The organism is Burkholderia sp. Bmkn7, from assembly GCF_041103175.1.
Classification (GTDB): domain Bacteria; phylum Pseudomonadota; class Gammaproteobacteria; order Burkholderiales; family Burkholderiaceae; genus Burkholderia; species Burkholderia cepacia.
On sequence record NZ_JBGCUH010000001.1, the window covers coordinates 342,307 to 399,977 of the forward strand.

The 57,671-nt window shown below is 67.9% G+C and carries 44 protein-coding genes and 1 pseudogene (2 of these 45 only partly in view); 33 read left to right on the plus strand and 12 right to left on the minus strand.

What is annotated here, in order from left to right; all coding sequences use genetic code 11:
• Together AB3K92_RS01510 and AB3K92_RS01515 are read left to right on the plus strand one after the other, a co-directional pair.
• Positions 1-1,822, plus strand: partial view of a TIGR02594 family protein gene (locus tag AB3K92_RS01510; protein WP_369464361.1) — the 3' portion only. Its footprint begins 245 nt before the window's first position; 1,822 of the gene's 2,067 nt are visible here — the last part of the coding sequence; the start codon falls outside the window, past its left edge; the stop codon is at positions 1,820-1,822.
• Between the two features lie 97 nt (positions 1,823-1,919).
• Positions 1,920-2,375 (plus strand): hypothetical protein, encoded by a 456-nt coding sequence (locus AB3K92_RS01515; protein ID WP_048027441.1) that lies wholly within the window; start codon positions 1,920-1,922, stop codon positions 2,373-2,375.
• A gap of 74 nt (positions 2,376-2,449) precedes the next feature.
• Here the strand turns inward: AB3K92_RS01515 and AB3K92_RS01520 are convergent, their stop codons facing one another.
• Positions 2,450-2,776 (minus strand): hypothetical protein, encoded by a 327-nt coding sequence (locus AB3K92_RS01520; protein ID WP_301853492.1) that lies wholly within the window; start codon positions 2,774-2,776, stop codon positions 2,450-2,452.
• Positions 2,777-3,242: 466 nt separating this feature from the next.
• On the opposite strand from AB3K92_RS01520, the gene AB3K92_RS01525 reads away from it, so the two are divergent.
• The 4 genes from AB3K92_RS01525 to yjfF all read left to right on the plus strand — a co-directional run bounded on the left by AB3K92_RS01525 (position 3,243) and on the right by yjfF (position 7,925).
• A complete protein-coding gene (locus AB3K92_RS01525; protein ID WP_059492930.1) occupies positions 3,243-4,205 on the plus strand; it encodes an ABC transporter substrate-binding protein in 963 nt (320 codons plus the stop codon).
• Positions 4,206-4,288: 83 nt separating this feature from the next.
• Positions 4,289-5,803 (plus strand): sugar ABC transporter ATP-binding protein, encoded by a 1,515-nt coding sequence (locus AB3K92_RS01530; protein WP_048027437.1) that lies wholly within the window; start codon positions 4,289-4,291, stop codon positions 5,801-5,803.
• Positions 5,800-6,840: an ABC transporter permease gene (locus AB3K92_RS01535; RefSeq protein WP_021160499.1), complete on the plus strand. Its 1,041-nt coding sequence runs from the start codon at positions 5,800-5,802 to the stop codon at positions 6,838-6,840. Before AB3K92_RS01530 ends, AB3K92_RS01535 begins: the two co-directional genes overlap by 4 nt.
• Positions 6,837-7,925 (plus strand): galactofuranose ABC transporter, permease protein YjfF, encoded by a 1,089-nt coding sequence (gene yjfF, locus AB3K92_RS01540; RefSeq protein WP_301853490.1) that lies wholly within the window; start codon positions 6,837-6,839, stop codon positions 7,923-7,925. Before AB3K92_RS01535 ends, yjfF begins: the two co-directional genes overlap by 4 nt.
• A 99-nt stretch (positions 7,926-8,024) precedes the next feature.
• Here yjfF and AB3K92_RS01545 read toward each other — a convergent pair whose 3' ends face one another.
• The gene (locus AB3K92_RS01545; RefSeq protein ID WP_301853489.1) at positions 8,025-9,113 is read right to left on the minus strand and encodes an aldose epimerase family protein; all 1,089 of its coding nucleotides are present in this window, start codon (positions 9,111-9,113) and stop codon (positions 8,025-8,027) included.
• Between the two features lie 27 nt (positions 9,114-9,140).
• Positions 9,141-10,334, minus strand: coding sequence for a DNA-binding transcriptional regulator (locus tag AB3K92_RS01550; RefSeq protein ID WP_021164181.1), 1,194 nt, complete (start codon positions 10,332-10,334; stop codon positions 9,141-9,143).
• 264 nt (positions 10,335-10,598) lie between these two features.
• Between AB3K92_RS01550 and xylA the strand changes: the two genes are divergently transcribed.
• The 6 genes from xylA to AB3K92_RS01580 all read left to right on the plus strand — a co-directional run bounded on the left by xylA (position 10,599) and on the right by AB3K92_RS01580 (position 17,757).
• A complete protein-coding gene (gene xylA / locus AB3K92_RS01555) occupies positions 10,599-11,921 on the plus strand; it encodes a xylose isomerase (RefSeq protein ID WP_048027433.1) in 1,323 nt (440 codons plus the stop codon).
• A 4-nt stretch (positions 11,922-11,925) separates the two neighbouring features.
• Positions 11,926-13,404 carry a xylulokinase gene (gene xylB / locus AB3K92_RS01560; protein ID WP_301853488.1) on the plus strand — a complete coding sequence of 493 codons (1,479 nt, stop codon included), beginning with the start codon at positions 11,926-11,928 and terminating at the stop codon, positions 13,402-13,404.
• A 104-nt stretch (positions 13,405-13,508) separates the two neighbouring features.
• Positions 13,509-14,537 carry a D-xylose ABC transporter substrate-binding protein gene (gene xylF / locus AB3K92_RS01565; protein ID WP_021163238.1) on the plus strand — a complete coding sequence of 343 codons (1,029 nt, stop codon included), beginning with the start codon at positions 13,509-13,511 and terminating at the stop codon, positions 14,535-14,537.
• A gap of 60 nt (positions 14,538-14,597) precedes the next feature.
• A complete protein-coding gene (gene xylG / locus AB3K92_RS01570) occupies positions 14,598-16,157 on the plus strand; it encodes a D-xylose ABC transporter ATP-binding protein (protein WP_301853486.1) in 1,560 nt (519 codons plus the stop codon).
• On the plus strand, positions 16,154-17,389 hold the full coding sequence (locus AB3K92_RS01575) for a sugar ABC transporter permease (RefSeq protein WP_301853484.1): 1,236 nt from the start codon (positions 16,154-16,156) through the stop codon (positions 17,387-17,389). Before xylG ends, AB3K92_RS01575 begins: the two co-directional genes overlap by 4 nt.
• Positions 17,390-17,427: 38 nt before the next feature.
• Positions 17,428-17,757, plus strand: a complete 330-nt coding sequence (locus tag AB3K92_RS01580; RefSeq protein WP_021163235.1) for a hypothetical protein — start codon at positions 17,428-17,430, stop codon at positions 17,755-17,757.
• Positions 17,758-17,956: 199 nt separating this feature from the next.
• Here AB3K92_RS01580 and AB3K92_RS01585 read toward each other — a convergent pair whose 3' ends face one another.
• The gene (locus tag AB3K92_RS01585) at positions 17,957-18,913 is read right to left on the minus strand and encodes a mannuronate-specific alginate lyase (RefSeq protein WP_369464362.1); all 957 of its coding nucleotides are present in this window, start codon (positions 18,911-18,913) and stop codon (positions 17,957-17,959) included.
• A 193-nt stretch (positions 18,914-19,106) separates the two neighbouring features.
• Between AB3K92_RS01585 and AB3K92_RS01590 the strand changes: the two genes are divergently transcribed.
• From AB3K92_RS01590 to AB3K92_RS01615, 6 genes are all read left to right on the plus strand, one after another.
• Positions 19,107-20,606 (plus strand): PAS domain-containing sensor histidine kinase, encoded by a 1,500-nt coding sequence (locus AB3K92_RS01590; protein ID WP_048027424.1) that lies wholly within the window; start codon positions 19,107-19,109, stop codon positions 20,604-20,606.
• Complete coding sequence (locus tag AB3K92_RS01595) at positions 20,588-21,973, plus strand: sigma-54 dependent transcriptional regulator (protein WP_301853481.1); 1,386 nt, start codon at positions 20,588-20,590, stop codon at positions 21,971-21,973. The genes AB3K92_RS01590 and AB3K92_RS01595 overlap by 19 nt, the downstream gene beginning before the upstream one ends.
• Before the next feature lie 399 nt (positions 21,974-22,372).
• A complete protein-coding gene (locus tag AB3K92_RS01600; protein ID WP_226193319.1) occupies positions 22,373-22,912 on the plus strand; it encodes a hypothetical protein in 540 nt (179 codons plus the stop codon).
• Between the two features lie 40 nt (positions 22,913-22,952).
• On the plus strand, positions 22,953-23,498 hold the full coding sequence (locus AB3K92_RS01605) for a hypothetical protein (RefSeq protein WP_124475443.1): 546 nt from the start codon (positions 22,953-22,955) through the stop codon (positions 23,496-23,498).
• A gap of 13 nt (positions 23,499-23,511) precedes the next feature.
• Positions 23,512-24,777: an MFS transporter gene (locus AB3K92_RS01610; RefSeq protein WP_301853511.1), complete on the plus strand. Its 1,266-nt coding sequence runs from the start codon at positions 23,512-23,514 to the stop codon at positions 24,775-24,777.
• Positions 24,778-24,814: 37 nt separating this feature from the next.
• A complete protein-coding gene (locus AB3K92_RS01615) occupies positions 24,815-26,068 on the plus strand; it encodes an arsenic transporter (RefSeq protein ID WP_059492910.1) in 1,254 nt (417 codons plus the stop codon).
• 36 nt (positions 26,069-26,104) lie between these two features.
• Here AB3K92_RS01615 and AB3K92_RS01620 read toward each other — a convergent pair whose 3' ends face one another.
• Together AB3K92_RS01620 and AB3K92_RS01625 are read right to left on the minus strand one after the other, a co-directional pair.
• Complete coding sequence (locus AB3K92_RS01620) at positions 26,105-28,210, minus strand: TonB-dependent siderophore receptor (protein ID WP_301853479.1); 2,106 nt, start codon at positions 28,208-28,210, stop codon at positions 26,105-26,107.
• Between the two features lie 302 nt (positions 28,211-28,512).
• Positions 28,513-29,571 carry a LacI family DNA-binding transcriptional regulator gene (locus tag AB3K92_RS01625; RefSeq protein ID WP_051392377.1) on the minus strand — a complete coding sequence of 353 codons (1,059 nt, stop codon included), beginning with the start codon at positions 29,569-29,571 and terminating at the stop codon, positions 28,513-28,515.
• Between the two features lie 315 nt (positions 29,572-29,886).
• Here AB3K92_RS01625 and AB3K92_RS01630 point away from each other — a divergent pair, with 315 nt between their 5' ends.
• From AB3K92_RS01630 to AB3K92_RS01650, 5 genes are all read left to right on the plus strand, one after another.
• Entirely contained in the window at positions 29,887-31,182 is a 1,296-nt protein-coding gene (locus tag AB3K92_RS01630; protein WP_369464363.1) for an extracellular solute-binding protein, read from the plus strand.
• A 37-nt stretch (positions 31,183-31,219) separates the two neighbouring features.
• Positions 31,220-32,137, plus strand: coding sequence for a carbohydrate ABC transporter permease (locus AB3K92_RS01635; RefSeq protein ID WP_301853477.1), 918 nt, complete (start codon positions 31,220-31,222; stop codon positions 32,135-32,137).
• Between the two features lie 2 nt (positions 32,138-32,139).
• Positions 32,140-32,985, plus strand: a complete 846-nt coding sequence (locus tag AB3K92_RS01640) for a carbohydrate ABC transporter permease (RefSeq protein ID WP_301853476.1) — start codon at positions 32,140-32,142, stop codon at positions 32,983-32,985.
• A 72-nt stretch (positions 32,986-33,057) separates the two neighbouring features.
• A complete protein-coding gene (locus tag AB3K92_RS01645; protein WP_059492909.1) occupies positions 33,058-34,224 on the plus strand; it encodes an ABC transporter ATP-binding protein in 1,167 nt (388 codons plus the stop codon).
• A 243-nt stretch (positions 34,225-34,467) separates the two neighbouring features.
• The gene (locus AB3K92_RS01650; RefSeq protein ID WP_301853474.1) at positions 34,468-36,801 is read left to right on the plus strand and encodes a glycoside hydrolase family 3 N-terminal domain-containing protein; all 2,334 of its coding nucleotides are present in this window, start codon (positions 34,468-34,470) and stop codon (positions 36,799-36,801) included.
• 147 nt (positions 36,802-36,948) lie between these two features.
• Here AB3K92_RS01650 and AB3K92_RS01655 read toward each other — a convergent pair whose 3' ends face one another.
• A complete protein-coding gene (locus AB3K92_RS01655) occupies positions 36,949-37,650 on the minus strand; it encodes a FadR/GntR family transcriptional regulator (RefSeq protein WP_059492907.1) in 702 nt (233 codons plus the stop codon).
• 233 nt (positions 37,651-37,883) lie between these two features.
• Here AB3K92_RS01655 and AB3K92_RS01660 point away from each other — a divergent pair, with 233 nt between their 5' ends.
• Genes AB3K92_RS01660 through AB3K92_RS01695 form a run of 8 tightly spaced genes read left to right on the plus strand, consistent with a single transcriptional unit; the run spans position 37,884 to position 47,112 of the window.
• The gene (locus tag AB3K92_RS01660) at positions 37,884-39,428 is read left to right on the plus strand and encodes a sugar ABC transporter ATP-binding protein (protein ID WP_301853473.1); all 1,545 of its coding nucleotides are present in this window, start codon (positions 37,884-37,886) and stop codon (positions 39,426-39,428) included.
• Positions 39,421-40,452, plus strand: a complete 1,032-nt coding sequence (locus AB3K92_RS01665) for an ABC transporter permease (protein ID WP_011549867.1) — start codon at positions 39,421-39,423, stop codon at positions 40,450-40,452. Before AB3K92_RS01660 ends, AB3K92_RS01665 begins: the two co-directional genes overlap by 8 nt.
• A 42-nt stretch (positions 40,453-40,494) precedes the next feature.
• Complete coding sequence (locus tag AB3K92_RS01670; protein WP_011549866.1) at positions 40,495-41,442, plus strand: ABC transporter substrate-binding protein; 948 nt, start codon at positions 40,495-40,497, stop codon at positions 41,440-41,442.
• A 36-nt stretch (positions 41,443-41,478) separates the two neighbouring features.
• Positions 41,479-42,495 (plus strand): aldo/keto reductase, encoded by a 1,017-nt coding sequence (locus tag AB3K92_RS01675; RefSeq protein WP_301853472.1) that lies wholly within the window; start codon positions 41,479-41,481, stop codon positions 42,493-42,495.
• Entirely contained in the window at positions 42,492-43,367 is an 876-nt protein-coding gene (locus AB3K92_RS01680; protein WP_301853471.1) for an amidohydrolase, read from the plus strand. The genes AB3K92_RS01675 and AB3K92_RS01680 overlap by 4 nt, the downstream gene beginning before the upstream one ends.
• A 22-nt stretch (positions 43,368-43,389) precedes the next feature.
• The gene (locus AB3K92_RS01685; protein ID WP_301853470.1) at positions 43,390-44,400 is read left to right on the plus strand and encodes a zinc-binding alcohol dehydrogenase family protein; all 1,011 of its coding nucleotides are present in this window, start codon (positions 43,390-43,392) and stop codon (positions 44,398-44,400) included.
• Between the two features lie 31 nt (positions 44,401-44,431).
• Positions 44,432-45,592 carry a mannitol dehydrogenase family protein gene (locus AB3K92_RS01690; RefSeq protein WP_301853468.1) on the plus strand — a complete coding sequence of 387 codons (1,161 nt, stop codon included), beginning with the start codon at positions 44,432-44,434 and terminating at the stop codon, positions 45,590-45,592.
• Positions 45,589-47,112, plus strand: a complete 1,524-nt coding sequence (locus AB3K92_RS01695) for a UxaA family hydrolase (RefSeq protein ID WP_059492902.1) — start codon at positions 45,589-45,591, stop codon at positions 47,110-47,112. Before AB3K92_RS01690 ends, AB3K92_RS01695 begins: the two co-directional genes overlap by 4 nt.
• A gap of 227 nt (positions 47,113-47,339) precedes the next feature.
• On the opposite strand, the gene AB3K92_RS01700 is transcribed toward AB3K92_RS01695, so the two are convergent.
• Positions 47,340-48,926, minus strand: a complete 1,587-nt coding sequence (locus tag AB3K92_RS01700) for a methyl-accepting chemotaxis protein (protein ID WP_301853467.1) — start codon at positions 48,924-48,926, stop codon at positions 47,340-47,342.
• Positions 48,927-49,291: 365 nt separating this feature from the next.
• Here AB3K92_RS01700 and AB3K92_RS01705 point away from each other — a divergent pair.
• Positions 49,292-50,298 (plus strand): annotated as a pseudogene (locus AB3K92_RS01705) (methyl-accepting chemotaxis protein); the annotation flags it as partial.
• Positions 50,299-50,476: 178 nt separating this feature from the next.
• On the opposite strand, the gene AB3K92_RS01710 reads toward AB3K92_RS01705, so the two are convergent.
• From AB3K92_RS01710 to AB3K92_RS01720, 3 genes are all read right to left on the minus strand, one after another.
• Complete coding sequence (locus tag AB3K92_RS01710; RefSeq protein ID WP_059492899.1) at positions 50,477-51,655, minus strand: fumarylacetoacetate hydrolase family protein; 1,179 nt, start codon at positions 51,653-51,655, stop codon at positions 50,477-50,479.
• 31 nt (positions 51,656-51,686) lie between these two features.
• Entirely contained in the window at positions 51,687-53,468 is a 1,782-nt protein-coding gene (locus AB3K92_RS01715; protein WP_059555383.1) for an IlvD/Edd family dehydratase, read from the minus strand.
• A 189-nt stretch (positions 53,469-53,657) separates the two neighbouring features.
• Complete coding sequence (locus AB3K92_RS01720) at positions 53,658-54,695, minus strand: LacI family DNA-binding transcriptional regulator (protein WP_174392705.1); 1,038 nt, start codon at positions 54,693-54,695, stop codon at positions 53,658-53,660.
• A gap of 297 nt (positions 54,696-54,992) precedes the next feature.
• Here AB3K92_RS01720 and AB3K92_RS01725 point away from each other — a divergent pair, with 297 nt between their 5' ends.
• On the plus strand, positions 54,993-56,339 hold the full coding sequence (locus tag AB3K92_RS01725; RefSeq protein WP_059855893.1) for an MFS transporter: 1,347 nt from the start codon (positions 54,993-54,995) through the stop codon (positions 56,337-56,339).
• Between the two features lie 176 nt (positions 56,340-56,515).
• On the opposite strand, the gene AB3K92_RS01730 is transcribed toward AB3K92_RS01725, so the two are convergent.
• Positions 56,516-57,671, minus strand: the 3' portion of a protein-coding gene (locus tag AB3K92_RS01730) for a pyridoxal phosphate-dependent aminotransferase (RefSeq protein WP_301853465.1). The gene runs 11 nt beyond the window's last position; 1,156 of the gene's 1,167 nt are visible here — the last part of the coding sequence; the start codon falls outside the window, past its right edge — the gene reads right to left on this strand; its stop codon occupies positions 56,516-56,518.

Below are 57,671 nucleotides of genomic sequence, written 5' to 3' on the forward strand. Positions count from 1 at the left end.
TGGTAGTAAGTATTGGGTGACGGCCCCGTTTCGCGTGTATCCATCCATGCTGGAGAGCTTGCGAGATCGTCAGAAATTTCTCGCATCGAATCCCCGCTATGCTGCGGCGGGTCTTTATAGCGAAGGAGTAAAGGGCAATCTGGAAGCGGAAGCACGGGCGCTGCAGTCGGCCGGTTACGCCACGGACAAGAAATACGCGAAGAACATTATCGAAGTGGCCGGTGGCAAGTCGATGAAGCGGGCTATCGAACGGGCGCAGAAGGCTGGCTGCAAGGGCTGTCTGCCGACGGTGAACGTCTACGTGCTCGACCAGGCCAAGGCTCATCTGGTCGACACCAAAATAAGGGCAACCCAGGGCGGTAAAACAATCGACCTGGTCACGGACAAGAACGGGCAAGTGCAGGTACAGGCCGCGCTATCGGGTGGGCCAGTTTCCTTGCAGGCCTGGTCGGAACACGATCACAAGTGGGTACAAATCGAGCAGACCGTGACGCCGACGACGCCCGCTACGGCCATTACGGTCGTTGCGCCCACAATCGTCGTGCCGTCGGCAACCGAATTACACAAGCAGCCACTTGCGCCTGCGCCGACGGAGCCTCGGCCGGCAACGAGTCATCCTGCGGCGCCTACCGAGACTCCCGCTCCCGCTGCCGCTCCCGCTGCCGCTCCCGCTCCCGCTCCCGCTCCCGCTGCCGCTGCCGCTGCCGCTGCCGCTGCCGCTGCCGCTGCCGCTGCCGCTGCCGCCGCTTCGCACGCTAGCGTAGCCGGCGCCGCTCCGCATGGCTGTACGGAGACCTATATCGTTCAGAAAGGCGATACGCTCAGCAAGATCGCAAAAAAACACTCGACGAGCTATCGCGTGCTCGCGCGTCTGAACGGCATTGCATCGCCGTACTTTCTGTATCCGCATCAGGTACTGACCGTACCGAAGGCACATGCGCACCCGTCTTCGTCATCGGGCGCGGCAACGGCCGCCGCACCGGTGGCTGCAGGCTCTTCATCTGCGGTGGCACCTGTGGCCACCGGAGCGCCCGTCGCAGTGGCGGCTCCCGCGACATCTGCCTCGACCGCTGCCTCGTCTCATGCTGCGGAGACTCACGGGAAAGCCGTTCATACAGCCCCTGCCGCACCTGCAACGAGCGCGCCCGCGCACCCAAGCACACATCCGGCAAGCGGGACTGCCGGGTCATCACCCGCGCCAAAGCCGGCGCCGGAAGTGCACGCTGTCCGTTCCCGGGACGAGAGCGATCACCCGAAAACCGAGGCACTGAGTGCCAGTCATGCACCGTGGATGACGTATGCAGAGGAGGAGCGTCGCGTCGGCATCAAGCGCAAGGGAGGAGACGTTTCCACCGAGCACATCAAGGAGTATTTCGGTGCGACGTCGCAAACCAAGGCCGATCCGAATTCCGCCGCATACTGTGCGGCATTCGTGAACTGGTGTCTGCAGCGCGCGGGCTATGAGGGGACGAAGGGAAAGACCAATGCGATGGCAAGCAGTTTCCTGAAGTGGGGGAAGCCGACCAAGGGGAACAAGCCGGTATACGGCGCCATCGCCGTCGTGCGCTTCGGCAAGAGCGCGTACCACGTTACCTTTGTCAACGGTGCCCATCGCTTCGATGCTCATCAACATCTGCAATCGTTGGCAACGTTGGGTGGCAACCAGGGCAAGGCGCATGAGGTGAACAAAAGCCATCTGCCGCCGTCTTTGGTGGTAGCGTATCGTCTCCCGATCGGCTATGACGCAACGGATGACGACTATCAACTGGCGCTTGTGCCGGATGACGGCAGCACATCGATGACGGCCGCATCGACTCGTTAGATGTACTTTTACCCGAGGTAAGGTGTTGCGATGTCCCGCGAGACGTTCGCTGCTCGATGACGGGGCGATCCCGGTTATTTATTTCTCTCGAATCTTGATGATAAAGCTATCCAAGCTCACTGCATGCGCCTTGATCCTCGTCGCGACCGTCGCCAACGTGACGTATGCCCGCGATCTGGACAAGAGCGACCCTGATCGCGCCCACATACTGGCCGCCGTTCACCGGCTGAACGACAGCGAACCGGACCTGAAGGATTACCGCTATTTCGTGGTCGACCTGATCAAGGATCGTGATGCCGCCTTCGCATGTGTTGCATTGACGGATAAGGACGGCAGCCTGGAGATGACGGATGACCAGGTCGAGATCATGAAGTTCGCGCTTGAAAGGCGCAACGCGCAATGGGTAGCAACCGATCTCGGCGGCGTGGGATTTGCAGACGGTGCGAAGCCGGTGCAATCGGATTGCAAGGTGGAGGGCCGTATCGTCAACACGCGCGATGATGTCAATGTCGCGTTGAAGGCAACGGGACACAAGTCGTTATCCGCTCGTTGACCGCGGAGATGGTTGGCGAGACCGAGAGGAAGGTGGCGGCCTGCCGGATCTGAGTTCTGTCGCGACGGCTCTCGTCACGTATTCGCGGAAACCTCCGCCGCAGAAATCACGGCCGTTCCCTTGGATTCATCGGCCAGCGCCCAGCGCCCAGCGCCCGGCGCCCGGCGCATCACGAGCCCGGCTACCGCGCCGATCAGCGGCACGTCGGCCATCAGCGGAAGGATCTGGCCGAACCCCAGCCCCACGCTGAGGAGGGCCGCGCCGGCAAATGCGCTGCCGATCGCGCCCAGCCCTCCGAACGCATGCACCCGCTCAAGCTGGTCGAACGCGCGACGGTCGGATAAAAGCGCGCGGTCGGCGCGTTCATGCCGGTATGGGCACCGGGAATGAACGATCCCCAAGCAAAGGCGAGCGCCTGCTGGGGCCGGAACGACGACTGCATCCCGTGCACGGCCCGGAGCGACCGTGCCGCCAGGCAAAAACTCGTGGCGCTCACCCGGTAGCGGTCGAAGCGATCCGTCAGCCAGCCGCTCGCGACCGAGGCCGGCGCACGCCCCGGTTCACGAAGCCGACCATGATCGCGCCTTGCGCGCTGGTATAGCCGGCGTTTTTCATAGCCGGCGCCTTTCCCCATCTCCGCCGCGCCGCCCCCAGCCCGTTTAGGTGTTTATACGTATGCCGATTCCGATATCGCCCGAATCCAATATTTCATTGGAAGGTTATCGGACTTGTTCATAGACTGATGCGGGGCATGCAGACCGGGCCGGCCGCACGCGCCAGCCCGGACTGCAGTCCCGACCCGCATCCCCGCGCCAAGCAGAACCACAACAGCGCAGCGGCATACAACGACATCATCGGAGACGGACCATGACATTTTTCAGGAAGCTGACGGCCGGCGCGCTCGTCGCCGCGGCGACCGTGTTCGCGCACGACGCGTTCGCGCAGCAAAAGCCGATCACGCTCGGGTTCTCGCAGGTCGGCGCGGAAAGCGCATGGCGCACCGCGAACACCGTGTCGGTGAAGGGCGCGGCGAAGGACGCCGGCATCAACCTGAAATTCTCGGACGCGCAGCAGAAGCAGGAGAACCAGATTCGCGCGATCCGTTCGTTCATCGCGCAGAAGGTCGACGTGATCGCGTTCTCGCCGGTCGTCGAATCGGGCTGGGAACCGGTGCTGACCGAAGCGAAGGCCGCGCATATCCCGGTGATCCTGACCGATCGCGCGGTCGACGTGAAGGACCCGTCGCTGTACGTGACGATGATCGGCTCCGACTTCCTCGAGGAAGGGCGGCGCGCCGGCCACTGGATGGAAGAGCACTACAAGAACGACCCGGGCCCGATCAACATCGTCGAGCTGCAGGGCACCGTCGGCTCGGCGCCGGCCAACGATCGCCGCGCGGGCCTGCTCGAAGTGATCAAGAACAATCCGAAATTCAAGGTGATCGCGTCGCAGAGCGGCGACTTCACGCTCGCCGGCGGCAAGCAGGTAATGGAAGCGTTCGCGAAGACCTACGGCAAGCAGATCAACGTCGTCTACGCGCACAACGACGACATGGCGCTCGGCGCGATCCAGGCGATGGAAGAGGCCGGGATCAAGCCCGGCAAGGACGTGAGCGTCGTGTCGTTCGATGCGACGAAGGGCGGTTTCCAGGCGATGATCGCCGGCAAGATCAACGTTGACGTCGAATGCAGCCCGCTGCTCGGCCCGCAACTGATGAGCGCGGTGAAGGACGTGGTCGCCGGCAAGCAGCTGCCCAAGCGGATCGTCACGAACGAGACGGTGTTCCCGATGAACGTCGCGGCGCAGGTGCTGCCGACCCGCAAGTACTGATGTCCCGCACGGGCGGCGGCGCGGCTGCCGCCCGAGTCGCAACCGCTTTGCTACCGCTTCGCAACCGTTTCGACGGAGGGGTCATGACGCAATCGCCGGTGGTCGAGATGACCGGCATCGACAAGTCATTTCCGGGTGTCAGCGCGCTGCAGCGCGTGGACTTCCGGTTGTTTCCCGGCGAGATCCATGCGCTGATGGGCCAGAACGGCGCGGGTAAGTCGACGCTGATCAACGTGCTCACCGGCGTGCATGCGCACGACGCGGGCGAGATTCGCGTCGGCGGCCGGCCCGTGCGCTTCGCCGCGCCGCGCGAAGCCGAGGCGGCCGGGATCCAGACGCTTTACCAGGAAGTGAACCTGTGCACGAACCTGTCGGTCGCCGAGAACATCTTCGCGGGCCGTCAGCCGATGCGGCGCGGCGCGATCGACTGGAACGCGATCCATGCGCGTGCGCGCGCGGCGCTCGCGGAACTCGACCTGTCGCTCGACGTCACGCGCTCGCTCGACGCGTACCCGATCGCCGTGCAGCAGATGGTCGCGATCGCGCGCGCCGTTTCCGTCGACGCGCGCGTGCTGATCCTCGACGAGCCGACGTCGAGCCTCGACGACGGCGAGGTCGCGCGTCTGTTCGACGTGCTGCGCCGGCTGAAGGCGTCGGGCATCGCGATCCTGTTCGTCACGCATTTCCTTGAGCAGACCTATGCGGTGTCCGACCGGATCACCGTGATGCGCAACGGCGAGCGCGAAGGCGAGTACCTGGCGCGCGACCTGCCGGTCGACGCACTGGTCGCGAAGATGACCGGCCGCGAGCGGATGTCCGATACGCTGCAGGCGGGTGCCGCGGCCGCCGTGCGCACCGCGGGCGACGCCGCGCCGTTCCTGTCGATGCAGCAGGTCGGCCGGCGCGGGATGATGAGCGCGCTCGATCTCGACGTGCGGCCCGGCGAGATCGTCGGGCTGGCCGGGCTGCTCGGCTCGGGGCGTACCGAAACCGCGCAGCTCGCGTTCGCCGCGGAGCGCCCGGACACCGGCGCGATCGAGATCGACGGCACGCGCACGCGGCTCGCGTCGCCGCACGACGCGGTGCGGCACGGCATCGCGTACTGCCCGGAAGACCGCAAGAAGGAGGGTATCGTCGCCGCGCTGTCGATCCGCGAGAACATCATCCTCGCGCTGCAGGCGCGGCGCGGCTGGTGGCGGCTGATCGGGCGCGCGCGCCAGCGCGAGATCGCCGAGTCGTATATCGCCCGGCTCGGCATCAAGGCGCGCGACGCGGAGCAGCCGATCGGCCTGCTGTCGGGCGGCAACCAGCAGAAGGTGCTGCTCGCGCGCTGGCTCGCGACGGACCCGAAGCTGCTGATTCTCGACGAACCGACGCGCGGGATCGACGTCGCCGCGAAGTTCGACATCATGGAGCGCGTGCTCGCGCTGTGCAAGACCGGGCTCGCGATCCTGTTCATCTCGTCGGAGATCGGCGAGGTCGTGCGCGTGAGCCACCGGATCGCGGTGCTGCGCGACCGTCGCAAGGTCGCCGAGCTGAGCGGCGCCGATGCATCCGAGGAGCAGGTGTACCGTCTGATCGCGGGAGGCCAGTCATGACGCCGCTGCGCATGCTGTTTCGTCATTCGCTCGCGTGGCCGGTGCTGACGCTCGCGCTGCTGTTCGCGCTCGATGTCGCGCATCGTCCGGGTTTCCTGTCGATCGCGCTGCTCGACGGCCACCTGTTCGGCGCACCGGTCGACATCCTGAACCGCGCGGCGCCGCTCGTGATCGTGTCGCTCGGGATGACGCTCGTGATCGCGACGCGCGGGATCGACATCTCGGTCGGCGCGATCGTCGCGATCGCCGGCGCGGCCGCGGCGATCGTGCTCGACGGCGATCCGTCGCGGGTCGGTGCCGCGCTGGCCGCCGCGCTCGGCGTCGGCTTGCTCGCGGGCGCCTGGAACGGGCTGCTCGTCGCGTTCGTCGGGATGCAGCCGATCATCGCGACGCTGATCCTGATGGTGGCCGGCCGCGGCGTCGCGCAGCTGCTGACGGGCGGCCAGATCATTCCGATCGGCGCGCCCGGCTATCTCGCGCTCGGCGGCGGGTATCTCGCGACCGTGCCGTGCGCGGTGTGGATCGCCATCGCGACGATCGCCGCGACCGCGCTGCTGGTGAACCGCACGGCGCTCGGGCTGTTCATACGCGCGATCGGCGTGAATCCGGTCGCGACGCGGCTCGTCGGGCTGCGCGCGGGTGCGGTCGTGTTCGGCGTGTATCTGTGTTCGGGCGTGATGGCGGCGCTCGCCGGCATCCTCGCGAGTTCGAACGTGCGCAGCGCCGACGGCAACAACGCCGGGCTGCTGCTCGAACTCGACGCGATCCTCGCGGTGACGCTCGGCGGCACGTCGCTGCTCGGCGGCCGCTTCAGCCTCGCCGGCTCGGTACTCGGCGCGCTGATCATCCAGACGCTCACCTACACGACCTATTCGATCGGCGTGCCGCCGGAGGCGACGCTCGTCGTCAAGGCGGTCGTCGTGATCGTCGTGACGCTGATCCAGTCGGAGGCGGCGCGCGCGCTGGTCGTCCGGCATGCGTCACGGCTGCTGCCTTCCGCGCGTTCGCGCGCCACCACCGGAGCGACGCCCCGATGACCCGATTCCTTGGCCGGCTCGCCGACCCGCGCACGCTGCCGATCGTCGTGACGATCCTGCTGTTCGTCGCGCTGTTCGGTTTCGGATCCGTGATGTACACGGGCTTCTTCTCGATGCAGGTGCTCACCGGGCTGCTCGTCGACAACGCGTTCCTGCTGATCGTCGTGATCGGGATGACGTTCGTGATCGTGTCGGGCGGGATCGACCTGTCGGTCGGCTCGGTCGTTGCGCTGACAACGATCTTCTGCGCGGTCGGCGCCGAGCGGCTGCATTGGCCGGTGTGGGTCATCGTGCCGCTCGTGCTCGCGTTCGGCACGCTGTACGGCGCGGCGATGGGCGCGCTGATCCATTACTTCCGGCTGCAGCCGTTCATCGTGACGCTCGCCGGAATGTTTCTCGCGCGCGGCGCGTGCTTCCTGATCACGACGCAGTCGATCACGATCAACGAATCGACGTTCCATGCGATCGCGGGCATCAGCGTGCCGGTCGGCGGCGGCACGCTGAGCGCGGGCGCGCTGATCGCGCTCGCGACGCTGGCCGCCGCGATCTACGTCGCGCATTTCACGCGGTTCGGCCGCAACGTGTATGCGGTCGGCGGCAACGAACGTTCGGCGCTGCTGATGGGCTTGCCGGTCGCGCGCACGAAGATCGGCGTGTACGCGCTGAGCGGCTTCTGCTCGGCGCTCGGCGGCGTGGTGTTCACGCTGTACGTGCTGTCCGGCTACGGGCTGCAGGCGCAGGGGATGGAGCTCGACGCGATCGCCGCGACCGTGATCGGCGGCACGCTGCTCACGGGCGGCGTGGGCTACGTGATCGGTTCGGTGTTCGGGGTCGGCATCCTCGGCACGATCCAGGTGCTGATCACGTTCGACGGCACGTTGAGCTCGTGGTGGACGCGGATCGTGATCGGCGCGCTGCTGTGCGTGTTCTGCGTGCTGCAGCGGGTGATCGAGCGGCATGCCGCGCGGCGGCGCACCGGCGGCACGGGGCTGGGCGAGCGGCCGCGGCCGGCCGACGCCGCATCGGCACGGCCGGCCGGCGCGGGCGAGGATGCGGCGCTCGTGTCGACGATGCGGCGCGCGTAGGGGGATCACACCGGCGATCGCACCGCGCTTGCGGTGCAGCGGAACAGGATCGACCGGGCAACGGCGCGCGACGTAGCCGCGCCGTCGCCGTGCACCGCGTCAGGCGCGAACGCCGACGCGGTACTGCGTGGTCTGTCGATAGACGGCACCCGGTTGAACGATGACGGCGTCGCGCAGGCCGTCCATGTTGACCTGATCCGGAAAGCCGCCGGCTTCGACGCACAGCGCGGCGTGTCGCGCGCAGCGCGTGCCGCCGCTCACGCGCAGGCCGTCCAGGTAGTTGCCCGTATAGAGTTGCAGGCCGCGCTGATCCGTCGACACGAGCAGCTCGCGGCCGCTTTCCGGGTCGTAGATCGCCGCGACGGGCCTGAGTGCGTGCGCGCTGTCGCGCAGCACGAAACAGTGGTCGAACCCGCGCGCCCGCGCGAGCTGCGCGTGCGGCCAGTCGAGGCGCGCGCCGAGCGGTGCGCTGTGCCGGAAGTCGAACGCGGTGCCGGTCACGTCGGCGGTGCCGGTCGGGATCAGCGCGTCGTCGACTTCGAGGAACGCGTCGGCGTCGATGCTCAGCACGTGGCCGCGCACGTCGCCGCCCGTGCGGCCGCTGAGGTTGAAATAGCTGTGATTCGTCAGGTTGAGCGGCGTGGGCGCGTCGGTGACGCCGGTGTAGTCGATCGTCAGCGTGCCGTCGTCGTCGAGCGCATAACGCACCTGCACGCTCACGTTGCCCGGAAAACCCGCGTCGCCTTCCGGCGAATCGAGTTGCAGCGTCAACCCGCCGCAATCGTCGACGACGGCCCAGCGCTGCCGGTGAAAGCCATTCGCGCCGCCGTGCAGCAGATTGCCGCGCTCGTTGCGATCGAGCCGGTAGTCGACGCCATCGAGCGTGAAGCGCGCGCCGGCGATCCGGTTCGCCCAGCGGCCGACCGTCGCGCCGAGGTAGGCGCCCGATTCGACGTATTCGGCGGGCGTGTCGTGCGCGAGCACGATATCGGCGAAGCGTCCGGTGCGGTCGGGCGCGAGCCACGACACGACGGTCGCGCCGAGATCGCTGACGACGACGCGCATCCCGTGCGCGTTACGCAGCGTGTAGCGCCGCACCGCGTCGCCGTCGGGCAGCGTGCCCCACGGTTCGGAAGGGACGCGTGCGACGCCGGGCGCCGGGCGGGGAGAGTCGGTATCGATATGCATAGGTGGATTCGATGGGTAGGGCCGGCTTCAGTGCGCGGCGATCGTGCGTTCCTGGTATTCGCGCGGCGTGCATCCGAGCTCGCGGCGGAATACCGCGTACATGTACTGAAGCGACGTGAAGCCGCAGCGGATCGCGACTTCGGCGCTCGACGCCTGCCGGCCGGCAAGCAGCGCCTGCGCCGCTTCGAGCTTGTGGCGCAGGATTTCCTGGTGCACGGTGCGCTGCAGTTCGCGCCGGAAGTGTTCCTCGAGCAGCGAGCGCGACACGCCGACGTAGTCGGCGACCTGTTCCGTCTTGATGCCCTGGCACGCGTACTGGCGAATGAAGTGGCGCGCGCGCATCACGTAGGGGCTCGTGAGCGGCTGGTGGCGCGTCGATTCGAGCACGTTGATCCCGACGGGCGGCACGAGAATGCGCCGGTCGGGAAAACGCACGCCGCGCAGCATCTGGTGCAGCAGGTGCGCGGCGGTCCGGCCCATTTCCTCGGTGCCCTGGATCACGGACGACAGCGGGATGCGCGTCAGCGTGCGCGTGAGCGGATCGTTGTCGATGCCGATGATCGCGACCTGTTCGGGCACCGCGAGGCCGGCGATCAGGCAGGCCTGCAGCAGGTGCCGCGCGCGCGCGTCGGTCACCGCGATGATGCCGACGGGTTTCGGCAGCGCATGCAGCCAGCCGATCAGCTGCTCGATCGCGTGATTCCATGCCGATGCGCTCGTCGACAGCCCGCGGTAGATCGGCGCGTCGAGGCCGTCCGCGCGCGCGAGCCGGTCGAACGCCAGCTCGCGCTGCTGCGCCCAGCGGTTCTGCTGCGCGTCGGGTAGGCTGTACATCGCGAAGTGCGCGAGCCCGGCGCCGATCAGGTGCGTGTAAGCGAGCGACACGAGTTTCGCGTTGTCGGTCGCGATATACGGCACGCCGTCCGGATACTGCGCGGGATCCTCGTAGGACGAGCCGAGCGCGACGACCGGCAGCGGCGAGCCGGCGAGCGCGTCGGCGACGGCCGGATCGTCGAAGTCGGCAATGATGCCGTCGCCGTCGAAATGCTCGATGCCGGCGAGCCGGCAGCGGAAGTCGTCCTCGAGGAACAGGTCCCACACCACGCGCGTCGAGCGCAGGTACTGGCCGATGCCGCTGATGATCTCGCGGTCGTAGACCTTGTTGGCGTTGAACAGCAGCGCGATGCGGTGCGGTGTCTGGCTGGAAGGGGCGCGGGTCATCTCGGTCTCGAGGCGCGTGCCGTGCGGGGCGTCGCGCCGTTGTCTCCGGGGGCGCGGACGGTGCCGCGCGCTGGTCTGGTGTCCGGCGATTGTAGGACGGAACGCGTGCTGTGCGCAGCGCGCTGGCAAGAATCGTTAAGCATGCTGCGCAATTTCGCAATTGCGGGGGCGGGGGCGCGCGGGCACGATCCAGCCAGACCGAATTCGGCCCGCACGCCAACGCGCCGCGCGCCGCACTGCAACAAGAAACCGGACGGAGACGCCATGTCGTATTTCGAACAGATTCCCGCGATTCGCTACGAAGGTCCGCAATCGGACAACCCGCTTGCCTACCGCCATTACGACCGCACGAAGCAGGTGCTCGGCAAGACGCTCGAGGAACACTTGCGCATCGCGGTGTGCTACTGGCACACGTTCGTGTGGCCGGGGCACGACATGTTCGGCCAGGGTGCGTTCCGGCGGCCGTGGCAGCAGCCGGGCGACCCGCTCGAGCGGGCGCGGCAGAAGGCGGATGCGGCGTTCGAGTTCTTCACGAAGCTCGGCACGCCGTTCTATACGTTCCACGACACCGACGTCGCGCCGGAAGGCGACAGCCTGCGCGAGTACGTCGAGAACTTCGCGCGAATGACGGATTACCTGGGCGAGCGTCAGCAGGCCACCGGCGTGCGGCTGCTGTGGGGCACCGCGAACCTGTTCTCGCATCCGCGCTTCGCGGCGGGCGCGGCGACCAACCCGAATCCCGACGTGTTCGCGTGGGCGGCGACCCAGGTGCGCCACGCGCTCGACGCGACGCACCGGCTCGGCGGCGAGAACTACGTGCTGTGGGGCGGCCGCGAAGGCTACGAGACGCTGCTCAATACCGATCTCGTGCGCGAGCGCGAGCAGTTCGCACGCTTCCTGTCGATGGTCGTCGAGCACAAGCACCGGATCGGCTTCAAGGGCGCGCTGCTGATCGAGCCGAAGCCGCAGGAGCCGACCAAGCACCAGTACGACTACGACGTCGCGACCGTGCACGGTTTCCTCACGCAATTCGGATTGCAGAACGAGATCCGCGTGAACATCGAGGCGAACCACGCGACGCTCGCCGGCCATTCGTTCCATCACGAGATCGCAAACGCGTTCGCGCTCGGCGTGTTCGGCAGCGTCGATGCGAATCGCGGCGATCCGCAGAACGGTTGGGACACCGACCAGTTCCCGAACAGCGTCGAGGAGCTGACCCTCGCGTTCTACGAGATCCTGCGCCACGGCGGCTTCACCACCGGCGGCATGAACTTCGACGCGAAGGTGCGGCGCCAGAGCGTCGATCCGGAAGACCTGTTCCACGGCCACGTGGGCGCGATCGACGTGCTCGCGCTCGCGCTCGAGCGCGCCGCCGTGCTGGTCGCGAACGACCGGCTCGACGCGCTGCGCCGGCAGCGCTACGCGCAGTGGGACAGCGCGTTCGGCCGCGAGATCCTGTCGGGCGGCTACACGCTGGAATCGCTCGCCGCCGACGCACTCGCGCGCGGGGTGAACCCGCAGCATGCGAGCGGCGGGCAGGAGCGGCTCGAGAACATCGTGAACCAGGCCATCTACGGGCTGCGCTGACGCCATGTACATCGGAGTCGACCTCGGTACGTCGGGCGTGAAGGCCGTGCTGCTCGACCGCGACGGCGCGGTGCGGGCCAGCGCGAGCCGGCCGCTGGCGGTGAGCCGGCCGCGGCCGCGCTGGTCCGAACAGGCGCCGCGCGACTGGTGGGACGCGGCGTGCGGCGCGCTGGCGGCGCTCGTCGCCGATGCACGCGCGGCCGGCATCGATCCGCGCGCCATCGATGCGCTCGGCCTGACCGGGCAGATGCACGGCGCGACGCTGCTCGATGCGCGCGGCGACGTGCTGCGCCCCGCGATCCTGTGGAACGACGGCCGCACGGATGCGGAGTGCGCGGAACTCGAGCGGCTCGCGCCCACGCTGCGCGCCGTCGCCGGCAATCTCGCGATGCCGGGTTTTACCGCGCCGAAGCTGCTGTGGGTGCGCCGGCACGAGCCGGACGTATTCGCGCGGATCGCCCATGTGCTGTTGCCGAAGGATTATCTGCGCTACCGGTTGACCGGCGCGTTCGCGACCGATCCGTCGGATGCGGCCGGCACGCTGTGGCTCGATGTCGCGAAGCGCGATTACGACGACACGCTGCTCGCCGCATGCGGGTTGTCGCGCGCGCAGATGCCCGCCGTGTTCGAGGGCAACCGCATCACCGGCACGCTACTGCCGGCCGTTGCACGCGCGCTCGGGTTGCGCGAGATCCCGGTCGTCGCGGGTGGCGGCGACAACGCGGCCGGCGCGGTGGGTGTCGGGATCGTGCGGCCCGGCGATGCGCTGCTGTCGCTCGGTACGTCGGGCGTCTACTTCGCGGTGTCGGACGGTTTCCGCGCGAATCCGGAATCGGCGGTTCACAGTTTCTGTCACGCGTTGCCGCGCACCTGGCACCTGATGTCGGTGATGCTGAACGCGGCCGGCTGCGTCGATTTCACCGCGCAACTGGCCGGCTACGACGGCGTTGCCGCGCTGCTCGCCGACGCGGAAGCGAACGCACGCGCGGAGCGCCCGTGGTTCCTGCCTTACCTGAGCGGCGAGCGCACGCCGCACAACGACGTGAATGCGAAGGGCGTGTTCTACGGGATGACGCCCGATACGCGGCGCGCGGATCTCGCGAACGCGACGCTCGAAGGCGTCGGCTTCGCGCTGCTCGACGGGATCGACGCGCTGCATGCGGCCGGGCTCGCGCCCGACGGCATCACGGTGATCGGCGGCGGCTCGCGCAGCGCGTACTGGACGCAGATGCTGGCCGACCTGAGCGGCCGCGCGCTGACCTTGCGCGAGGGCGGCGAAGTCGGCCCGGCGCTCGGCGCCGCGCGGCTCGCGCATCTCGCGCTCGAACCGGATGCGCCGCTCGACGCGGTGTGCCCGCAGCCGCCCGTCGTCGCGGTACGGGAGCCCGACATGGCGCGCCACGCGTGGTATCGCGACGCGCGGCGGCCGACGTTTCGCGCGCTGTATCGGGCGCTCGAGCCGGTGTTTGCGACAGGCGCGTGACACGCCGCACGAAGCCGTGCCGCGCGGTGGCAAGACGATGGGCGACCGGCTTCGGCGGCTGCCCGGCGTTCGTGGAGTAGTCCAATAAAGAGAGGAATGGAGACATGAAATCCGTGAAACGTCGTACGGTATTGAGCTCGCTTGCCGGCGCCGCTGCGCTGGCGATCCTGACCCTGGGCGCACCGCTCGCGCATGCGAGCAAGGACAAGCCTGAAATCGGCTTCTGCATCGACGACCTGCGCGTCGAGCGCTGGTCGCGCGACCGCGACTATTTCGTGGCCGCCGCGACGAAGCTTGGCGCGAAGGTGTCCGTGCAGTCCGCGGACGCGAGCGAGGAGCGGCAGATCTCGCAGATCGAGAACCTGATCTCGCGCGGCGTGGACGTGATCGTGATCGTCCCGTTCAACTCGAAGACGCTCGGCAACGTGGTCGCCGAAGCGCGCAAGGCCGGCATCAAGGTGGTGTCGTACGACCGGCTGATCCTCGACGCCGACGTCGATGCCTACATCTCGTTCGACAACGAGAAGGTCGGCGAACTGCAGGCGCAGGGTGTCGTCGACGCGAAGCCGAAGGGCAACTATTTCCTGCTCGGCGGCGCGCCGACCGACAACAACGCGAAGATGCTGCGCGAAGGGCAGCTGAAGGTGCTGAAGCCGGCGATCGATCGCGGCGACATCAAGGTCGTCGGCCAGCAGTGGGTGCCGGAGTGGAGCGCGTCGACCGCGCTGCGGATCGTCGAGGATGCGCTGACCGCGAACAACAACAAGATCGACGCGATCGTCGCGTCGAACGACGGCACCGCGGGCGGCGCGATCCAGGCGCTCGCCGCGCAGCACCTGGCCGGCAAGGTGCCCGTATCCGGGCAGGACGCGGATCTCGCGGCGGTCAAGCGCGTGATCGCCGGCACGCAGACGATGACCGTCTACAAGCCGCTCAAGCTGATCGCGAGCGAAGCGGCGAAACTCGCGGTGGATCTCGCGAAGGGCACGAAACCGGCGTTCAACGCGCAATACGACAACGGCAAGAAGAAGGTCGACACGGTGCTGCTGCAGCCGACGCTGTTGACCAAGCGCAACGTCGACGTCGTCGTGAAGGACGGCTTCTATACCCAGGCGCAGCTGGCGAGCCAGTAACGGCGCGGCGCGCGGGCGGCCCACCGGTGCGTCCGCGCGCACACTGCGAGGCATGAGCGAATGACCGAACCCTTGCTGACGATGCGCGGCATCGTCAAGGAATTCGACGGCGTGAAAGCGCTCGACGGCATCGACCTGGTGGTGCGGCCCGGCGAGTGCGTGGGGCTGTGCGGCGAGAACGGCGCGGGCAAATCGACGCTGATGAAGGTGCTGTCGGGCGTGTATCCGCACGGCACGTGGGACGGCGAGATCCGCTGGGAGGGCGCGCCGCTCGTCGCGTCCGGCGTGCGCGACACCGAGCGCGCGGGCATCGTGATCATCCACCAGGAACTGATGCTCGTGCCCGAGCTGTCGGTGGCCGAGAACATCTTTCTCGGCAACGAGATCACGCTGCCGGGCGGGCGCATGAACTATGCGGCGATGGTGCAGCGTGCCGAGGCGCTGCTGCACGAACTGCGGATCGACTCGATCAACGTCGCGCAGCCGGTGATGAACTACGGCGGCGGCCACCAGCAGCTGATCGAGATCGCGAAGGCGCTGAACAAGCGCGCGAAGCTGCTGATCCTCGACGAACCGTCGTCGTCGCTGAGCGCGTCCGAAACGCGCATCCTGCTCGACATCGTGCGCGATCTGAAGCGCCGCGGCGTCGCATGCGTGTACATCTCGCACAAGCTCGACGAGGTCGAGGCGGTGTGCGACACGGTGACGGTGATCCGCGACGGCCGCCATGTCGCGACCGAGCCGATGCGCGCGCTGACGACCGAACGGATCATCGCGATGATGGTCGGCCGCGAGATTCGCGATTTGTACCCGCGCGAGCCGCACGAGATCGGCGACGTCGTGCTGGAAGCGCGCCATGTCACCTGCCGCGACGTGACGAATCCGCGCCGCAAGCGGGTGGACGACGTGTCGTTCAGCGTGCGGCGCGGCGAGATCCTCGGCGTCGCCGGGCTCGTCGGCGCGGGGCGGACCGAGCTGATGCAGGCGATCTTCGGCGCGTATCCGGGCGCGAGCACGGCGACCGTGCTGATGAACGGCCGGCCGCTGTCGATCCGCACGCCCGCCGATGCGATCCGCGCCGGTATCGCGATGGTGCCCGAGGACCGCAAGCGCCACGGCATCGTGCCGCAGCTCGGTGTCGGCCACAACATCACGCTGACGGTGCTGCGGCGCTTCGCGGCGCGCGGCCGGATCGACGCGGCCGCCGAGCTGGACGCGATCCGCACCGAGATGCAGCGGCTGTCGGTGCGTGCCGCGCATCCGTTCCTGCCGATCGCGAGCCTGTCCGGCGGCAACCAGCAGAAGGCCGTGCTCGCGAAGATGCTGCTGGCCGAGCCGCAGGTGCTGATTCTCGACGAGCCGACACGCGGCGTCGACGTGGGCGCGAAAGCGGAGATCTACCGCCTCGTGTTCGCGCTCGCGAAGCGCGGCGTCGCGCTGATCGTCGTGTCGTCGGAAATGCCCGAGGTGCTCGGGCTCGCCGATCGCGTGCTGGTGATCGGCGAAGGCGAGCTGCGCGGCGACTTCGTCAACGACGGCCTCACACAGGAACAGATCCTCGGCGCCGCGCTGAAATCCGGCCGGCGGCCGACCGAACCCATTGCAGCGAGTGCGACATGAATTCCGAACTTTCTTCCTCCACCCCGGCGACGCAGGACGCGGATGCGCGCCGTTCAAGCGGCCACGAAGCAGGGTACCCGGCCGGGCGCTCGACCGGCAGCCAGCTTCGCCAGATATTCGTGCGCTACAAGATCCTCGCACTGCTGCTCGCTGTCGCGGCGATCTGGGCGTTCTTCTCGGTGCTGACCGACGGCGCGTTCGTCACGCCGCGCAACGTGTCGAACCTGCTGCGGCAGATGTCGATCACAGGAATGCTTGCGTGCGGGATGGTGTTCGTGATCATCGCGGGCGAGATCGACCTGTCGGTCGGCTCGCTGCTCGGGCTGCTCGGCGGCGTCGCGGCGATCCTCGACGTGAACCGCCACTGGCCCGTCGCCGCGACGGTCCCGGCGGTGCTCGCGCTCGGCGTGCTGATCGGGCTCTTCAACGGCTGGTGGTCGACCTACCGGCGCGTGCCGTCGTTCATCGTCGGGCTCGGCGGGATGCTTGCGTTTCGCGGGATCCTGCTCGGCGTGACGGGCGGCTCGACGATCGCCCCGGTGTCCGACGGCTTCGTGTTCCTCGGGCAGGGCTACCTGCCGCGCGTGGCCGGCGACGGCCTCGCGCTGCTGCTGTTCGCGCTCGTCGCGCTGCTGGTCGTGCGCCAGCGCGGCACGCGGCGCCGCTACCGGCTCGCGGTCGCGCCGCTGTGGCAGGACGCCGTCAAGATCGTGGGCGCGGGGGCCGTGCTGTTCGCGTTCGTCGCGACGCTCGACCGCTACGGCGGCATCCCGGTGCCGGTGCTGTTGCTGCTCGCGCTGCTCGGCGTGTTCTCGTGGATCGCGACGCAGACCGTGTTCGGCCGGCGCATTTATGCGGTGGGCTCGAATCTCGAGGCGACGCGGCTGTCCGGCGTCGACACCGACCGCGTGAAGCTCGCGATCTTCGCGCTGATGGGCCTGATGTGCGCGTTCGCGGGCATCGTGAACACCGCGCGACTCGCGGCCGGTTCGCCGTCGGCGGGCACGATGGGCGAACTCGACGCGATCGCCGCGTGCTTCATCGGCGGCACGTCGATGCGCGGCGGCTCGGGCACCGTGTACGGCGCGCTGATCGGCGCGCTCGTGATGGCAAGCCTCGACAACGGCATGTCGATGCTCGACGTCGACGCGTACTGGCAGATGATCGTCAAGGGCGCGGTGCTGGTGCTGGCGGTGTGGATCGACGTGGTGTCGCGGTCGAACCGGCGGTGAGGCGTCGTGCGCTGGCCGCCCGTCAACGAGAGGTGGACATGAAACGGAACACGGTACCGATGCGCGGGATCTCCATGCTGACGGCGTCGCCGCTCGCGGCGCCGGCCGTCGAATACGATCGCGGGGCCGCGCTCGGCCTCGGCGATCCGCGCGACCGCCGGATCATCGCGGATGCGCTGCGCACGCTGTTGCGCGAGCGCTCGGAAGCGCTCGCGTTCGCGATGCGCGTGGCGGACGAGCATGATCGTCCGAGGCCGGACGCGAACGATTTCGCGCTGACCGACATCATCCGGCTCGCGCGCATCGTCGAGCGCGCGGAGCGATACGGCGATGCGATGAACGAGCCCGTTCCGGGCGCTGCACGCTGATACGTGAATGGCCTGGCCTCGCCGGCGCGCCGTTTGTGCGAGGTTGTGCGAGGTTGTGCGAGGTTGCGCGTTGACCGAATAATTTCGTGCTGGAAAGCGGTTGAAGCGGGCGTCGACACGATCCGTGATCACGGCCCGGCTCGCTTCGCCGTCGCGGCGGTTCGCGGCGGCGAAACCTCCCGAACGCGCGCGGCGACCGTTACGGCAGCGGTACACCCCACACCGCGCTCACGTCGCCGCCGAGCCGCCATTCGCTGAACGGGCGGCGCGGCGCGATGATCGCCGGCAGGCGGCGATCGTGAAAACGTGCGTAGTACGGCTCGACCCAGCTCAGCTCGTCGCGGAACGTCCACGGGAACAGGTCCTGCCTGACCGGCGTGATCGTCCTGAAACTGTCGGGATTTTCCACCGCGTCGATCACGAGGTTGGCGAGGCGGCCGATCGCGCCGCCGTTTTCGCGGTACAGGTCGATCTTGCGCCGTTGCACGAGTTCCGCCGCGAACACGAGCGGCAGCAGCGCGAAGGTGTGATAGTGCAGCGCGCGGTTGCCGCGCTTGACTTCCCGCGCGAGCGAACCGTCGGCGCCGATGTCGCGGATGCCTTCGCGTACCCGCAGCAGGCCGGAATCGATCAGGCTCGCGTTGTCGGTCACGGTGCCGATGGCGATCAGGTCGAGGCCCGCCCAGTACACGAGGTTGTTGTGCAGGTGGTTGATTGCTTCCGAATCGCGCGTGGCGATCGCGATGCGTTCGAGCCACGGGTCGATTGCGTTGAACTGCGCGCGGTTCGCTTCGCGCATGCCGCGCGGCATGCGCAGGATCACCATCGCGAAGTCGGTGCCGGCCCACGAACGCTCGTCATACCCTTGATAACCGGAGATCTTGCCCATCAGCGCATCCGCTTGCGCCCAGCTGTCGAGCAGGGTCAGCGCGCACGACCAGTCTGCGTGTTCCGCCGCCGCGTTCAGCTTCGCGATGAAATCGCGCATCGGCTTCACGTCGCGCGCATAACCGGTCGGGTCGTCGTAATAGCCGGGCGGATCGATCGTCCGCACCGGCGCGGGCACGTCGCATGCGCGGCTGGCGGACGCGGCGCCGAGCAGCGCGCCGACGGTGAACAACGCGACCGATAGCCTTCGGAAAGAAATGGCACGCATGCGGTCCTCGAGGGGGCGTGTTGGGGGCGTCGAGCCGGAGGCAGTCTAGCGGTTCGATCTTTCAGCGGCCTTTCCTGATGGCGGACGCTGCCGTCCGGCGCGATGTCCTGCCCGATCCGGCAGGCCGGCGGCGCGGGTCCCGGCGTCGTATGCTTTACGTTATCCTGTCGCCCTCGACCGCCAGCCCGATCCGATGAAGCGTCCGCCGTTTTCCACTCAACTCGTCATGCTCTGGGCGCTCGTCGCGACGCTCTGCGCGACGCTCGTCGCGGTCGTCTGGGTGATGGCCAGTTCCGCCGAAGGGCAGCAGATCGCCGGCGCGCGGGCCGCGGGTGAAGCGGCCTGCGAAGCGGTCGCGTCGCGCTACGATGCGTCCGCCGCGCAGGCCGGCGCGCAGCCCGATTCGGCGCTGATGCATGCGATCCTCGATATCGTCCTGGCGCGCGCGCCGGACATGGAAGGCGGTTTCTGGACGGCCGGCGGCGCACCCGCGGCGAGCGGTTTTCTTGCGTATTCCTTTCCGACTTATCAAGGCAGCGGCATCAAGCGCGACGTGCCGGACGCGGAAACGCCGCTGATTCTCCGCACGCTGCGCGCGGCCGCCGCGACGCGTGCCACGGCGTCGAATGCGGTCGAGGGCGCGCAGGATGCCGTGATCGCGGCGGCGTGTCCGGTCCGCGCCGGGTCGGGCCTGTTCGTCTGGATGCTGACGCGCGCCCGTCCGCCGCTCGGCCGGCACGGCGAGCTGCTGGCGACGGGCCTTGCGGGCGTGCTCGCGGTGATTCTCGCGATCGCGGCGGCGCTCGCCATCGCGCTGCGGCGCTGGAAAGGCAATCTCGCGCGGATCGAAGCCGGGTTGGCGCCCGACGGCCGCGCACCGCAGCTGCCGTATGTCGGCGAGCCCGATCTCGACCGGATCATCGATGCGTTCAACGCGCATGCGCGGCGCGCCGAGCAACTGCAACAGCAGGCCGCCGAACTCCGCACGCGGCTCGCACAGGCGGAACGCTTCGGGATGCTCGGCAAACTGGCCGCGCAGGTCGCGCACGAGATTCGCAACCCGATGGGCGCGATGCGGCTGAAAGCCGAAAACGCGCTGGCCGGCGACAGCCGACGCCAGCAGGACGCGCTGCGCGTGATCCTGGCGCAGATCGAACGCATCGATGCGCAACTGTCGGGCCTGCTCGCGCTGACGCAGCCGGTCAGCCCGCATGCGACGCGCGTCGACGTCGACGCGTGGCTCGCGCAGGTCGTCGACACGCACCGCGAGTTGGCGCAGCGGCAGGCGATCGATCTCGCATGGCTGCCCGGCGAGCAGGGCGAACGCCTTGCGCAGCCCGCCGCGTTCCCCATGTTCGATCCCGACCAGATGCGTCGCGCGCTCGACAACCTGTTGCTCAACGCGCTGCGCCATGCTGGCGACGGCGGTGCGGTCACGCTCGCCGCCGCGCGTCGCACGTTCGGCGGACGCGACTGGCTGCGGATCACCGTGTCGGATACCGGCCCCGGGGTTCCCGCCGAACAGCGCGAGCGGATTTTCGAGCCGTTCGTGACGGGGCGGGCGGACGGCACCGGCCTCGGTCTTGCCGTCGTCCGCGAAGTTGCCGCGGCGCATGGCGGCCAGGCCTGGCTCGACGACGTTCCGCACGGCGCATCCTTCGTCATTGAAATCCCATGGCAACCATCCTCATAGTCGACGACGACGCGGCATTTCGCGACGGCCTGGCCGAGACGCTCGCCGATCTCGGTCATCGGGTCGTCGAAGCCGGAGCGGGGCGCGCGGCGTTGAGCGCGCTGCGCGACGGCGGCCGCGTCGACTGCATCTTTCTGGATTTCCGCTTGCCGGACCTCGACGGGCTCGCGGTGCTCGCGCAACTGCGCGACGATCCGGCGCTGTCCGCGATCCCCGTCGTGATGCTGACCGCGCATGCGACCAGCGACAACACGATCGACGCGATGCGGCTCGGCGCGTTCGATCACCTGACCAAGCCGATCGGGCGTCGCGACATCGCGCAACTGCTCGCGCGCGTCGTTTCCGCGAACGCGCCGCCGGCGGCCGTCGAGCCGCACGATGGCGGGTTTGCGCGCGAACCCGCATCGGCCCGCCCCAGGCTGCTGGGCGTGAGCGCCGCGATGCGCGACGTGCAGAAGCAGATCGGCCGGGCCGCGACGAGCGACGCGACCGTGCTCGTCACCGGCGAGACGGGCACCGGCAAGGAAGTGGCGGCGCGCGTGCTGCATGCCGCGTCGACGCGGCATGCCGGGCCGTTCGTCGCGGTCAACTGCGCGGCGATTCCGGCCGACCTGCTCGAAAGCGAACTGTTCGGGCATCGACGCGGCGCGTTTACGGGGGCGCACGTCGATCGCGCCGGGCGGCTCGTCGAAGCCGACGGCGGCACGCTGTTTCTCGACGAGATCGGCGACATGCCCACCGCCATGCAGGCCAAGCTGTTGCGCGCGCTGCAGGAGCGCGAGGTGACGCCGCTCGGTGCGGATCGTCCGACGGCGATCGACATCCGGGTGGTGGCCGCGACGCACCGCGATCTCGCCGAGGCCGTCGCGAACGGCACGTTTCGCGAAGACCTGTTCTACCGGCTGAACGTGATTCCGCTGCACCTGCCGCCGCTCGCGGATCGCGTGGCCGACATCCTGCCGCTGGCCGCGCATTTCCTGGCATGCGCGGCAGGCGCGCGCCCGTTGCACCTGACGAACGACGCACAGCGGGCGTTGCTCGATCATCGCTGGCCCGGCAACGTGCGTGAGCTGCGCAACGTGATGGAGCGGGCGGCCGCGCTGGCGCCCGGGCCCGCCATCGGCGCGGCCGATCTCGGGCTCGGCGTCGTGCCGGGGCTTGCGTCCGGCGGCGACACGCTCGCGCTGCCTGCGCCGCTGTTCGACATGCCGTTGCCCGACGCGCTGGCGGCGGTCGAGCGCGCCGCGATCCTGCGCGCGCTCGAGCGCGCGAACGGCAATCGCGCGGAGGCGGCACGGCAGCTCGGCATCGGCCGTCAGTCGCTCTATGCGCGCATGGCCCATCTGGGTATCGAGCGCGACGACTAGCGGCGCCATGACGCCTGTCGGGATTCCCGACAACCGCGGGTAAAACGTGTCGGGAATCCCGACACGTGTTGCGCGGTTCATCGTTCTATACGCGGCCCGGCGGGCACATGCGTGCTGGCACGCGTGTTGCAGATATCACGGCATCGCAACCCGTTGCCGGAGCCCGCCATGAAGTCGACCCCACGCGCCGCGCGTTCGCGGCCACCGCACCGCGTCGCCGTTCGCCGCAGCTGTGCCGGACTGTGTGCCGCCGCGCTGATCGCCGCGGCGACCGCCTGCGCCGCGCAGATTCCACCCCCGCCGCGTGCGGACGAACCGCCCGGTGCGCCGCCGCGCGCCGGTTTCGAACCGGCTTCTCTTCCGCCTCCGCCGCTGTCGCCGGCCGCCTCCGACACACTCGTGTCCGGCACGCTTTCGCGCCTGACGATCAACCCGGAAGGCGCGGTCGACGGTTTCGTGCTGACCGACGGGACGCTCGTCGGCGTGCCGCCGCATCTCGGCACGCAGCTGATCGCGCTCGCGCGGCCGGGCGACCGGGTAACGGTGGCCGGCGAACGTCGCGTCGGCGACGACATCCACGCGCGCGTAGTGCGCAACGACCGCAGCGGCGCATCGTTGTCCGACCAGCCGCCGCCATCCGCCGCACCGATGCCGCCCGCGCTGCGCGGCGTCAATCTGGCCCGCCTCAGCGTGTCGGGTGTCGTGCGGCGCGTCACGCGCGCGCCACGCGGCGAGCCGGACGGCGTGATGCTCGACAGCGGCGCGATCGTCAAGCTGACGGTGCCGGCCGCCCAGCAGTTCGGCGCGCTGCTCGTACCCGGCGCGCGCGTTGCCGCGGTCGGATACGGCACGCGCAATGCCTACGGTGAAGCGCTGCAGGCCACCGCATTCGGCTCGCCGGGCCGCGTCGTGAATCTTTATGACGACGTCGTGCGCTGATCGCGCGTCGTCTTCCTGCCATCCCACAAGGAGTCCTGCCATGCACTGGATCGATCCCGCCTGCCTGCCCGAAACGCGCGGCCGCGTCACACAGTTCCTGCTCAACCCGCACGGGGACATCGACGGCCTGATCCTGAACGGCGACCTGCAGGTTCACGTGCCGCCGCACCTGGGCCGCGAACTGGTTCGCCATGTCGAGGTGGGCGACCGCATCCGCGTGCGCGGCGTCAAGTCGCGCGGCGCCGCGATGATCGTGGCGGTGCAGCTGACCGGGCGCCACGGCGTCGACATCGTCGACAACGGGCCCGTGCCCGGTGCGCCTAAGCCGCCGCATGGCGGCCGCAAGCTGATGGAGATGAGCGGCGAAGTCGCGTTCGCGCTGCACGGCCCGAAAGGCGAGCTGAACGGCGCGTTGCTGACGAACGGTGTCGTGCTGCGGATGCCGCCGCATGCGGCAGCCGAGCTGAGCGACTATGTGCGCGCCGGTATCCACGTCATGGCGTGGGGGCAAGGCGTCGTCACGCGGTACGGCGCGGTGCTCGAAGTGAGCGAGATCGCCGAGCTCGTCGATGCGGACGACGAATGACTGCCCGTCGACGATGAGAGCGGCGCGCGCGCTCGAGGCGCTCAATTTCTTCCTGGCCGACGTGCAGGCCGGCATCGGCCCGTTCGTCGGCGTGATCCTGCTGTCGCGCGGCTGGAGCGCCGACGCGATCGGCTCGGTCATGACGCTGGCCGGGCTCGCCGCGATGGCCGCGACGCCGCCGGCCGGCGCGCTCGTCGATGCGCTGCGCGCGAAGCGCGCGCTGATCGTCACGGCCACCGCCGTGACGGCGCTGGCGTCGCTCGCGCTGATGTTCGCCGACGGTTATCCGGCGGTGGCGGCGTCGCAGATCCTGGCCGCCGTCGGCGGCGCGGCGCTGGCGCCGGCCGTCGCGGGCGTGACGCTCGGCATCGCGCGCCGGCAGGGTTTCGACCGGCAGTTCGGCCGCAACCAGATGGCGAACCATGCGGGCAACGTGGTGGGTGCGGCGCTCGCCGGATGGCTCGGCTGGCATGCGGGCTTCGACGCGGTGTTCGCGCTCGTCGCCGTGTTCACGCTCCTCGCGATCGCGAGTACGTTGGCGATTCCCGCGCGGGCCATCGACCACGCTTGCGCACGCGGCCTCGACAGGGACCCTGTCGAGCCGCGAACGCATGCCGTGCGCGATGATCCGTCCATGGGCGCGTCGGCGCCGCCCGCCGGCGGCTTGCGCACGCTCGCCTCGAACCGGCCGCTGGTCCTGCTCGGCGCGTCGCTCGCGCTGTTTCATCTCGGCAACGCGGCGATGCTGCCGCTCTACGGAATGGGCGTGGTCGCCACGCATCGCAGCAACGCGAGCATGTTCACCGCGCAAACCATCGTCATCGCACAGCTCGTGATGATCGCGGCCGCATGGGTCGCGCCCCGGCTGATTCGCGCGCACGGTTATTGGCGCGTGCTGCTGCTTTCCTACCTGGTGTTGCCGGTGCGGGGCGTGCTTGCCGCCGTGCTGATGAGCGAGGCGGGCGTCTGGCCGGTGCAGGTGCTCGACGGCATCGGTGCCGGCCTGCAAAGCGTCGTCGTGCCGGCGCTCGTCGTGCGCCTGCTGCACGGCTCCGGCCGCGTGAACGCCGGGCAGGGCGCCGTTGCGACCGCGCAGGGGATCGGCGCGGCGCTCAGTCCCGTGCTGGGCGGCGTGCTCGCGCAGCACTTCGGTTATCCGGTCGCATTCGTCGTGCTGGGCGCCGTGTCGACGGGCGCGCTCGCGCTCTGGCTCGGCCATGCGCGAGCGCTGAGCAGCGTGTGCGGCAAGCCGGCCGACCTGCCGGCCGCGCCGTCATGAACGTGCTTTCCTTCTCCCTGCGATTCCCGACCTGCCCATGAATTCCGTTTCACTTGCATGGCTGATTTCCGCGCTCGCCACGGCGGGCGTCATCGCCCGCCCGTTCGGCTGGCCCGAGGCAACCTGGGCCGTGAGCGGCGCGTTGCTGCTGGTCGTGTGCGGCCTGTTGCCCGTGCATCCGGCGCTCGATGCCGTCGCGAAGGGCGGCGACGTGTACCTGTTCCTGACCGGCATGATGCTGCTGTCGGAGGTCGCGCGGCGCGAAGGGCTGTTCGACTGGGTCGCGACGCGCGTCGTCAATCTCGCGCAGGGTTCGCCCCGGCGCCTGTTCGCGCTCGTCTACCTGGTGGGCACCGTGACGACGGTCTTCCTGTCGAACGATGCGACCGCCGTCGTGCTGACGCCCGCGGTCATCGCGGCCGCGCGCCGGGCGAAGGCCGATCCGCTGCCGCTGCTGTACATCTGCGCGTTCGTCGCGAACGCGGCGAGTTTCGTGCTGCCGATCTCGAACCCCGCGAATCTCGTGCTGTACGGCGCGCGCATGCCGTCGCTCGGCGTATGGCTCGCCCACTTCGCGATCCCGTCCGTCGCATCGATCGCATGCACGTTCCTGATGCTTCGGATGACCCAGCGGCACGCGCTCGGCGGCCGTTGCGAATCCGGTTTGCCGACCCGGCCGCTCACCGGCGGCGGGCGTATCGCGCTGGCCGGCATCGCGATCACGGCCGCCGCGCTGATGACGGTGTCGGCGCTCGATCTTCCGCTCGGGTTGCCGACCGCGGCGGCCGGTATCGTCACCGTCGCATGCGTGCTGGTCAAGGATCGCACCGCGTGCATGCCGATCGTTCGCGCGATTTCATGGAGCGTGTTGCCGCTCGTCGCGGGGCTGTTCGTACTCGTCGAGGCGCTCGACCGGAGCGGAGCGGTGCGTGCGCTCGCCGGGCTGCTGCGCGCGCTGACGGCAAGCGGCGAGCAGGCCGCCGCGGCCGCGGCGGGCGTTGCGATCGCGCTGGCGTCGAACCTGGTCAACAACCTGCCTGCCGGGCTCATCGCGAGTTCGACGGTCGACGCCGCACGCAGCCCGCAAACGGTGATCGACGCGATCCTGATCGGCGTCGACCTGGGGCCGAACCTGTCCGTCACCGGATCGCTCGCGACGATTCTGTGGCTCGCGGCCATCCGGCGCGAAGGGTTGCAGGTCGGGTTCGGCGCGTTCCTCGCGGTCGGCGCGTGCGTGATGTTGCCGGCCTTGCTGCTCGCGCTGGCGGCGCGGCTCGTGCTCGGCGCGTGAAGCGCATGAAGCACGGCGCCGGCCGGCCAACCCCCGCTAGAACGTATAGGCGAGCGACGCGAACAGGCTGCGCGGCGCGCCCGGCGTGACCCACAGGCTGTTGTAGGAGCTGACGTAGGTGGTGCGATTGAACAGGTTGTTCAGCACGACCGACGCACGCAGGTGCTTGTTGACCTGCACATAGCCGTTCAGCTGCACGGTCGCATAGGCCGGCAGCTCGAACCCGTCCTGCGTGTTCGCGGTATTGCCGGCCCGGCGCCCGACGTAGATCAGGCCGGCGCCGGCACCGGCCTTGTCCGCGAACGGTACCGCGGTTTCGTACAGGAGCAGCGCGCTGCCGCTCAGGCGCGGAATGTCGACGAGGCGTGCGCCGGGTGTCAGCACCGCGTCGTGCGTGACTTCGGCGTCGACGTACGCAAGGTTGACGAGGCCGCGCACGCCGTGGCCGAGATCGCCGTTCCATTCGAATTCGACGCCGCGGCTGCGCACCTCGCCGGCCGCGCGCGAGAAACCGGCGTTCGCCGGATCGGCGGTCAGCACGTTGCGCTTGTTGACGTAGAACGCCGCGACGGTCGCGAGCCAGCGCGCGCCGGCCCATTTCGCGCCGGCTTCGTAGCCGTGCCCCTTCTCCGGATCGAACGCGTTGCCGTTGACGTCGGCGCCGTTGTTCGGCCGGAACGAATACGCGGTGTTCGCATAGAGCGACAGGGCGGGGCTCATCTCGTACACGATGCCGATGCGCGGACTCAACGCGGTCTGCACCTGGCTGCTCGTCGTGCCTTTCAGGCGGTTCTCGACCGACTGGTGGAAGCGATCCCAGCGCAGCCCGGCGAGGATTTTCCAGTGCGGCCCGAACGCGAGCGTGTCCTGCGCGTAGAGCCCCTGGCCGTCGTCGCGCTCGAGCAGGTTAGTCGCGGTGCGCGGTGTGGGCGCCGGCTGGCCGTAGACGGGATCGAAGATGTCGATCGCATACGGCGCGGCGGCCGTGGGCGTCGAGCGCGCGACGAACTGGTCGTAGTTGAAGCGGTATGCATCGACGCCCAGCACGAGCGTGTGGCCGATGCCGCCGGTGCTGAACTTGCCGGCCGTTTCGATGCGGCCCTGCAGGTCGTTCGAATGAAACGCGACTTGCCGGTAGCGGCGCCACAGCGTGCGGCCGTCCGGCTGCAGCGCGAATGCCTCGGACGAGCGCCCCGTCAGGTCGGTGTTGCGTTGCGCGACGCCAGCATTGATCGACCAGCTTGAATCGATGCGATGCTCGAGCGTGAACTGGTGGCCCGTGTTGCGCACGTCGTAGTCGCCGTCGCGCGGCTCGCCGAGGAAGCGCGACGCGGGGATCACGCCGAGCTGCCCGCCCACCGCGACCACGCCGCGATCGAGCGGCGCGCGCTGGCGCGCACTCTCGAATTCGTAATGAAGCGTCGTGTCCGCACCGATGTCCCACGTGAACGACGGTGCGAACAGGTAGCGTTTGCTCGACACGGTATCGCGGAAGCTGCCGTTGTTCTCGTTCATTGCAACGAAGCGGTATGCGAGCGACTTCGTCACGGGGCCCGTCGAATCGAGTGTCTGGCGCAACGCGCCGTAGCTGCCGGCGGACACGCCGATGGTGTTCGCGCGAGCGAACTGCGGCTGCTTCGTCGTATAGCTGATGATCCCGCCCGGATCGCCGCGGCCGTACAGCGCGGACGCCGGCCCCTTGAGCACTTCCATGCGCTCGAGGTTGACGGTGTCGCGCGGCACGCTCATCCCGCGATTCCACGAAAAGCCGTTGACGAGGTAGTCGGTGCCGGACGTGTTGCCGTCGCCGGCGAAGCCGCGCACCGCGTAGTTGTCCCAAAGACCGCCGAAGTTGTTCTGCCGCGCGACGCCCGCGACCCAGTCGTACAGGTCCTCGCCGCGCGTCGCGGCGACCGTGCGCACGAGTTTCGCATCGACGCTGCTGACCGCGAACGGGATCTCCATCACGTCCGCGTCGCCGCGCGTCGCGCTCGTCGAGTCGCGTGTGCGAAACGGCGCGCTCGCGCGCTGCCCCGAGATCTCGATGGTCGGCAGCGTCGCCTCCTGCGCGTCGGCCGTGCCCATGCCGGCCGTGCCGACGACGATGGCCATCGGTGCGGCCGCCCAGTTCCTCCTGCTCATACCTCTCCCTTTCGTGTCGTTCGCGTTCGGGCACGGCAGGCGGCCTTGCGCCGACATCTGTGTTCCAAACAGTACATTTGCGCGGCAATTTAATGCAAATGAGAGGCATTTGCAATCGTAATTTTGAGGATTGGGGCGGGGAGCGAAACGGTGGGCCGCACGGACGCGATCGAGGGGATGTGGGGAGGCTTGAATTCCGGAATTCGGTATTGACTGACTGGCAGCGACGGGGCATATCAACCCCGGGCTTGCCGCCGAACGCACCCCGCAGCAAATATTTGCTCGGGCGGCGCGCCCATCCCTTAGTTGGCCGGGTGATTGCGCGACGGCGAGACTTTCCCCGCGACCGCACGGGGCGCGGGGCCGGTCGATTGTCGAATGACGAGTTCGGCGGGCAGCACGATGCGAGGGGCCACCGATTCGTTGCTGTCGATTTGTGCCATCAGCGTGTTGACTGCGGCGCGTCCCATCGGCGCGAACGGTTGGCGTATCGTCGTGAGCGGCGGATGGACCTGGGAGGCCATCGGAATGTCGTCGAAGCCGATCACGGAGACGTCGTGAGGGACTTTCAGGCCCGCTTCCCGTGCCGCCGCGATGACGCCAAACGCGCTCAGGTCGTTCGCCGCGAAGATCGCGGTCGGGCGTTCCGGTAGCGCAAGCAATTGCGATGCCGCGTCGAACGCCTTCATCTGTGACAGATCGCCCTGCGCGATCAAGCCGGGATCGTCGGCCAGACGGAATCGCGCGACCGCATCGAGATAGCCGCGCCGCCGGTCGCGCACGCCTTCGATGGACTCGTCGCCGCCGATGAACGCGACGCGCGTATGCCCGAGTTCCGCCAGATGTTCGACTGCGCGCAATGCGCCGCCATAGTTGTCGACGGAGATGGACGGAAATCCCGCGAGCGCGCCGCGCTGGTCGATGACGACGACCGGGACGTTCGCGGCGGCGAGCGCGTCGAAGTAGATCGAATCGCGCGGCAGGATGGCGACGACGCCGTCAGTGAACTGCTTCATCAACCCCAGCACGGACTGATGCGAATGACGGTCTTCGTCGAATACCGTGTACACGAAGGTCTCGTACCCGGCTACCCGCGCGGCGCGCCCCACGCCGATGATCAGTTCACCGACGAATTCGTTGTCGAGCGTGGGCGTCACGATCCCGATGATGCCATTGCGTCCGCCGGACAGCTTCTGCGCGCTGCGGTTGACGACGTACCCGATGTTCGCCGCGACTCTCAATATTTCCTCGCGCGTTTCCTGCGAAACGCCCGGGCGGTCATTGAGCGCCCGCGATGCGGTCATCTGTGACACGCCCGCGATACGCGCGACATGGGCGAGAGTGGGATTCTGTTTGCTCATTGGCGAGGTCGTGCGGTCGAGGGCGGCCATCCGAGCCCCACGCGTGCCGCAATGGATGATAGCGATAACGTCCGGTTTTTCCTGTTTATTCTAACAGGTCGCATGCGGATTCGGCATTGAACCGACGCGGCCGATGCGGCGAAAGCCGCTCCACGCCTGGCGATCGGGTCATTTTAGTTCGGTTTGACCGGAGCGGCGGGGCGGTGAATTCGACGATGGGTATACCCGGATGGCGATGGCGATGAATCGAACCTAACATCTCGTAACGTTAGCGCTAACTCTCGGTTGGCGATACCAACAACGATGGAGACGTGGATGCTTTCGATCAAGGTTCGAAGGATCTCGCGCGCCGTGATGGCGCTGCTGGCAGCCTCGGCGCTGTGGGCCGGCGTCGGTCATGCGCAGTCGACGAAAGTCATCGTCGAATGGGATCACCAGACTGAGGGCAATGGGCCCAAAACCGTACGCGCAGCCGCCGACCGGTTCGAGAAACAGAACCCCGGTTACAAGGTCGAGGATTCCCACGTTCTCAACGATTCCTACAAGGCGAAGCTGAAAGTGGCGTTCGGCGCCGGACAGCCGCCCTGCGTGTTCGACACGTGGGGTGGCGGGCCGCTGAGAGAGTATGTGAAGGCGGGCCAGGTCGTGGACCTTACGCCCTATCTGCAGAAGGATCCGGCCTATCGCGATCGCTTCCTGCCGGCGTCGTGGAAGGCCGTCACCTACGACGGCAAGATTTATGGCGTTCCGGCGGAAAACACGGCGGCTGCCGTGATCTTTTACAACAAGGATCTGTTCCGGCAATACAACCTCGCGCCGCCCGCGACCTGGGACGACCTGATGAACGTCGTGAAGGTGCTGACGTCTCACGGGGTCGCGCCGTTCGCGCTGGCCAACAAGAACAAGTGGCCCGGATCGATGTACTACATGTATCTGGTCGACCGGCTCGGCGGCCCGGATGTTGTTCGTCGCGCCGTCGAACGCACGAAGGGCGGCAGTTTCGCGGATCCGGTGTTCGTCGGCGCCGGCAAGTATCTTCAGCAACTCGTCAAGGCCGGCGCATTCGCGCCCGGCTACAACGGGCTCGACTACGACATCGACGCGTCCCGCCGCCTGCTGTATGCCGGCCGGGCCGCGATGGAGCTGATGGGAAGCTGGGAAGCATCGACCATCCAGAAGGAAAATCCCGCGTTCTTCAAGAAGCTCGACTTCTTCCCGTTTCCGAGCATGCCCGGGGGCAAGGGCGACGTTCGCGATCTCGTGGGGACGCTCGGCGACAGTTACCTGAGCGTATCGACGCAGTGTTCAGACCATGACGCGGCGTTCCGTCTGATCAGGACGATGACGGATGACGAATCGATCCGCGCGAAACTGGCCGATGCCCGACTCCCGCCGGTGAAGAATCTGACCATCGCGGACCCGTTACTGAAGCGCGTGCAGGAACTGGTCGCGCAGGCGCCGAACGTTCAGCTCTGGTACGACCAGGAACTATCGCCGCGTCTCGGCGAGCGGCACAAGGAGATTTCGCAGGCACTCCTGGGGCTGTCGGTGACGCCCGAGGCGGCTGCGCAACAGATGGAAGACGCGGCAAAGGCGGAAGCGGGCCGCTAGGCCGGCCGGAATCGAACCAACCGTGAAGGAGGTCAGGGTGGATACAGCGATGATCGCGACGCGCGCGAAAGCGCAGCACGTGTCGCCGCACCGGTTGATCGCGGCGCTGTTGCTGGCGCCGTCGGTCCTGCTGTTGGCCGTGTTCCTGCTCTATCCGCTGGTCGACAGTTTCCGGTTGTCGCTGGTCGACTGGAACGGGCTCGGTAGCGACGCGCGTTTCGTCGGCGTCGCGAACTGGCTGCATCTGGCCCAGGACGACGTGTTCTGGAAGGCGCTCGGCAACAATTTGCTGCTCGCCGCGTTCTCCGTGGTGATCCAGCTGCCTGTCGCGCTCGTGCTCGCGGTGCTGCTCGACAAGGCCGGCAAAGGCTCGCGTCTGCTGAAGATCCTGTATTTCCTGCCGCTGCTGATGTCGAGCGTCGCGATCGGCGTGCTGTTCAAGAACGTCTACGATCCGAACTTTGGCCCGCTGAACGCCGGGTTGCATGCGCTCGGCCTGCATGCGCTCGCGCAGGACTGGCTCGGCGATCCGCGCTTCGCGCTCGCTTCGACGATCGCGGTGATCTGCTGGCAGAACATCCCGTTCTACATGATCCTGTTTCTCGCCGGGCTGTCGTCTTTTCCGGCGGAACTGGGCGAGGCCGCGCGGCTCGACGGCGCGTCGGAATCGACGATCTTCTGGCGCATCAAGCTGCCGCATCTGCAAGGCACGGTACGGACCGCCGCACTGCTCGCGGTACTGGGGTCGCTGCGCTACTTCGACCTGATATACGTGATGACGGGCGGGGGGCCGGAGAATGCGTCCGAGCTGATGGCCACCTACATGTATCGTCGGGTGTTCAGTTCATTCCAGCTCGGCTATGGCAGCACGATCGCTTCGGCGATGTTCATCATCGTGGCGCTGGTGGCTGCAGCCGCGTTGCGCGTCACGCAGCGCTACTCACAAAAGGCCTGACCATGTTCGCTCGTTCAGTCCGGCAGGCGGCCAGCCGGCGGCATCCCGTGATCTTCCTGCTGGCGCTCATCTGGCTCGCGGTGACCACGCTGCCGTTCCTGTTCGTGGTCGTCACCAGTCTCAAGGCGCAGGAAGAGACCTATTCGGCTTCGGTGTGGGCGCTGCCGTCCCGGCTCGACCTGTCGAACTATCTGGACGTGCTGCATGGCGCGTTCTTCATGTACCTGCGCAACAGTCTCTTCGTGGTCGGCCTGTCGGTGATCGTCATCGTGCTGCTCAGCGCGATGGCCGCCTACGCGTTCGCTCGCCTGCAGTTCCGCTTCAACAAGACGTTGTTCGGACTCGTCGTCGCATCGATGATCGTGCCGCTTCACGCGACGCTGGTGCCGATCTACCTGATGATCCGCAACATCGGCCTGTACGACACGTCGCTGGCGCTCGTCGGCCCGTACGTTGCGTTCAGCCTGCCGATCTCGATTTTCATTCTCACTGAGTTCATGAAGCAGATTCCGCACGAACTCGAGGAGGCCGCCTATCTCGACGGATGCGGGCCGCTCAAGATCTTCTGGCGGATCTACTTTCCGTTGTCGATGCCGGGCCTGGCGACGGTGGCCGTCTACAACGCGATCGCCCTCTGGAACGAGTTCATCTTCGCGTACGTGCTGACCTCCACGCCGGAACACCGCACGCTGCCGCTCGCGCTGTGGGATTTCCAGGGGCAGTACGCGTCGAACATTCCCGCGATGCTGTCCGTCGTCACGCTCACGTCGCTTCCGTTGATCGTCGCCTATGCGTTCGGGCAGGAACGGATCATCAAGGGAATGATGGCCGGATCGTTGAAGGGGTAGCGACCGCTCGACCGCCGCCCGGCACGCGTGACGGGATGGCGGGATCCACTTGCTTATTGAGTAAGGCGAATCATGGCAAGCATCAGTCTGAAGAACGTCCAGAAGGCATACGAAGGCAATCCCCCGGTCATTCGGGGTGTCGATCTCGAGATCGGCGCCAACGAGTTTTGCGTGTTCCTCGGTCCGTCCGGATGCGGAAAATCGACGCTGCTGCGGATGATCGCCGGACTGGAAACCATCACGGCCGGCGAACTGCGCATCGACGGTACGCGCGTCAATGACGTGCATCCGTCGAAACGGCGCGTGGCGATGGTGTTCCAGAACTATGCGCTGTATCCGCACATGACCGTCTACGAAAACATGGCTTTCGCGTTGCGGCAGGCGAAGATCGACGCCGCGACGATCGACGGCAAGGTCAGGCAGGCCGCGGCGTCGCTGCAGTTGGAGACGTTGCTCGAGCGGCGGCCGGCGGCGCTGTCGGGCGGGCAGCGCCAGCGTGTCGCGATCGGACGGGCCATCGTGCGCGAGCCCGGCGTATTCCTGTTCGACGAGCCGCTGTCGAATCTCGACGCCGCCCTGCGGGTGCAGACGCGAACGGAGATTGCGCGTCTGCACCGTGAGTACAACCGGGCGAGCGCGATTTACGTCACGCACGACCAGACCGAAGCGATGGCGCTCGCGGACAAGATCGTGCTGTTGCACACCGGCGCCGACATGGAACGCCATGGCAGCGTGGCCCAGGTCGGTGCGCCGCTGGATCTTTACCACCGCCCGAAAAGCCGGTTCGTCGCGGGCTTCATCGGCTCGCCGCGGATGAACTTCCTGCCGGGCCGTATCGTCGCGGCCGATGCAGGCGGGCTCTCGGTCAGCCTGGACGGCGGCGCGCTCGTGCGGGCCGCGGTCGACGCACGCGGCGTGCAGGTCGGGGCCGACGTCACGCTGGGGGTGCGGCCCGAGCACTTCGTCATCGCAGGAGGCGACTCGCGAAGTCAGGCCGTCAACGCGACGACCGGGCTGGTCGAGCGTTTCGGCGAGTGTACCTATCTGCACGCGACCGTCGGCGAAGGCCGTGACGTCGGCGTGATCGCGAAGCTCTCCGGCGATGTCGACATCGGGCGCGGCCGCGCCGTCGCGCTTCATGTGTCGCCCGATGCCTGCCATGTCTTCGATGCCGACGGCGTGGCGTTGCCGCGCCTCGCTGCGGCAAGGCAACAGGATTACGCGCTGCGATCGGCGTGATCGAACGGCATACCCGGTCGGCTTCGCCGATGTGCTTCGATCGCCCCGGGCATGGATTCGACCAGACGGGCGCGGTGCACGCTGTCGCTTGCGTCGCGCACTGAAACGGGTAGCTGGCCCATTCGGGCATCCATTCAATACTTACTTTGGACTCCTATGTCAATCGATCTTGCAGAACAAACGGCGTTGTACCGCAATCCGGAAGCGCCCATTCCCGCGCGCGTGGCCGATTTGCTCGGTCGCATGAACCTGGATGAAAAAATCGCGCAGTTGCATGCCGGCTGGCTGAAGTTGTCGTCGGACGGCAACCATACGTGGCGGCTCGCCGATTTCGCTCAGCGGCAGACGGGGATTACCGTCGATGAACTGCTGAGGCACGGTCTCGGACAGATCACGCGCCCGCTTGGTACGCACTCGGTCGAGGCACGCGAAGGCGTTCGCGCATTGAACGCGCTGCAGCGCAGGATGGTCGAGGATACGCGCCTGGGCATTCCCGTGATGTCGCACGAAGAGTGTCTCGTCGGCCTGATGATCGAAGGCGCGACCCTGTTTCCGGCGCCGCTCAACTATGCAGCGACGTGGAACCCGGAGTTGCTCCATGCAGCCGGGCGTGAAATCGGGCGGCAGGCGCGATCGATCGGCTGCCACCAGGGGCTCGCACCGGTGCTCGACGTATCGCGCGATCCGCGCTGGGGGCGCACCGAAGAGACGCTCGGCGAGGATCCGTATCTGGTCGGTGTGCTGGCCTGTCGTTACGTCGACGGCCTGCAAGGCGAGCGCCGCGACCTGCTGGCGACGCTCAAGCATTTCGCCGGGCACTCGGCCAGCGAAGGCGGGCGCAACCATGCGCCCGTCCATGTCGGCCCGCGCGAATTCAACGATGTCTTCCTGCTGCCGTTCGAAATGGCGGTCAAGCTGGCCAACGCGGGCGCCGTGATGCCGGCCTATCACGACATCGACGGTATCCCGTGTCATGCGGACCCGACGCTGATCGACGGAACGCTGCGCGGAAAATGGGGATTCGACGGGCTGGTCGTGGCCGACTATGCCGGCGTCAATCTGCTGTTCACGCACCATGGCGTCGCCCATGACGAAGCGCAGGCCGCGGCGCTGACATTCAATGCGGGTCTCGACGTCGAACTGCCGGGACACGAGTGCGCACGACACCTGAAGACGGCGATCGAGCGCGGCGACATCGCGATGCCGGTGATCGATGCGGCGGTGTCGCGCGTGCTGACCGAGAAATTCCGTCTCGGGCTGTTCGAGCATCCGTACGCGGATCCGGACGGCGTCGATGTGAACGGCGCCGATGCGGCGGCCGTCGCGGATCAGGTCGCACTCGAATCGATCGTCCTGTTGAAGAACGCCGCGGTGCTGCCGCTCGAAGCCGACGGTGCGCCGCGTGTGGCGATCATCGGACCCACCGCCGACGATCCGCTCGCGCTGCTGTCCGGATACAGCTTCCCGGTGCATCTGATCACGACCGGCGAAGACGCGCGTTCGCCGGTGAAGACGCCGTTGCAGGCGTTCAGGGAGCGCTTCGGCAGCGATCGGGTGCTGTACGCGAAGGGCTGCGAGATATTGCGCGAGCGCCGCGCGGGAACGCCGGTATTCCCGGGCGATGTCGACATGGCGCGCGCGATCGACGCGGATCGGCAGGCGCCCGTCAGCCGCGAAACCGACCAGATCGCCGAGGCCGTGCGGGTGGCGGAAGCCGCGGCGGTCGCGATCGTCTTCGTCGGCGATCTGGCCGGGCTGTTTCAGTCCGGGACCGTCGGCGAGGGATCGGATACGGACAGTCTCGACTTGCCCGGCGTGCAGCAGGCGCTGCTGGACGCCGTCGTCGCGAGCGGGACGCGGACGGTCGTCGTGCAGACCGGCGGGCGTCCGTACAACCTGGGCGGCCTGGAAGATGCCGTGGCCGCGCATATCGTCGCGTTCGCGCCGGGCCAGGGTGGCGCCGACGCGCTCGTGAAGCTGATTTCCGGCGCGGCCGACTTCAGCGGCAGATTGCCGTTGTCGATGCCGAAAAGCGCGGGCGCGGTGCCCTACGTGTACAACCACAAGCTGAAAAGCGCCGGCACGCCGATTGCCTACCATTTCGGCTCGCGTTATCCGTTCGGCTTCGGCCTGAGCTACACAGAATTCCGCTATGGCGCGCTCGACTGGATCGACCAAAGGGCGAGCATTGCTGACGGTGTCCTTGCGTTCTCATTCGAAGTCGAGAACGTCGGGCCGCGCGACGGGACGGAAGTCGTCCAGATCTACGTGCGGGATCGCGTGGCGTCGGTGGTGCGACCGGTGCGGGAACTCAAGGGCTTCCAGCGCGTTTTCGTGCCTGCCGGTACGCGCAGGACGGTGAACGTCCGGCTGCCCGTCGACATGCTCAATTTCACCGACGAGCGAGGCGAGCGGATCGTGGAGCCAGGCGAGTTCGACATCATGGTCGGCAGTTCCAGCCGGGACATTCATCTGGCCGGTTGCGCGACCGTGGTCGGCGAAGCCTCGCGGACGCTCGATCGCCACTGGCGCATGATCTGCGAGGTCACGGCAGGCAGTCCGGTCGCAGCGGGCTGAGTGTCGGTGACGAAGCGAAGGCCGGTCATTCCGGAGTCGGAATGGCCGGCGTCGAGCCCGTGACGGGATCGACAAGCAAGCGGCCAGTTCAAACAGATCCCGGGGGGCGGGGCATTGCGACGCCGACGCATGCCCACGCTCGCACGCTCAATCCGGATCGGCTTTCAGCCCACCCTCGATCCACCGCGCTTCCGACGCGCGAAGATGCGCGCGAATGGCCGTCTGCGCTGCGATCGGATCGCCGGCCTGCAACGCGAGCAGCACGTCCTCGTGCTCGCGCACCGCGGCGGTCCATGTCTGCGGATTCTCCGCATGGCCGCGCATCGCGGCCGCGATCGGGTCGTGGCGGCTGTCGAACAGCTCGCCGACGAAGCGGGTGAGCACCGAGTTGCCGGCGGCTTCCGCGATCAGCATGTGGAACTGCCGGTCCGCTTCGACCGGGGATTTGCCGGCCTCCGCGAGCCGCTTCATGCGCTGCACCGTGCGGCGCAGCCGCTCGAGCATCGCGGCCGTCATCCGCGCGGCGGCCAGCGCGGCGACGCTGCCTTCGACGGCCGCGCGAGCCTGCATCAATTCCGACGGACTGTCGCCGAGCGTGGCCATCGGGCCGACAGCGTCGGCGGCCGTATCGCGCACATACACGCCGGAGCCCATCCGGATCTCGATCTGCCCGCCGATTTCCAGCGCGATCAGCGCCTCGCGAAGCGACGGCCGCGACACGCCGAGCGTCAGCGCCAGCTCGCGCTCGGGCGGCAGCCGCTCGCCGACCGCGAATTCGCCCTGGCGAATCAACGCGACGATCTGGGCCGCGACCGATTGGTAAAGCCGCTTGGGTTCTGTCGATTTCATCCGAGTGATAGGGATCAATGCGCTTCGGGCGCAAGCGCGTGTCGCGGAGTCTATCACGCCGGACGCATCGCCCCGTGTAGCGGCGCGTTTATCCGGATGTCCGGGTTTTCACTATTGGTAAGAACGGATATGAATAATTAAATTGGCTTGACCAAAATGGCTTTGATTGCTGTAATTCATCCAAATTGGACTGACCGGATAGTGTCGAGGTCGATCCATCCCCAGGAGACGCAATGGCAATGCCTCGCAATCTGCCCGGTCAGGCCGCGCAGGACGAACCGGACCGGGAGATCCTGCGCCTGGACGGGATTCGCAAGCGCTTCCCCGGCGTCCTCGCGCTCGACGGGATTCGCCTCGACCTGCGCCGCGGCGAGGTGCATGCGGTGTGCGGCGAGAACGGCGCGGGCAAATCGACGCTGATGAAGATCATCAGCGGCCAGTACCTGCCCGACGACGGCGTCGTTCACTATCGCGGCGCGCCGGTGCGGTTTCATTCGGCCGCCGAAGCGCAAGCGGCCGGCATCTCGATCATTCATCAGGAGCTCAATCTCGTCCCGCACCTGAGCGTGGCGGAGAACCTGTTCCTCGCGCGCGAGCCGCGGCGCGGGCCGTTCGTCGATACGAAACGCATGAACGCGGAGGCGGCGCGCTGCATCGCGCGCATCGGCCTGAACGTCGCGCCGACGACGAAGGTCGGCGTGCTGTCCATCGCGCAGCAGCAGATGGTCGAGATCGCGAAGGCGCTGTCGCACGATGCGCGCGTGCTGATCATGGACGAACCCACGTCGTCGTTGACCGAAACGGAAACGGTGCAGCTGTTTCGCATCATCGAGGAACTGCGCGCCGACGGCGTGGCGATCCTGTATATCTCGCACCGGCTCGACGAAATGGCGCAGATCGTCGATCGCGTGACGGTGCTGCGCGACGGGCGCCACATCTCGACGGACGCTTTCGCCGACGTGAGCATCGACGACATCGTCGCGCGCATGGTCGGACGCACGCTCGACGACGCCTATCCGTCGCGGCAATCGGTGCCGACGGACGAGGTGCTGCTCGACGTGCGGGACCTGCGCCGCGACGGTGTGTTCGGGCCGGTGTCGTTCGCGCTGCGCCGCGGCGAGATCCTCGGTTTCGCGGGCTTGATGGGCGCCGGGCGCACCGAGATCGCCCGCGCGATCTTCGGCGCGGATCGCCCCGACGGCGGCACGATCGCGCTGCACGGCCGGCCCGTGACGATCCGCTCGCCGCGCGAGGCGATCCGGCACGGCATCGCGTATCTGTCGGAGGACCGCAAGAAGGAGGGGCTCGCGCTGCCGATGCCCGTCGCGGCGAACCTCACGCTCGCGAACGTGCGCGGCATCACATCGCGCTTCGGATTCCTGCGCTTCGACGACGAACTCGACGTCGCGCGCCGCTACGTGCAGGACCTCGCGATTCGCACGCCGTCCGTGCACCAGCGCGTGCGCAACCTGTCCGGCGGCAACCAGCAGAAGGTCGTCATCGGCAAATGGCTGTACCGCGGCTCGAAGATCCTGTTCTTCGACGAGCCGACGCGCGGCATCGACGTCGGCGCGAAATTCGCGATCTACGGGCTGATGGACCGGCTCGCCGCCGACGGCGTCGGCGTGGTGCTGATCAGTTCGGAACTGCCCGAACTGCTCGGCATGACCGACCGGATCGCCGTTTTTCACGAAGGTCGATTGACCGCATTTCTCGATACGAAACACACCAGTCAGGAGGAGATCATGCACTACGCGTCGGGGCGTTCCCATGCTTGAAATGACATCCGATCGAAGCCAGGCCGACGAACGGGCGGCGCGACAGCGGCGGCGCGACCTGATCCAGAAGTTCGCGGCGCTGGGCAGTCTCGTCGTGCTCGTGTTCGCGTTCTCGATCTCGAGCGCGGCGTTCTTCTCGGTCGACAACCTGATGACGGTCGGCCTGCAGGTCACGTCGATCGCGTATCTGGGCGTGGCCGCCACCTGCGTGATCATCACGGGCGGCATCGACCTGTCGGTCGGCTCGGTGCTCGCGCTGGCCGGCGTGTGCGCGGCGCTGCTGGTCAAGGCCGGCGTGCCGGTGCCCGCGGCGATGGCGGCCGGCATCCTGGTCGGCGCGCTGTGCGGGCTCGTCAACGGCATCTGCGTGACGCAGATGGGCCTGCCGCCGTTCATCGCGACGCTCGGCATGATGCTCGTCGCGCGCGGCATCGCGCTGCAGATCACCGGCGCGCGGCCGGTATCGGATCTCGGCGATGCGTTCGGCGCGCTCGGCAACGGCGCGCTGCTGCGGATCTCGCGCATCGGCGCGGACGGGTTCCCCGACACGACCTTTCCCGGCATTCCGTATCCGGTCGTGATCATGGTCGTGCTGTTCGTCGTGGTGTCCGTGCTGCTGTCGAGAACGTCGCTCGGCCGCCATATCTATGCGGTCGGGTCGAACGCGGAAGCCGCCCGGCTGTCGGGCGTGAACGTGCAGGGCGTGAAGCTGTTCACCTACGTGCTGTCCGGCGCGCTCGCGGGCGTGACCGGTTGCGTGCTGATGTCGCGGCTCGTCACCGGGCAGCCGAACGAAGGCGTGATGTACGAGCTCGACGCGATCGCCAGTTCGGTCATCGGCGGCACGTCGCTGATGGGCGGCGTCGGCACGATCTCCGGCACGGCGATCGGCGCGTTCGTGATCGGCGTGCTGCGCAACGGCCTGAACATGAACGGCGTGTCGAGCTTCATCCAGCAGATCATCATCGGCGTCGTGATCCTCGGCACGGTGTGGATCGACCAGTTGCGCAATCGCCGGCCCTGACCGGCAGCAAGCAGTCCCTACCAACGAGAAGCGGAGCGAGACATGAACAAATCCATCCTGCTGGCGGCATCGGCGTGCGTGTTCGCGGTGTGCAGCAGCGGCGCGTATGCGGCGGGCGGCGAGATTGCCGTGATCGTCAAGACGGTCAATTCGAACTACTGGCAGAACGTGCAGAAGGGCGCGAAGGCGGCGCTCGACGGCGCCAAGGGTTACACGATGACGTTCCAGGGCCCGGCGGCCGAGTCCGACATCAGCGGGCAGGTCAACATGGTCGACAACGCGGTCACGCGTCACGTGGCGGGCATCGTGCTCGCGCCGTCCGATCCCGATGCGCTCGTGCCCGCGATCAAGAAGGCGTGGGAAGCGCACATTCCCGTCGTGCTGATCGACTCGGCGATCGCGGACGCGGGCAAGCCGTACTACCAGGCGTTCCTGTCGACCGACAACGAGAAGGCGGGCGCGCTGTGCGCGAAAGCGCTGATCGACCGCGTCGGGCAGTCCGGCAAGATCGCGATCATGTCGTACGTGCCGGGCGCGGGCTCCGAGGTCAGCCGCGTCGGCGGGTTCCGCAAGTACATCGAGAGCCATTCGAAGCTGCAGGTCGTCGGCCCGTACTACTCGCAATCGCAAATGGCGACCGCGCTGAACCAGACGACCGACGTGCTGTCGGCGAACCCGGACCTGAAGGGCATCTTCGGCGCGAACGAGCCGACCGCGGTCGGCATGGGCCGTGCGCTGAAGCAGTCGGGCAAGGCGGGCAAGGTGGTGGCGATCGGGTTCGACGGCAACGAGGACCTGCAGGGCTTCGTGCGCGACGGCACCGTGCAGGCGATCGCCGTGCAGGGCTCGTGGCAGATGGGGAACCAGGGCGTGCGCACGGCGCTCGACGTGATCGAGCGCAAGCCCGCGCCGAAGCTGATCGATACCGGCGTCGTGATGGTCGACAAGCAGAACCTCGATTCGCAGGCAGCGAAGAATGTCCTGTACTGATCGCCCGTGCCGCTTGCACGCATCGAGTCGCCACTCATGAACGCAAACGATACGCGCGCCTTGCCGCGCAGCGGGCTGACGGTGTCCGCGCTCGGTCTCGGCTGCTCGCAGCTCGGCGGCCTTTATCGGCCGATGTCGGCGGCCGACGCCGCCGCGCTGGTCGACGCCGCCTGGGCCGCCGGCCTGCGCTACTTCGACACCGCGCCGTATTACGGCTACACGCTGTCCGAGCGGCGCGTGGGCGCGGGGCTCGCCCCGCGCGAGCGCCGTGCGTTCACGCTCAGCACGAAGGTCGGGCGGCTGATGCGCGCCGACGCGAGCGTGCGGCCGGGCGACGACGGCTGGGCGGAGCCGCTGCCGTTCCGGCCCGTGTACGACTACAGCTACGACGGCATCATGCGCTCGCACGACGACAGCCGGCAACGGCTCGGGCTCGCGCGGATCGACATGCTGTACGTGCACGACATCGGCGCGATGACGCACGGCGATCGTCACGCGCACTACTGGGAACAGTTGACGCGCGGCGGCGGGTTTCGCGCGCTGAATGCGCTGCGCTCGGGCGGCGAGATCGGCGCGTTCGGTCTCGGCGTGAACGAATGGGAAGTCGCGGCCGACGCGCTGAACGAAGCGGCGCTCGATGCGGTGCTGCTGGCCGGCCGCTACACGCTGCTCGAACAGACGGCGCTCGAACCGCTGCTCGACGCGTGCGCCCGTGACGGGACGGCGATCGTGATCGGCGGCGTGTTCAATTCCGGCCTGCTCGCCGGCAACGGCAAGTTCAACTATGCGGACGCGAGCGCCGACGTGATCGACAAGGCCACGCGGCTCGGCGCGCTGTGCAACCGCTTCGACGTGCCGCTTCCCGCCGCGGCATTGCAGTTTCCGTTCGGTCATCCAGCCGTCGTATCGTGCGTGGTCGGCGCGCGCAGCGTGGCGCAGTTGAAGCAGAACATCGACTGGTTCGAGCGTCCCGCGCCGGCCGAACTGTGGGATGCGCTGCGCGACGAAGGGTTGATCGCGGCGCACGCGCCGGTTCCGGGAGCCCACGCATGACCATGCGCATCGACGCTCATCAGCACTACTGGCGCATCGACGCGCGGGCCGGCTGCTGGCCGCCGGCCGAACTCGATGCGATTCACCGGGATTTCGGTCCCGCCGATCTGGCGCCGCTGCTCGACGCCGCGCGCATCGACACCACCGTCCTCGTGCAATCGCTGCCGAGCGAAGCCGACACGCGCTTTCTGCTCGATCTCGCGGATGAAACGCCGAGCGTCGGCGCGGTGGTCGGCTGGGTCGACCTGAAGGCCGACGACGCGCCGGCGCGGATCGCGGCGTTTGCGTCCGCGCCGAAGGCGCGCGGCTTGCGACCGATGCTGCAGGATCTGCCCGACGACACGTGGATCGACGATCCGCGGCTGGATCGCGCGGTCGCCGCGATGCTCGAGCACGGGCTGCGTTTCGATGCACTGGTGATGCCGCGCCATCTCGATGCGCTGCATGCATTCGCGCGACGCCATCCGGATCTGCCGATCGTGATCGACCATGGCGCGAAGCCGTTCATCGAGCGCGGCGAATGGCAGCCGTGGCTGTCGGCGATGGGCCGGCTTGCGCGCCTGCCGAACCTTCATTGCAAGCTGTCCGGCCTCTGGACCGAAGCAGGGCCGTCGGCTGGTTCCGACGCCGTGCGCGCGCGCACACGGCCGTATGTCCACGCGCTGGCCGAGCTGTTCGGGCCGACGCGCCTGATGTGGGGCAGCGACTGGCCGGTGCTGCGGCTGGCGTCGGCGTGCGGCGGCTACGGCGAATGGCTGGCCGCGTGCGAGGACGATTGCGCGCGGTTGCTCGGCGCCGCGGCGCTGGACGGCCTCTTCGGCGGCAACGCGCACCGCTTCTACCGGATCGACACCGCACGCCACGACGAATGAACCAGAACGAAAGGAACCCGACATGCTCAGCGTGATTTGCGAATCCCCCGGCGTGCTGCGCGTACAGCAGCGCGAACTGCCCGTGCGCGGCAGCGGCGAAGTACTGTTGCGCGTGCAACGGGTCGGCATTTGCGGCACCGACCTGCATATCTTCACCGGCAACCAGCCGTACCTCGACTATCCGCGCGTGATGGGCCATGAGCTTTCGGCGGTCGTCGTCGAGGCGGAACCCGAGTCGGGGCTCGGCGCCGGCGACGCGGTGTACGTGATGCCGTATCTGTCGTGCGGGCACTGCATCGCCTGTCGGCACGGCAACACGAATTGCTGCGTGAACATCAAGGTGCTCGGCGTGCATCGCGACGGCGCGCTCGCCGAATACCTGAGCGTGCCCGCGCAGTTCGTGCACAAGGCCGACGGCATTTCGCTCGACCAGGCGGCGATGCTGGAATTTCTCGCGATCGGCGCGCATGCGGTGCGGCGTGCGGACGTCCGCGCCGGGCAGCGGGCGCTGGTCGTCGGCGCCGGGCCGATCGGCATGGCCGCGATGATCTTCGCGAAGCTGCGTGGCGCCGATGTCACATGCCTCGACACGCGGGCGGATCGACTGGCGTTTTGCCGGCAACATCTGACGGTCGATGCGACCGTGGAGGTGGGCGCGGATGACGCGGCGCGTCTCGCGGCGTTGACGAGCGGCGAGTATTTCGATGCGGTGTTCGACGCCACAGGCAACCTCGATGCGATGAATCGCGGTTTCGAATTCGTCGCGCATGGCGGCAAATACACGTTGATCTCGATCGTGCGCGGGCACGTCGCCTTTTCGGATCCCGAATTCCACAAGCGGGAAACCACGCTGCTCGCGAGCCGCAATGCGACGGCCGAGGATTTCGCGACGGTGCTCGACGCGATGCGCGGGGGGCGTATTCCGGACCGCGCGCTGAACACGCACCGGATGCGGCTCGAAGAGGTGCCGGATGCGCTGCCGCGTTTGCTCGATGCGGGGCAGACCGTCGTGAAGGCGCTCGTCGAATGCTGATCGATCGCATCCGGCACGCGGGGCGCATGCGATGACGCCGCCGATCCTGCAGTTCGGCACGAGCCGCTTCCTGCTCGCGCACGTCGACCTGTTCGTCTCGCAGGCGCTGGACGACGGCAATGCGATGGGCGGCATCGGCATCGTGCAGACGACCGGCAATCCGGCCAGCCGCGCCCGCATCGACGCGCTGCGCGCCACCGGTCGCTATCCGGTGCGGATTCGCGGGCGCGACCGCGGCGGCGTGGTCGACGAAGTCGTCGAGTGCCGCGCCGTGCAGCGCGCGTGGGACGCCGAGCACGACTGGGCGGAGATACGCGGCGCCGCGATCGAGACCGTACGCGTCATCGTGTCGAACACCGGCGACGCAGGGTATCGCGCCGATCCACGCGACACCGTGGACCTGCTGGCCCAGCCGAAGCGCGCACCGCACGGCTTTCCGGCGAAGCTGCTGGCGCTGCTGCATGCGCGCTGGCAGGTGCGGCCCGATGACGGCGTCTCCATCCTGCCTTGCGAACTGGTGACGAACAACGGCGACACGCTGCGCGACATCGTGCTGGACCTCGCGCGCCGGTGGCGGCTGCCCGACGCGTTCGCGGACTATCTGGGCAACCGCTGCGTATGGGTCAACTCGCTCGTCGACCGCATCGTGTCCGAGCCGCTCCATCCGGTCGGCGCGATCGCCGAGCCCTACGCGCTGTGGGCGATCGAGCGGCGTGCCGGCATGGCGCTGCCGTGCACGCATGCTCAGATCGTCGTCACCGACGATTTGCGCAGCCACGAGCGCCTGAAGCTGTTCTTCCTCAATCTCGGGCACAGCTGGCTCGCGGAGCAGTGGCTCGCGACGGGGCGCGACGCATCGGAAACGGTGCTGGACGCGATGAACGATGCGCGGTTGCGCGACGGTCTCGAAGCCGTGTGGCGCGATGAAGTCGCGCCGGTATTCGTGGCGCTGGGCTTGCGCGAAACGGCCGAACACTACGTCGACAGCGTGCGCGAGCGCTTTCTCAATCCGTTTCTCGCGCATCGCATCGCCGATATCGCGGTCAACCATCGCGAGAAGGTCGCGCGACGGATCGAGCCGCTGCTCGCGCTCGCCGATTCGCTGGCGCTGGCGGCCGAACAACCGCGGTTGCGGCAGCTCGTCGCCCGCTACGAACCGGTGGCCGCAACGACAGGGAGAAGACCATCGTGAAGCAACCGACCATCGTGATCCTTCACGGCAACGACAACGTCGCCGTCGCACTCGATGCGCTGGCGCCGGACGTGCCGATCGACGTGCACGGCGCGCCGCTGCGGCCGGCGGCCGCGATACCGGCCGGCCACAAGATCGCTATCACGCCGATCGCACGCGGCGACGCGATCGTCAAATGCGGGCAGCCGATCGGCGTCGCGCTGCGGGACATCGCCGCGGGCGAGCACGTGCACGTGCATAACGTCGGGATGCCCGAGCGGCATGCGCACGACGACGGGCCGGCGGGCGACACGCACGACGTTCCGGCCGATCGCCGCGATACCTTCGACGGATTCGTGCGTCCCGACGGCAGCGTGGGGACCCGCAACTACGTTGGCGTGATCGCGAGCGTCAACTGTTCGGCGAGTGTCTGTCATGCGATCGCCGATGCATACCGGCACGGCGCGCTCGACGCGTTCGGCCATGTCGACGGCGTCGTCGCGATCACCCATCAGAGCGGCTGCGGGATGTCGGCGACCGGCGACGGCATCGAACTGCTGCGGCGCACGCTCGTCGGCTATGCGCGGAACCCGAATTTCGCCGGCGTGCTGCTCGTCGGCCTCGGTTGCGAGGTCAACCAGGTCGGCGCGCTCGCGCAACGGCTCGACGCGGCAGCACCTGGCACCGTGCGCACGCTGGTGATCCAGGACGAAGGCGGCGTGCGCGACACCGTGGCCAAAGGCGTGTCGATCGTGCGCGAGTTGCTGGAGGCGGCCGACGGCGCGCGTCGCAGCGCCGTGCCGGCCTCGCGGCTGACGGTCGGCCTGCAATGCGGCGGCTCCGACGGCTACTCGGGCATCACCGCGAATCCGGCGCTCGGCGCGGCCGTCGATCTGCTGGTCCGCAACGGCGGCACCGCGATTCTGTCCGAGACGCCCGAGATCTACGGCGCCGAGCATCTGCTGATCGCGCGGGCGGCGTCGCGCGACGTGGCCGAGCGTCTGCTCGGCAGGTTGCAGTGGTGGGAGCGTTACGTCGCCGACAACGGCGGCGAAATGAACAACAACCCGTCGCCCGGCAACCTCGCCGGCGGCATCACGACGATTCTCGAGAAATCGCTCGGCGCGGTGTCGAAGGGCGGCCGCTCGCCGTTGCGCGCGGTCTACGACTATGCGGAGCCGGTGCGGCAAGCGGGGCTCGTGTTCATGGATACGCCCGGTTACGACCCGGTGTCGGCCACCGGGCAGATCGCCGGCGGCGCGAATCTCGTGTGCTTCACGACGGGCCGCGGTTCGGTCTTCGGCTCGAAGCCGGTGCCGACGATCAAGATCGCGACGACGACCGGCCTGTACGAGCGGATGCAATCGGACATGGATTTCGACAGCGGCGGGATCGTCGCCGGTTCGCTCTCGGTCGGCGAAGCGGGCGAGCGGCTGTTCCGGCTGATGCTCGACGTTGCCTCCGGACGACGATCGCGCAGCGAGGACAACGGCATCGGCGAACGCGAGTTCGTGCCGTGGCTGCGCGGCGCGGTCATGTGACGCGAAAGGCGACGTGCGACCGCGTGCGCAATCGGACAGCGAAGGAGAAGCCGCGATGGAAACCCCCATGAGCGAGCCGGCGATCGGCGAAATCGGTCAGGATGGCTCACTGTCTGAACTGGAGAAGGGCTTGCTCGGCGAGGCGCTGCGCTTGCTCGCCGAGACGCGCGCACGGGCGCTGGAACTCCGTGTCGAGGTGAGCCGACGGCAGGGCGGCGGGCGCCGACCTACGCGCCGGTCATGCGCGCGTCGAGCCGGAACAACGAGACGGCCTCGGCAAGCCGGTTTCCCTGTTCCTCGAGCGACTTCGAGGCGGCGGCCGCCTGCTCGACGAGCGCCGCATTCTGCTGGGTGACCTCGTCCATTTGCGTAATGGCGAGATTGACCTGCTCGATGCCGCGGCTCTGTTCGCTCGACGCCGCGGCGATCTCGCCCATGATGTCGGTCACGCGCGAGATCGCATGCGTGACCTCGCTCATCGTATCGCCCGCGTTGTTCGCGATATGCGAGCCGTCCTCGATTTTCCGGACCGATTGCGAGATCAGCTCGCGAATTTCCTTCGCGGCGCTCGACGAACGCTGCGCAAGACTTCTGACTTCGCTTGCCACCACCGCGAAGCCGCGGCCCTGTTCGCCGGCGCGGGCAGCCTCCACGGCCGCGTTGAGCGCGAGGATGTTGGTCTGGAACGCGATCCCTTCGATGATCCCCGTGATCTCGGCGATCTTGGCGGAGCTTGCGCTGATGTCGGTCATCGTGTCGACCATCAGGCCGACCGCCGAGCTGCCGCGCTGTGCGACCTCCGATGCGTTGTTGGCCAGGCCGCTCGCCTGTTGCGCATTGTCGGCGTTCAGGCGCACGGTGGAGGTCAGTTGCTCCATGCTCGACGCGGTTTCCTGCAACGACGCGGCCTGCTGTTCGGTGCGGGACGACAGGTCCTGGTTGCCGGACGCGATTTCGCCGGCGCCGGTCGCGACGTTGCCCGATGCGGTACGGACTTCCGAGATCAGGCGGATCAGGTTCGCCTGCATGTCGCGCATCGAAGCCAGTACGCTGCCGGCCGGCGCGGCGCCGGTCGTGGCTTCGGCGCCGAGATTGCCGGCGGCGATATGGCCGGCGATATCGCTGAGCACGGCAGGCTCCGTGCCCAGCGAGCGCAGCAGGCCGCGGGTGATGAAGAGGCCCGAGAGCGCGGCCGCGGCGGCGGCGCCGATGCAGATCGCGATCAGCATCAGGCGTCGCGAGGTATAACGGTCGTCCGATTCCTTCACCAGCTGAGCGGCCCGCGCGCGCGAGTACGTCGCATACGTGTCGGTGGCCGCGACAAGCTGGGCCAGCAGCGGTCGGCACTGTTCGTTGATCATCGTGATCGCCTGATCGCGCCGGTTGTTCGCCGCCGCGTCGACGATGGCGCGCGCCACGGGGCCGTACTGCGCCTCGACCGCCCCGATTTGCCGAACCAGTTCGCGCGCCTTGTCGGATGCGCCGCTGCCCTCGCGGACCGCATTCGTCAGTTCGCCCATCAGCGCGCCGACTTCGCGGTCGGCCTGCAGCGCCGCTTCCTTCTCGATGTCCGCGTCGCGCGGGCTGGCCGCGAGAACCTGGTTGCGGGCGGCGATCGCGCGCCGGTCGACCGCGAAGCGAATCTTGTCGGCCAGGTTCGCGCGGGCGTTGGTGCCGTTGACATAGTCGTCGAATGCCGCGTTCGCGTTGCCGAGCGAGACGACGCCGACGACGGAGACGAGCACGACCGTGCACGTAAGCAGTCCGAAAGCCATGATCAGCTTCGTGCGAACGGTTAATCGTCGATCGTTCATGGGAGGAATCCGGTTGTGGTTATCAAATAGATTTCCTGATTAACGGAACGGTGAAGGAACAGTTTAGGGCCGGCGCTGCGGGGCAATCGTTTGCGGGTTGCCTGTCGTCAAAATAAATCCGACTGCGATCCGCATTCGTCACGCCGAGCCGGAGAACGGCGCCGTTTTCGCCCGCCGCAACGGGTTTCCGCGTTCGCGCTTCGCGCGATAGCGCCGCCGTGTCGCTCTCCGCATGCACGTGCCGGCCGTGGTCCTCCCGGCATCGCACAACTTCCCGCCTCCGGTGCCGTTAAACGGATCAGGGTCGCCTTCTTCAGCGATCCCATTTCAATCACGCGGTAACGGAAACCGAAGTCATCATGCTGTCATCAATTCGCGCGCGGGTACTTGCGACGTGTGTCGCCATCGTCGCGGCGGCGCTGGTCGGCGCGATGACGAACGCGGCCTTCAAGCACATCCTGATGGTGCGCGACGCGCTCACGGACGTCTCGGGCGGCAGCGGCGACCTGACGAAGCGCCTGCCAGCCGACGGCGCGGACGAAGCCGCGCAGATCGCGCGAGCGTTCAACGCGTTCGCCTAGAAGATCAGTACGATCCTGCGGTAGATCCGCGATTTCAGCACGTCCGTGAACCTCGCGAGCGCAGAGATCGCGCAGGGCAACCAGGATCTGTCGGCCCGCACCGAACACGCGGCGTCGAGCCTGCAGGAAACGGCCGCCGCGCTCGAGGAGATCGCCGGAACGGCCCGCAACCCGGCCGATGCGGCGAGCCAGGCGAACCGTCTGGCGGAATCTGCGTCGGATGTCGCGCTGCGGGGCGGCACGGTCGTGCGCGACGTCGTGTCGACGATGAACGACATCACGCAGGCGTCGGCGGAGATCGCCAACATCGTCGGCGTGATCGACGGCATCGCGTTCCAGACCAACATTCTCGCGTTGAACGCCGCCGTCGAGGCGGCCCGCGCGAACGAGCACGGCCGCGGCTTCGCGGTCGTCGCCGGCGAGGTGCGTGCGCTCGCGCAGCGCAGCGCGCAGGCCGCGTGGGAAATCAAGCAGCTGATCCACTCGTCGGTCGAGAAGATCGAGGCGGCTCCGGGCTCGTGCAGACGGCCGGGGCGACGATGGACGAAATCGTCGACGGCGTGCGCAACATCACGAGCGTGATCGCCGAAATCAGCGTCGCCGCGAAGGAGCAGAGCACGGGGCTCGAGCAGGTGAATCAGGCAGTGTCGCAGCTCGACGATACGACGCGGCAGAACGTGGCGCTGGTCGAGCAATCGGCTGCTGCCGCGACGTCGCTGCGCGAGCACGCGGCCCGGCTCGCGCAGACGGTCGGCGAGTTCAAGCTCGCGGAGCGCGCGGTGGCGGTGTGATGGTTTGATTGACGGGGCCCGAGGGCCCCGGTTTCATGCGAAGCCAGTCCGGCTGGCGCACCCGCCGACGACGGGCGGGATTTCGTTTGTATCCTGCACCGGTCCGCTGTGCGTCGCCCACGCCGTGGCTGACCGTGATCGATCGCGGGTGGGCAGGCCGGTATCGCTGCCGTTCCGCTCAGGCAAGCAGCCCGCGTGCCGCCAGATTCGCATACAGCGCGCGCACGCCGAAGGTCCACGGCGCGATCTCCGTGCAAAGCCGCACGGTATTGACGAGTGCGCCGAGCGCGGGCGTGGAGATCGTGACGCGGTCGCCGAGGTGATGCGTGAATCCGCCGCCGGGCGCGTCGCGATCCTGGATCGGCGAGAACATCGTGCCGAGGAACAGCATGAAGCCGTCCGGATACTGGTGATGCGCGCCGCAGGTCTGTGCGACGAGGTCGGCCGGGTCGCGGCTGATCTCGCGCATGTGGCTGATGCCGTCGAGTACGAAGCCGTCGTCCGCGCCTTCGACGCGCAGCGACACACTGCATTGCCGCACGCTGTCGAGCGTGAAGCCGTCGTCGAACAGCCGCACGAACGGGCCGATCGCGCACGAGCCGTTGTTGTCCTTGCATTTGCCGAGCAGCAGCGCCGAACGGCCTTCGATGTCGCGCAGGTTCACGTCGTTGCCGAGCGTCGCGCCCACCGGCCTGCCGTCGCGGGCGACCGCCAGCACGATCTCCGGTTCCGGGTTGTTCCACACCGACACGGGCAGCAGCCCCACGTCCGCGCCGAAGCCGACCGCCGACATCGGCTGCGCCTTGGAGAACACCTCCGCATCCGGGCCGATGCCGACTTCCATGTATTGCGACCAGGCGCCGCGGCGTTCGAGCTCCGCCTTCAGGCGCAGCGCGGCTTCCGAGCCCGGCACGATCTTCGATAGATCGGTGCCGATGGTCGCGGCGATGGTGTCGCGTACCTCGCGCGCTTTGGCCGGATCGCCGCCCGCCTGTTCCTCGATCACGCGTTCGATCAGGCTGACCGCAAAGGTCACGCCGCACGCCTTGATCGCCTGCACGTCGCACGGCACGAGCAGGTGCGTCGCGCCCGGCGTGCCGTCCAGCGCGGCCTGCAACAACGGCTCGACACGGCCGAGCGAATCGCCGGCAGCGGTGCGCGCGATGGCGGCTGCATCGGGGCGATCGAACAGGTCGGCGGTGGTCGGCACGGTGCGCGTGATGTCGAACACTTCGCCGCCGCGCACGGCGACGACGCTCGGGCCCGCGTGGGCGCCATCGTGCCGCCAGACGCGGCCGATCAGCAGCGCGTGGTCGAGGTCGTGCGGCAGGCAATCGGAAACGGAAGGCGTATGCATGGTCAGCTCGGCAAGAGTCGGGGGCGGTGGGTCAGTGCGAATGGCGCGGGTTGCCGCGCTGCTCGATCACCTTCAGGTACAGCGTGGCCGGTTCGAGGCAGCCGCCGGTGGACAGCTGGCCGACGAACCGGCGATAGAGTTCCTGCCACGGCGTTTGCGCCTGCGGCACGGTGAAGCTTTCGGTTTCGCGGCGGCGCGCGAGTTCGTCCTCGTCGACGAGCACGTCGACGCTGCGGCGATTCAGGTCCACGCGCACGCGATCGTTCGTGCGCAGCAGCGCGAGGCCGCCGCCGACCGCCGCTTCCGGCGACATGTTCAGGATCGACGGGCTGGCCGATGTGCCGCTCTGGCGTCCGTCACCCATGCACGGCAGCGACGTCACGCCGCGCTTCACCAGTTCGGCAGGCGGCGCCATGTTCACGACTTCGGAACTGCCCGGGTAGCCGACCGTGCCGCAGCCGCGGATCACGAGGATGCAGCGCTCGTCGATGTTCAGCGCGGGATCGTTGATGCGCGCGTGATAGTCCTCGGGGCCGTCGAACACGATCGCGCGCGCCTCGAACGTATTCTCCGCGCCCGGCTCGGACAGGTAGGTGCGGCGGAACGCGTCGCCCACCACCGACATCTTCATGATCGCGCTGTCGAAGAAGTTGCCCGACAGCACCATGAAGCCGGCGCCATGCTTGAGCGGCGCGTCGGGCGTGCGGATCACGTCGCGGTCGGCGTCCTGCGCGGTGTCGGCGATCTCGCCGATCGCGCGGCCCGATACGGTCAGGCAGTCGCGCCGCAGCAGCCCGGCCGAATCGAGCTGGCGCAGCACGGCGGGCACGCCGCCGGCGCGGTGGAAGCTCTCGCCGAGGTAGTCGCCGGCCGGCATGCAGTTGACGAGCAGCGGCACCGATTCACCGAAGCGCTGCCAGTCGTCCAGGCTCAGTTCGACGCCCATGTGGCGCGCAATCGCGATCAGGTGCGGCGGGCAGTTGGTCGATGCGCCCAGCGCGGAGGCCACGACGATCGCATTCTCGAACGCCGCACGCGTCATGATTGTCGACGGGCGCAGGTCTTCCCGAACGAGCTCGACCGCGCGCTTGCCGGTCGCGTAAGCCATCTGGCCGCGCTCGCGATAGGCGGCGGGAATGCTCGCACAGCCGGGCAGCGACATGCCCAGCGCCTCGGCGAGGCTGTTCATCGACAGCGCGGTGCCCATGGTGTTGCAATGGCCGATCGACGGCGACGAGGCCGTGGTCAGCTGCATGAAGCCTTCGTAGTCGATCTCGCCCGCCGCGAGCAGGTTGCGCGCATGCCAGATCACCGTGCCCGAGCCGACCCGCTTGCCCTCGTGCCAGCCGTCGAGCATCGGGCCGCCCGACAGCACGATCGCGGGCATGTCGACCGTGGCGGCCGCCATCAGGCACGCGGGCGTGGTCTTGTCGCAGCCGGTCGTCAGCACCACCCCGTCCAGCGGAAAGCCGTGCAGCACTTCCACCAGCCCGAGGTACGCGAGATTGCGGTCGAGCGCGGCGGTGGGCCGGCGGCTTTGCTCGGCGAGCGGATGCACGGGGAACTCCATCGGAATGCCGCCCGCGTCGCGGATGCCCGCCTTGGTGCGTTCGGCCAGCTCGATGTGGTGGCGGTTGCATGGCGCGAGATCGCTGCCCGTCTGCGCGATGCCGATAATGGGGCGGCCCGACTGCAGTTCCTCGCGCGTCAACCCGTAGTTCATGAAGCGCTCGACATAGAGCGCCGTCATGTCCGCGTGGGCGGGGTCGTCGAACCATTCCTGACTGCGCAGGCGGCGAGGCGTGTGTGACATGGCAGGCTGTCTCCTGAGGGGCCTTTTTCATTTTATGTACCGGTATGATACCGGTAACATCGCTTGGATGTTAGCACGGGCTTTTTGCGTAGCGGAAGGGATTTCGTGCGCGCGTGGCGAAGGAGCGGGGCAGGGGCCGGTACGACGCCGCGCGCGTCGCGTCTTGGGATGCGCGCGGCCGTCGGCTTGTCAGGCGCTTTCCCGCGCGATGATCGTGTAGTCGATACGGATGCTTTTCGATTCGGTCCGCTCGCCGCCGTCACGCGCTTGCAGCGCCGCCAGCAACGCTTCGCCCGTGCGCAGCCCGATGCCGTACGCGTCGACCGATACGGTCGTGATGGTCGGATGGCAGCATGTCGCCACTTCGAAGTTTCCGAAGCCGGCCACGGCGATGTCGGCCGGCACGGCGAGCCCGCGCCGGTGACACTCCATGATCGCGCCGAACGCCGACATGTCGCTCACGCACATCACCGCGTCGGTATCCGGCCATTGCTCCAGTAGCGCGGCCATCGCCGGCCCGCCGTGGCTCATCGTGATCGGCGATTCGCCCAGCCGCACGACGCGCGGTTCGCCCAGCCCCTGCGCCTTGATCTCCGCCTGGTAGCCCTTGAGCCGGTCCAGGCCGCGGCGATCCAGTTCGCTCGCGCCGACCAGAAAGCCGATGCGCCGGTAACCGCGCTCGGCCAGGTGGCGCACCATCGCACGGGCGGCGCGCACGTTCGAGAAGCCGACGGCGGTGTCGATCGGGCGCGTGGGCAGGTCCCACATCTCGACCACCGGAATCGCCGAGCGCTCCAATACCTTGCGCGTCGCATCGGTGTGCTGCGACCCCGTCAGCGCGATGCAGCGCGGCTGGTGTCGCAGCATCGACCGGACGAGCCGTTCTTCCCGTTCCAGGTCGTAGTCGGTATCGCCGAGCAGCAGTTGCAGACCATGCGGCTCAAGCGCATCGGTCAGGCCGCGCACGGTGTCCGAGAAGTTGGAACTCGACAGCGACGGCACCAGCACCGCGACGAATTCCGAGCGCCCCGACGACAGCGCACCGGCAGCGGCATCCGCCACGTAGCCGAGCTGGTCGATGGCCTCGCACACCCGTGCGCGCGTTTCGGCGGCCACGCTGTGGCCGGCGAGCACGCGCGACACCGTCATCTTCGATACGCCGGCGAGGCGCGCTACGTCGGACATGCGGGGCGGCCCGGCGGGCCGGACGGCGGTGGGACTGGGCATCGGAATCGCGATCGGGAGAAGGCCGGAAAGGCTACATCATACCGGTGCGGCATACCGCGCAGGCGGGGCGCGGCGCGCCCGCCGCGGTGAGGGTCGCACTAGGGAAACCACGCGTCCGGCGGCACTTGTACACGCGTGTCGCCGCATGCTACCTTCGAATGTGTTACCGGTATCAGCTTGCCGATCGCTCCCGTCGCCTCGTCGGCTTTTTTTGGGTCCCGGATGTTACCGGTAACATAGATGCACGCAGCGCACGCGACGGTACGAAGAAGATCGACACAATCAGGAGACAGACCGATGCCATCCCTTACGCAGGCCGCTGCCGCGCCGGCCGCGGCCGACTCGTCCGAAGACGCCCTTTACCGCAAGGTCATGCGGCGCATCCTGCCGTTGCTGCTGCTCTGTTACGTCGTGGCCTACCTGGACCGCGTCAACGTGGGCTTCGCGAAGCTGCAGATGCTCGACGACCTGAACCTGAGCGACGGCGTCTATGCGCTCGGCGCCAGCATCTTCTTCTGGGGCTATTTCCTGTTCGAGATGCCCAGCAACCTGCTGCTGCACCGCTACGGCGCGCGCTTCTGGATCGCGCGGATCATGATCACGTGGGGCATCGTGTCGTCGTCGATGGCGTTCATCGTGCCGCTCGCGCAGTTCTTCCACGTGCAGACGACCACGATGTTCTACACGCTGCGCTTCCTGCTGGGGCTGTGCGAAGCGGGTTTTTTCCCGGGCGTCATCCTGTACCTGAACTACTGGTTCCCGGCGCGGCGCCAGAGCGTGGCGATGTCGGGCTTCCTGGTCGCGATCCCGCTGAGCCTGACGCTCGGCAGCGTGCTGTCCGGCTGGCTGATGGAGCAGACGCACGGCCTGTCGGGCATGAGCGGCTGGCAATGGATGCTGCTGCTCGAAGGGCTGCCGTCGATCGTGGTGGCGTTCATCGTGCTGGCCTGCCTCGGCGACGGTCCGCAGACGGCGAAGTGGCTGTCCGCCGACGAAAAGGCGGTGCTGTCGCGCAACCTCGAATCCGAGGCCGCGCACAAGTCGCACAGCATCGGCGCCGCGCTGCGCAGCCCGCGCGTCTGGTTGCTCACCTTCATCTTGCTGACGTTCAATACCGGTTTCTACGGGCTGGCCTTCTGGCTGCCGTCGATCATCCGCGCGTCGGGCGTGCACAGCCCGCTGCACATCGGCGTGCTGACGGCCATTCCTTACCTGACGGCGATCTTCGCGATGGTGTGGAACGCGTCGCACTCGCGCAAGACCGGCGAACGCCGCCTGCATGCGGCGATTCCCGCGCTGATCGGCGGCGTCTTCCTGATCCTGAGCGCGGCGTTCGCGCACAACGTGGCGCTGTCGATCGTATTCCTGACCATTGCCACCTGCGGCATCCTCGCGCTGATGCCGATCTACTGGACCTTTCCGGGGCAGATCCTGTCCGGCACGGCCGCGGCCGCCGGCATCGCACTGATCAATTCGGTGGGGAACCTGTCCGGCTTCACGGGCTCGATGATCACCGGCGTCGCCAAGCAGATGACCGGCAACATCAACAACGGGACTTATGCGCTGGGCGCTTGCCTGCTGATCAGCTGCGTGCTGATCGCGTCGATTCCGCGCGATATCCTGCGGCCGCCGGTGGGGCGGTAGGGCGTTGGCGGGACGTTACGTCCGGCCGGGGCGGGGGCATCGCGCCGCCTCGGCGCCGGATGCATCACGTCACGCGGCTCGATCTTGTGTGAGTTTGCTCGACCACCACACGCGGAATTCCGGCTACTTCCAGCCAGGGACGCCCGCGCGCGACTCCGCTTTCTCGTGAGCGGCCGTCATGCGTCCTCCAGTGCGGAGCGCACCTTGTCCCCGAGCGTGCGCAACCGGTCGACCGGTTCGTTCGAGAACACGAAACGGACGTACTGCTCGCCGTGGGCGACGCCCCATCCGGTCATGGCCGTCGCACATACGCCCCGGCGCAGCAACCGTTCCGACATCTGCGATCCGGTCAGACCGAAATCGGACACGCGCAGCAGCATCGACCAGCCGCCCGCCGGCATGCCGAACGGGAGCCCCGACAGTTCGGCGGCGACCGTGTCCCGCCGTCTCTCGAGTTCGCTCACGTAGCCAGGCAGATCGGATGCGGAATGTTCGAGCGCAACCGCCGCGGCCTCCTGGGCTATGCCGACCGGTACCACGACATTGGCGAGCGACACAGCCACCAGATCCGGAATCAGCCATTCCGGCGCGACGATCCAGCCGACCCGCCAGCCGATCATGCGCAACTCTTTCGACGCCGCGCCGACCGTGACCGTACGCTCGGCCATGCCGGGCAGGCCGGCGGGATGGATGACCGTGCGTCCGTCGAAAAGCAGCCGTTCCATCGCGCTGTCGAGGATCAGCAGCAGATCGTTCTGCACGCACAGGCTCGCGATCAGTTGCCAGTCGGACGCATCGAAGAAGCCGCCCGAAGGCATCGACGGAGACATCAGCAGCATGGCCCGCGTTTTCGGACCGATTGCTGCCCGCAGTGCCGCCTGGTCCAGCTTCCATTCGCTGCCCGGCGTGAAGGTGAACGGGACTTGCTTGGGCACGCCGCCCGCCAGGCGGATGCGGTTCAGCAGACCGGCGTACGTCGGATCGGTGACGATGACTTCGTCGCCCGTCTCGACGGTGGCGAGCAGCGTATTCAGAATGCCGGAGAGTCCGCCCGCCGACACCACCACCTGGTCGGCCGTGAAGCGCTGCCCCGAAAGCGCCGACACGTGGGCGGCAGCGCTCGCGCGCAGCCGATCCTGACCGACGAAGGGCAAATAGGAGTTGGCCGAGTCTCGCTGGATGGCTTCTCGGGTGAAGGCCAGCGCTTCTGAAGTGGGTGGGAGGTCGGTGTCGAGATTTTCGAGTCGCAAAAGGTCGACGTCGGCATGATCGGCGATCGAGCCCATGCGATCGACGCCGATGCCGGCAATGTGCTGCAGACGGACAGGGCGG

Coding starts and splice junctions, on each gene's coding strand:
- AB3K92_RS01515 (WP_048027441.1), top strand. CDS start 1,920: ATGATAAAGCTATCCAAGCTCACTGCATGCGCCTTGATCCTCGTCGCG.
- AB3K92_RS01525 (WP_059492930.1), top strand. CDS start 3,243: ATGACATTTTTCAGGAAGCTGACGGCCGGCGCGCTCGTCGCCGCGGCG.
- AB3K92_RS01530 (WP_048027437.1), top strand. CDS start 4,289: ATGACGCAATCGCCGGTGGTCGAGATGACCGGCATCGACAAGTCATTT.
- AB3K92_RS01535 (WP_021160499.1), top strand. CDS start 5,800: ATGACGCCGCTGCGCATGCTGTTTCGTCATTCGCTCGCGTGGCCGGTG.
- yjfF (WP_301853490.1), top strand. CDS start 6,837: ATGACCCGATTCCTTGGCCGGCTCGCCGACCCGCGCACGCTGCCGATC.
- AB3K92_RS01545 (WP_301853489.1), bottom strand. CDS start 9,113: ATGCATATCGATACCGACTCTCCCCGCCCGGCGCCCGGCGTCGCACGC.
- AB3K92_RS01550 (WP_021164181.1), bottom strand. CDS start 10,334: ATGACCCGCGCCCCTTCCAGCCAGACACCGCACCGCATCGCGCTGCTG.
- xylA (WP_048027433.1), top strand. CDS start 10,599: ATGTCGTATTTCGAACAGATTCCCGCGATTCGCTACGAAGGTCCGCAA.
- xylB (WP_301853488.1), top strand. CDS start 11,926: ATGTACATCGGAGTCGACCTCGGTACGTCGGGCGTGAAGGCCGTGCTG.
- xylF (WP_021163238.1), top strand. CDS start 13,509: ATGAAATCCGTGAAACGTCGTACGGTATTGAGCTCGCTTGCCGGCGCC.
- xylG (WP_301853486.1), top strand. CDS start 14,598: ATGACCGAACCCTTGCTGACGATGCGCGGCATCGTCAAGGAATTCGAC.
- AB3K92_RS01575 (WP_301853484.1), top strand. CDS start 16,154: ATGAATTCCGAACTTTCTTCCTCCACCCCGGCGACGCAGGACGCGGAT.
- AB3K92_RS01580 (WP_021163235.1), top strand. CDS start 17,428: ATGAAACGGAACACGGTACCGATGCGCGGGATCTCCATGCTGACGGCG.
- AB3K92_RS01585 (WP_369464362.1), bottom strand. CDS start 18,913: ATGCGTGCCATTTCTTTCCGAAGGCTATCGGTCGCGTTGTTCACCGTC.
- AB3K92_RS01590 (WP_048027424.1), top strand. CDS start 19,107: ATGAAGCGTCCGCCGTTTTCCACTCAACTCGTCATGCTCTGGGCGCTC.
- AB3K92_RS01595 (WP_301853481.1), top strand. CDS start 20,588: ATGGCAACCATCCTCATAGTCGACGACGACGCGGCATTTCGCGACGGC.
- AB3K92_RS01605 (WP_124475443.1), top strand. CDS start 22,953: ATGCACTGGATCGATCCCGCCTGCCTGCCCGAAACGCGCGGCCGCGTC.
- AB3K92_RS01610 (WP_301853511.1), top strand. CDS start 23,512: ATGAGAGCGGCGCGCGCGCTCGAGGCGCTCAATTTCTTCCTGGCCGAC.
- AB3K92_RS01615 (WP_059492910.1), top strand. CDS start 24,815: ATGAATTCCGTTTCACTTGCATGGCTGATTTCCGCGCTCGCCACGGCG.
- AB3K92_RS01620 (WP_301853479.1), bottom strand. CDS start 28,210: ATGAGCAGGAGGAACTGGGCGGCCGCACCGATGGCCATCGTCGTCGGC.
- AB3K92_RS01625 (WP_051392377.1), bottom strand. CDS start 29,571: ATGAGCAAACAGAATCCCACTCTCGCCCATGTCGCGCGTATCGCGGGC.
- AB3K92_RS01630 (WP_369464363.1), top strand. CDS start 29,887: ATGCTTTCGATCAAGGTTCGAAGGATCTCGCGCGCCGTGATGGCGCTG.
- AB3K92_RS01640 (WP_301853476.1), top strand. CDS start 32,140: ATGTTCGCTCGTTCAGTCCGGCAGGCGGCCAGCCGGCGGCATCCCGTG.
- AB3K92_RS01645 (WP_059492909.1), top strand. CDS start 33,058: ATGGCAAGCATCAGTCTGAAGAACGTCCAGAAGGCATACGAAGGCAAT.
- AB3K92_RS01650 (WP_301853474.1), top strand. CDS start 34,468: ATGAACCTGGATGAAAAAATCGCGCAGTTGCATGCCGGCTGGCTGAAG.
- AB3K92_RS01655 (WP_059492907.1), bottom strand. CDS start 37,650: ATGAAATCGACAGAACCCAAGCGGCTTTACCAATCGGTCGCGGCCCAG.
- AB3K92_RS01660 (WP_301853473.1), top strand. CDS start 37,884: ATGGCAATGCCTCGCAATCTGCCCGGTCAGGCCGCGCAGGACGAACCG.
- AB3K92_RS01665 (WP_011549867.1), top strand. CDS start 39,421: ATGCTTGAAATGACATCCGATCGAAGCCAGGCCGACGAACGGGCGGCG.
- AB3K92_RS01670 (WP_011549866.1), top strand. CDS start 40,495: ATGAACAAATCCATCCTGCTGGCGGCATCGGCGTGCGTGTTCGCGGTG.
- AB3K92_RS01675 (WP_301853472.1), top strand. CDS start 41,479: ATGAACGCAAACGATACGCGCGCCTTGCCGCGCAGCGGGCTGACGGTG.
- AB3K92_RS01680 (WP_301853471.1), top strand. CDS start 42,492: ATGACCATGCGCATCGACGCTCATCAGCACTACTGGCGCATCGACGCG.
- AB3K92_RS01685 (WP_301853470.1), top strand. CDS start 43,390: ATGCTCAGCGTGATTTGCGAATCCCCCGGCGTGCTGCGCGTACAGCAG.
- AB3K92_RS01690 (WP_301853468.1), top strand. CDS start 44,432: ATGACGCCGCCGATCCTGCAGTTCGGCACGAGCCGCTTCCTGCTCGCG.
- AB3K92_RS01700 (WP_301853467.1), bottom strand. CDS start 48,926: ATGAACGATCGACGATTAACCGTTCGCACGAAGCTGATCATGGCTTTC.
- AB3K92_RS01710 (WP_059492899.1), bottom strand. CDS start 51,655: ATGCATACGCCTTCCGTTTCCGATTGCCTGCCGCACGACCTCGACCAC.
- AB3K92_RS01715 (WP_059555383.1), bottom strand. CDS start 53,468: ATGTCACACACGCCTCGCCGCCTGCGCAGTCAGGAATGGTTCGACGAC.
- AB3K92_RS01720 (WP_174392705.1), bottom strand. CDS start 54,695: ATGCCCAGTCCCACCGCCGTCCGGCCCGCCGGGCCGCCCCGCATGTCC.
- AB3K92_RS01725 (WP_059855893.1), top strand. CDS start 54,993: ATGCCATCCCTTACGCAGGCCGCTGCCGCGCCGGCCGCGGCCGACTCG.